Genomic DNA, 53,129 nt, shown 5'->3' on the forward strand with positions numbered 1-53,129 from the left:
AAACATCATCGCCCACCCGCAAGGATTAACACGGACCCATGCCGAAAGCAAAGAACCACGCCGACGAACCTAAAATAAACGCGACTGTAGTACTAGCCGAACTGCTCGCTGCACTGAGCTGGTTCGACGGTGCAATGGCTGCAACTCCCAAAAGCCCGGTCACCGGGGCGATGACCTTCTTCCCCGGGTCGAGCCTCACCTACAGCCCATCCGCCAGCGGCTTTAGCCTCTCGATCAACTTCGGCTGGGTTTGCCTGGCCGTCGGACTCATCGCCTTCGTACTTGCCGCACGGCCATGGCGGCTTTTTGCCCACCGCGCTGTGTCGCTCTCGCAGTAGCCAACCGCCATCGGGACGGTCTGGGTCTGATTCTTTAGAGCGATGCGTGCCAGGTTTGTCGAGTGGCGAGCCGGGCGGTCAGGAAGAGCGCAATGCCAATGACTCCGAGGATCGCGGCGAACGTGATTCCCCAGTCCCACACGCTCGACTGGGTGTGCACCAGGAGGAGTTCGTGGTCGCTCGTGAAATAGGAGCATCGGACTCCAACGGGAAAGAACGAAAATGCCCCGTCCGCGGTCCATCCTGCTGAGGGCAGAGCCAGATTGCCTAGCTCGGGATTCTGATAGCAGGATTCACCGATATGCGCATGTGAGATGAACGCGAACTGCAGCCCAGCCAAGGCCATGAGGGCCATCGACGAAATGCCGAGGATCCAAGACCGCGCAGTCACGGAGAGGAGCACGGGAAAAGCCGGTCTTTGCAGTTGCATTTCGTGTACCCCCTCCTGAATAAACTACGTGCTGCCGGACACCGAGTAAGCGCTTTAAAACTGAAAGGAAGGAAGTCGCCGGCCTACAGAGTCAAGGCCCGTAGCCGAACGGTTAGTGCGGCAGCTCACTTGAAGGAACTCGCGTTTTCGAGTGCAGGCCCACTTATCTATTTGCTGGCCTCGGGAGCTTCAGCGAATGGGCCGCCTTGTTCCGGGGCCTGGCACGACGCCGGTCCTGAGCTGGGATCGGCCGCGTCAGGGTGGAGATAACGTGCCAAAAAGGCCGCGCTGCGGCGGATGATGTCATCGGCTTGCTCGAAGCTCCATGAGCTGTGCGGGTAGCCGTCGAAGACGTCGATCTGATCGGTGGGCTGGCAGGCGTTGATCAGGGCTTCTCGGTTCTCGACGGAGACGTACTTATCGCTAGTGCCGAAAACCAAATAGCACGGCGCAGTGACCTCCTTCAACTTGCCGACTATGTCGGCACGGTGAGCCTCGGTCCAAAACGCATTGTCGACACGCTGACCACCCTCCTCCACGAAACCTCGCGGATCGGGTGCGAACTGGTCCGTGCTTGCATCAGGCACCCACGACACTACGGCGCTCACATCCAGCCCAGCGGCAGCGCAGATCACGGCAGAACCACCCATGCTCTGCCCGAAAAGGGCGACCCGCTTGCCCTCGCCAAGGTACTTGCGTGTCAGGGTACGAATGACGCTAACCCAATCGTCGAAACGCGAGTCGATGAAGTCGCCTTCCGAGTCACCCGACCCGTACTGATCAAAACGGAGCGACGAGATTCCGTGGGAGGCCAATGCGCGAGCGAGGGTAACGAAGGTTCGATTCGGTCCCGACTTCTCCCCCCGGAATCCGTGACAGAACAACACGACGTCGTCACTGCGCGCATGGTGGGTCACGGACGCCAGCTGGTGGCCACCAACCGAGATCCCCGAAAACACTTCGCTGTCCGTTGACACAGTCCCGATCTTCCCATCCTCGCTGCCTGAACGCCGCGGCACACACTGAAGCGCTTCGAAAGAGGACGTCCTGCGCGACGAATTGACTGCTTCGCCGCGCGTTTGCCATGCGTGCCGATGCTGTGTCAGATGGGAACCGTTGGCGGGCTTTCGCTGTTCGCGCAGGCGCAGGCGCAGACAAAGTAGGCAGCCTCGAGTGGGGAGGATGACTCGGGCCTCCCGACTGAATTACAAACTGCGCTACGAGCGCGGCGGTTCAACGCGTCGAGGGCCGTGCGAGCCAGCGCGGCGTTGCCCGCTTCATTGGGATGCACCTGGTCTGGTTGGGTGTGCAGCAGCTTGTTCCAGTACCCCGGCTGGTTCGGGTCGGCGACGATGACGTTCGGAAATTCGATCGCCAGGTCGTCGATCAGCGCGTTGAACGCGTCCAGGGCCTCGTCCGAACCGTGCGGAAACATGGCCGACGCGGCGTAGTCCGGCAAGTAGGGCTCCTTCATCATCAGCACGGTTGACGGAGCGAAAAGCTGCGGGACGAGCGCGCCAACGGCGAGCGGCCCAGTGCCGGTTGCGTGCGTGAAGCGAAGTCGGTGTCCGCGTGCAGTGAGTGGGGCGCGATAGGCGCAAGGCGTCCAGGCTGTGGACGAGACGCAGTGGTCGCCCAGGGGAAACGCATCAATGGCCGCGCCGGCGCTGCTCAGGTCGGTGACGGCAACCCTTGATGTGCTCGTGTTGTTCGTGCCAGCGAAGACAAGGTAGGCGTCCCCGGGTGGGAACGTCACGTCGACGCAATCTCCAGAACGGAATGTCTGCCGCCAGACGCCGGCGTTCTTCGCTGGTGCGGCTTCAGTCGCCAGCCAGGAGCCGGTGAAGGTGAACGTCTCCGTTTCATTCACTTCTCTCCGAGACGCCGAGTTGACGACGGCCATCAGCGTGCGGAGTGAAGTCCGAGCCGTGGCCAGGTCCGCAGGGGACGCGCCGTTCAACCGGGCGCTGTTGATCAACCCTTGAATGATGACCAGCGCGGCACCGCCGGGATGAGGCAGCATGGCGCTTCCGAGTGCGCGGACGGCAGTGTCACGAATGAGCGATCCGCCGACCGCGCGCTTCAGGTCGTCGGCGCGGCCCGCACTCGAGGTCGGGTAGGTCAGGCCGAGGGACGCGGCGACCAGTCGCGCGTAGTACGTTGATCGGTCGGGCAGCCCCTGTTCGGCCAGGAACGAGTGGCCGTACGTGATCAGTTCGCGGGTGCCGCCGGGCTGTGGGCTCGGGTGATCGCTACGGACAGGCTCACTCGTAGACCTTGATCGCACTCACCATCGTGGTGGGGCTTCCGTTGGTGCGCGTGGCCACCACGCGGATACCCGTGGTGCTCACGGAATCGAAGGTGTGAATGCGGTGCCGGTGGTGGTTGGCCGTGACGACGGCGACGGGGTGCCAGCTGCGGGCATCCTTCGGCCCAGAGGCGACCTCGACCCGGTAGTCGGCCACGAGCTCGGGAACAGTCTCGAACTCGGTGCGGTGGTGGTGCAGGTTGATGAGGTCCTCGTCGACGTCGTCGTTGAACACGATGCGCACCGAGCTCACGGTGACGGGCGTCGTCCAGTCGAGTTGCAGGTGCTCGGCGGGGGCTGCGGCCGGGGCGGTGCCGGGAGTCGGGCGCGACGGCGACGATGACCACATCCGGGGCCCGGCATGGGGGCGCTGGTAGCCGTCGGTCACGTGGGCCGGAGCGTAGGCGTCGGTGTCGGGGCTTGCGGAGAAGACGAAGCCTTGACGCCGGAGGGGCGCGGCATTCCACTCGACGATCGGTTGGTTGTCCTGGTCGGGGATGTGGTCGTCGAACTCGGCGTCGCCCGATTTCTTCGCGACGAGCGCGAGCACACCGTAGGGGCGCTCGTCGGCGAGAAGCAGCGAGACGAGCGGGTTCGCGCGCACGATGACGACGGCGTTCTGCGCGCTGTCGGGGGCCCAGTCCAAGGCCGCGCGCACTACGACGCCATCGCCCGCGGTAACCGCAACGTGGGTCGTGCTGAGGCGGTGGATGGGCACGTAGTTCTGCGGCTTGCCGGTGTCCCAGAGTTCGATCTGCAGTTCGGTGGCGGCGTCGGAATCCACGGTGAAGTTGATAAAATCGAGCCGGGGCTCCACCGGGAGGACGATGGCCGCATCCCGGTCGAGCAGGAACGTTCCTGTCGCCGCACCGACCGGGATATCCAGGCGGCGACGGGTGCTCGACGCCGTCACCGTGGCCGACGCGGCCAGATCGAGGGGGTCTGTCACTTGTGCACCGACCACGGATGCGTCGGTGCGCGCGAGCGCCGCGCGCAACTCCTCGAGGTGCACGGTTCCGACCTCCCGGGGGGTGATGCCGAGGGATGCGGCCAGCGCCGCGCCGGTTCCCGCGGCCTCGCCCAGGGTGGAACAGGTGGCCATGACGCGCGTCGACCCGAACGCGACGTGCGAGGCGGAAATGTTGCGGCCCGCGAAGAGCAGGTTGTCGATGTTGCGCGAGTAGAGACAGCGGAAGGGGATGTCGTAGACGCCGTTGGAGTAGCGCTGCAGGGCTCCGACCGTCTCGGCGTACACGCCCTCGACCGGGTGCAGGTCGATCGACCAGCCGCCGAAGGCGACGGCGTCGTCGAAGCTGGTCTGGTCGAGGATGTCGTTCTGGGTGAGGGTGTAGTCGCCGACGAAACGGCGGTACTCGCGCTTGCCGGGGATGGACCCGACCCACTCCAGGGTGAGGTTGTCGGCGTCGAACTTTCCGGAATTCTTGATGTAGTCCCAGATGCCGTAGGCGAGTCCCCACAGCTCGTCGCGGATCTGTTCGTTGTCGCCGACTGTGTCGAGTTCGCCGCCCCACTCGATCCACCAATAGTCACAGCCGTTGTCTCCGGTGCGGATGATCCGGTTGGCCAGGATCGGCGTCTGGGAGATGTCCTTGGCGATGGAGGGCGGCACGAATTTCTCGGGTCGTCCGGCATCCTTCGTGTAAAAGAACAGGCTGCTGCCCAGCAGTTCGTCGTCGGCCCGCTCGGGCGCCCACTCCTCGTTGTAGGTGTACCGCGACTCGCGGCCGACCCGGAATTCCGCGCCCGCGAGAGCGCCGACCAGCCCGTCGCCCGTGCAATCGATGAAGATCGGTGCGTCGAATCGTGTCAGGATCTCGGAGCCCATCGTCCAGCCGGTCACGGCTTCGATGCGGGACCGGTCGGTTGCTGACAGTTCCACGTCTCTGACGTCGGTGTTCAGGTGCAGCGTGAGGTTCGGTTCCGCCCTGACGAGGTCGAGCACGGTCTGATCCCAGTAGTAGGGGTTTCCTTCCGGATTGCGAAACTGATTCTCGAGGAACAGCTCGCCCATAATCCCGGTCTCGCGGGCGAAGCGCTGCCGGCCGTGGGCGGTGGCGCCGACGACCCAGACCCGGATTTCGCTGGAGGAGTTGCCGCCGAGCACGGGGCGATTGCTGATGAGTGATACCCGTGACCCCAGCCGGGCTGCGGCCACAGCCGCTGAGACTCCGGCCAGGCCGCCCCCGATAACAACGACGTCACTGGATTCACTTCTCGTGTGCATGAACTCTCCTGTATCGCGGGATGCAGTATCCCGCTCGACTCATCTCTGAGGAATGACTCCAATTTACCATGGAACGGGAGGGACTTGCCGCTGTGCAGTGAACATGTGTCATTCAGTGGTACTTTTGAATCGCCAACGCGGCGCCCATGACAAAGATGCGTGAGGACACGACAATTGAATGATCCATCCACCACCACCACAGATCCGGCAGCAATGAGCAGCACACTCGAGACGGCTCCCGTTACCGGCGAGGAACGCAAGCGTCAACTCCGCAAGGCGATCGGAGCCGCCGGCATCGGCCACTTCGTCGAGTGGTTCGACTTCGGGCTCTACGGCACGCTCGCGACCGTGATTAGTCTCAACTTCTTCCAGCAGGTCAATGCCCAGGCGGCGCTGATCGCCGCTTTCGCCGTTTTCGGTGCCGGATTCGTGATGCGCCCCCTCGGCGGGCTGTTCTTCGGCTCGCTGGGCGACCGGATCGGACGCAAAACGATCCTCGCCGCCGTGATCCTGGTCACATCCGGGGCGACCTTCGTGATGGGGCTCCTGCCCACCTTCGGTGTGATCGGCCTGTGGGCGCCGATCTTGCTCGTGCTCGTGCGACTCGTCCAGGGCTTCGCGGCCGGCGGCGAAAGTTCGGGAGCGACCACTCTCCTCATCGAGTACGCGCCAGCGAATCGGCGTGGCTTCGTGACGAGCTTCATTGACGTGTTCGGCTTCTCGGCCTTCGTTGCCGGCGGTGGTCTCGTGCTCTTCTTGACTTCAGTGATGTCAGCGGATGATCTCAACAACTGGGGCTGGCGGCTCCCGTTCCTGCTCGCCGCACCACTCGGCCTCGTTGGTCTCTACATGCGGAGCCACCTGGAAGACACCCCGGAATTCCTGGCGATCAAGGCCAAGGGCGCCCTCCAGAAGTCTCCCCTCCTCGCATCCCTCAGGACATCGTGGCGCGCGCTCCTGTTCTGCGTCGGCTTCGTCGTGCTGAAGGCGGTCGGGCACTGGATCCTGCAGACCTTCATGCCGTCCTACCTGCAGACCAATCTCGGCTACAACCGGCCGGTCAGCTACGCGGTCACCGTGATCGGCCTCGCCGTGATCGTGGTTCTCGTGCCGTTCATGGGCCTGCTCTCCGACAAGATCGGCCGCAAGCCCGTGATGATCGCCGGCTGCGTGGGCTTCATCGTCTTCACATACCCCACGCTCATGCTGATGAGCGCCGGCAACTTCGTCGCCGCTACGTGCGCGATGGTCATCCTCGGCATCTTCATGGCCGCGTTCGACGGAGCATCAAGCGCCGCTATGGCAGAATTGTTTCCAACGAGCATCCGCTATGGAAGCATTTCTATCGCCTATAACCTTGCCGTGGCGTTCTTCGGCGGGATCACCCCGCTGTTCGCGGCATTTCTCATCACCAGCACCGGAAACACGTTCGCCCCCGCGTTCTACGTGATGGGCGCGGCTCTCATTACCCTCCTGGTCGTGGTCCGCGCTCGCGAAACAGCGCACAGCCCACTACCTTCATAGACGGAGACACACGTGCCAGCCGAGATCAACCAGAGCATCGGGCGGGCGGCTGCAGTCTTGACCGCACTCGGCGAGTCGAAGGCGGGGGCGATGCGGGCATCCGACATCGCCCGCGCCATCGGACTGGGCGCGTCGACGACCTCGCGACTGCTCGGCACGCTCGAGGAGCTCGGCTATGTGCGCAAGGAAGCGGATGGACAGAACTACCAGATCGGCATGGGGATTGTCGCGTTGGCGAGCCTCGGCCTCAACCAGAACCCGGTGCACCGGGAATCGCGGGTGGCCGCCCAGGAACTCGCCCAGCGCACCGGCCTCAGCGTCAACGTAGCGGTTCGCGACGGCGCCGGCCTCGTCTACCTCTGCCATTTCGAGGGTAACCTGGCGCCCAAAGCGCACACCATGATCGGCATGGGGCAGCCGATGCACGGGTCGGCGCTCGGCAAATGCCTCCTGCTCGATCTGACGGAGAGCGAACGGACTGAGCTGCTCGGGGATCCGCTGCCGCGGTACACCGCGAACACAATCACCTCGCAGCACCAGCTGACCATTGAGCTCCAGCAGGCGGCGAAGCTCGGACGGTGCATGGAGATCGAGGAACTGGCCCTCGGCCGGTTGTGCGTGGCCGCCCCCATCCGCGAAGCCACCGGCGAGATCGTGGCGGCCATCTCGGTGTCCGGCCGTCTGACGGTCATGCGCAGCCATGACGTGGATGCGATCGCTGAGGAAGTCATCGAGGTCGCCGACCGCATCAGCATTGGGCTCGGGCTGATTACGGCGGTTCCCGCCGCGCAGCACTGAAAGCGTGGGTACCGCCGAAGTAACAGGGGCCTGCGAACAGGAGGGCGATCTCTGTCTGACAAGGTGCGCCATCGACCGAGCGCGATCCCGGAGGCTTCCTTGAGCTCGCACTTGTCCTCAGGGGCCGCGATGTGTTCGGAATCAGCGCCCTCGGATTACCGGTGAGGACTGCTTCCTCATGAAGATCCACGCCCGCGCAATTCACGACATCGAACGAATTCTCATTCAGGTTGCCCAATTCGGTCACACAGTTACCTCTATGGTCCGAGCAAGCCCTGTGCCGTCGCGCACATAACCGATCCTCGATGGCAACGCTCGAACATAAGGAAGTCCCGAAGAGAAGGTGCGCAATAGCGCCGAACCCATTCGTCACTTCGGCAAGCGGGACGTCCACCGGAACACCCAAGCGCACATAGAACGCCGAAGACAATCCGCATAGTTCCGCGGGCGCCTGATTCCCGTATGCCCCGCCCGAGAAAATGCCCGGTCAAGGGGGGCTAACCGGTACATTCAACACCATGACCGGACTCCTCATCGGATACGCCCGCGTATCTGCCAACGACCAAGACCTCACCGCCCAGAAAAACGCCCTGATCGCTCTTGGTGTGACGCCGGAGAAGACATTCACCGACCAAGGCCTGACGGGGCCAACCGGGCGCGACCCGGACTCAGGGAAGCACCGGCCGCCTGCCGGGACGGGGACACCCTGGTCGTGACCAAACTCGACCGACTGGCTCGATCCCTGCGCGATGCCAAGGACATTGTCGACGAACTCACCCGTCGCGAAGTCAAGCTCAGCATCGGAGGCTCCATCCACGACCCCACCGATCCCGTCGGACGGCTCCTCTTCAACGTCCTGGCCATGGTCGCGGAATTCGAAGCCGACCTGATCCGCGCACGAACCCGGGAGGGGATGGCCGTCGCCAAGGCTAAGGGCCGCCTACGAGGGAAACAACCTAAGCTCTCCAAAGCACAGGAGACGCACCTGGTCTCCGTTCATCTGGCGGGGACGCACACGACAGTGGAACTAGCCGAACTGTTCGGGGTAGCCCGCTCAACCATCTACCGTGCCATCAAGCGCCGTCACGCTGGCGACACCACCGTCTAGAACCGGACGATTCCGCCATCCGAGCCCGAATCCGCGCCGGCGCCCCTAAACGTGAATTTCCGTACCGATCCTCCTCGGACCCCTTTCCCCTCTCTGTCAACACTGGGTGAGGCAGAATCGAGCTTCCAGGATGCTCTTCGACGAAACGACATTGTCGGGTCGAACGGGCAGCTGCAAGAGGACGTTCGCTTTGTGGGTGCGGACGGACGGACAATCGACAAAGGGACGGACCTGGCCGCCCACCGGTTCGGGTCCTTCGCGTTCTCCGAGGTTTCGGCGCTGCGCCGCGAGGTGCAGGTGTTCGGCTCGGTGGGCGTGACGCTTGTCACGCTCCATCTTGTCGGCAGCGCGCGCGGCGCACCGCTCGATGCCGTCCTCGCTTACACGCGCACGTGGAGTCGGCAAGGTCGTTCTTGGATCATTGTTGCGGCCCATGGCTCTGCAGCCCCGCGCGGGTGTGGTGTGGAAGCTCACCGACCTCTTTGTCTGGGGTGTTTGTGTCCCGGAGGTTGTCCCGCAACCAGAGCGAGCATGCGGCCGCCGCCATGGGCCGCGCATAGAGGTAGCCTTGCGCCGAGTTCGTGCCGATCCCCTCCAGGAAGTGCTGCTGGTCGACTCCTATGACTCCCTCGGCAACGGTCTGGATGCCGAGCTCGGCGCTCATTCGGACGATTGCGCTGATGACGGTGCGGTCCACCGCGTTCGTGAGCGCGCCCGCGACGAAACTCATGTCCAGCTTGATGATGTCCACTGGCAGAGACCGCAAGGTGGTCAGCGACGAGTATCCCGTTCCGAAGTCGTCGACGGCGATCTTGACGCCGTGCGCAGCGAGCGACCGGAGCCGTTCGATGGCCACCGGGGAATCCAAGATGACGGTTTCGGTTAGTTCGAGGACGAGCCTGGCTGCGGGTAATCCTGTGACGGCGAGACAGTCGAGGACGGTGTCGATGAAGGGGTCGTGGTCGAGCTCCCTGGCGGACACGTTAACGTGTACGTCCAGCGGAATGCCTGGGTGGGCGTCCTGCCAGGCGGCGGCATCCGCGCAGGCATGCCGAAGGACGAAGGCTCCGATGTCGACGATGACACCGGTCCGCTCCGCGATCTCGATGAAGTGCCCCGGCATCAGCAAACCGCGCTCGGGATGCTGCCACCGCACCAGGGCCTCGACGCCGGTGCACTCGGTGCCCGGCAACGACACAATCGGCTGGTAGTGGACGACGAGTTCGCCGGCCGCCGCCGCCGCCGCGAGCTGCCATTCGAACGTGAGGCGGGGCGCATCGATCTGCAGGAGCCCGCGGTGATAGACCTGCACCTGGTCTTTCCCGTTGGCCTTGGCCGCATACATGGCAACATCGGCCTGGTGCACGAGTTCATCGATGTCGATTCCTGGCGTCGCGGTCGCGATACCGACGCTGGCCCCCACCCTGGCGATACGTCCGCCGATGACCATGGGCACCGTCAAGGCGCTGACCATCCGCTGTGCCACGTCCGTCGCGGTCGCGTTGGTCGCGCCATGCAACACGACAGCGAACTCGTCCCCACCCAGACGCGCGCACACATCCGCGGGGCGAGTGCACTCGCGCAGCCGCGCCGCGACCTCGACCAGCACCGCGTCGCCCCCGCGATGGCCCAGGACATCGTTGACGTCCTTGAAGTCGTCCAGGTCCAGGAAGAGGACGTGCAATCCGTCGGAACCTGTGCGCAGGCCGATCCCGGAGGAGAGTTTGGCGGTGAAAGAGGCTCGGTTGTCCAGCCCGGTTAGGGAGTCGAATTGCGCCTGCATCGTGAGCTGTTGATGTACGTCGCTGTTGCGCAGGGCCAGTGCCACCTGGTTGATCAGGTCACGAACGGACAGGAGAGCGTCAGACGGAATCTTTTTGGGCGCACCCACGAGCATCCAGGAGTCTTCACGCATCGCTCGCAAGCTGATACACGTCCAGTTGAGTGTGGCCCCGGCCGCAGCGTCGAGTGGTGCCGGGTCGAGCACCTGGGCCTCGTCCGGATCCGCGGTGGTCGAGATGACCGTTCCCGGAAACATGCCCGGAACAACCAGGAAGCTGCCGGCCGCTCCCTCGACGCGGAGATCCGAGCCATCCCGAATGGCCTTGAGCAGGCGTAATCCGGGCGTCGCCGCGCAAATTTCGGTGCAGGCCTTCCACGCGAGCACCCGGATCGGCACCGAGTCCGTAAGACCCAGCAGCTGTGAACCCGTTGCCGCGAGTGTCGTGTCCCGCCTGGTGCCCTGCTCGCGGGCGAGCAACCCGTTTCCAAGCTGGCGGGCGATGAAGCCGGCGAGGAACAGCACAGGGAAGGATTCGAACAGACCGTCGGTCGATGGAATCGCCGCGTGGGGCGGGACCAACGGCCACAGCGGCACCGTGACGGACAGCGCAGCGGCCATGAGGGCGCAGCGTAGCAGTGAACGCCAGGTTGAGCCGTACAGGGCCCGAAACCACACAGCGGTGAACACGTAGGCGACCACCGACGTCGGCGAAGGACTGGCCAGACCGAAAGCGACGATCACGACAGTGTCCAAAAGATCCAGCCAGAGAGGCACTCGGCGGTTCACGTAGACATGAATGCAGGACCCGACCAGTACCACAGCGCCGGTCAGCAGCACGAGGTCCCGAACCGGGTTCTCCTGGGCCGTCACTAGTGCCGCCGGCACGGACAGCAGCAGAGAAACCACCGCCAGAGCCGCGAACGACCACCTCGTGCTCTCGGTAATGCCGCCCGGTCGCCGTCGCAGTCCTCGCAGGCCCGCCCGATACGCTGATCTGCCAGCTGAAGCCCTCATCTGAGGCCGATCCTGTCTATTCGGTGGGCCGGCGGACCCGAGGGTTCCCTGTCTTTGCGACCCCGGCTCACGTCGGGTGTGCCAGGTGCGAAGGACGCAACAAAGCGTCCCTCAGCCGTTCTGTTGATCAAGTGATCTCCTGACCGTAGCAGTCCGGAGTTTGCATTGGATTCCCTCGCCGCACATCACAATTTCCGTGCCTCCGCGCGCGTTGATGGTCTTGACCCCGAATGGTGGACACCGCACAAGAGAGAATGCGGAGGGCCTCTGGGAGTCGGAGGCAGTCAACAGTCGCCATTCCTCACTTCCTGGTCCAATTGAAGCATGACGACGATGTTCTGCACGGTGGGAACATCCGGATTGTAGCCCACGGGCCTGTAGCAACTCACGAGCACCAGAGGGTTAGGGATGGCGTTAGTGACTTCGTCGTTGATCTTGTATTCCGCCTTGTTCAACTTGAGGCTTTTCTGCGCGATGTAGCTGAGCGTGCCATTTGCAGTGCCGATGCTCGCGACGGCTCCGGGCTGCAGGTCTTTGAGGACATTGAACACGGCCGCGTCGACCCGGGAATGCCCATAGAGATAATCCGTGTTGGCCGTGGCCGTCCCGGCCAGCCCATCCGGGATGGTCGTGTCTCAGGAAATCGTGGAGAGTTCGGGAGATCGAATCCGCCGTAGCCGTTGATCAAATCCTGGGCGTATTCGGGAACGGCTCCGTCGAGCCCGATCGATGGGGCTCCGAGGGGAACTGGTGCGGATGCCCAGACCACGGCGTCAGTGCCGGGCGAGGTGAGAACAATCCATCCGAGCGACAGTACGCAGAGGAGTGCCCCAACCCCGCCGAGCAGCGCCTTCCTAGCGACGGGTGCCCATCCAGCGCGCGGTGAACGCCACCGTCAACAACCCGGCTGGCAGAAGCACGCCGACCCCGAGGAAGACGGGAAAACCGGCGTCCCTGGCGGCGTGAGTGAAGCCGCCGGTCTTGGAGTCGTGCAGTGTGCTCTTCGCGAGCGGCAACGGCGTCGTCGCCGAGGCAAGCGCTACGTTCGTCAGTGACGCGGTGCGGATCACGACGGATCCGCCGCCGTTGGTGGATCCGTTGCACTGGGTGATCGTGGCGCCCGACGTGCTGGCGGGGAACGGGGCACAGTTGAGTGTGGGCGCGGTGCCTTCCGCTCCGGATCCGTTGCACTGGTCAACCGTTGCGCCGGTGACACCCGTTGCGCCGGTGACACCCGTTGTTTTAGATTCGGTGATGTTGTTGGTGATGTACACGTTGCCGATCGCGCTGCCGCCGCCGCCGCCGCCGTTTGCCGCATAGTTGCGCTGGTTTACGGATGTTGTGAGCGCGTCGTACGATGTCGTCGAGGTCGTGCAGGTTGGTTCCGTGTTGGCTGCGTCGTGACATTCCGTGATGATGACCGTGGAACTCGCCACTCCGGTGGTGACGTTGAGATTGTTGGTGACGGTCATGTCACAGCTGAGTCCTAAACCGCCGATGTTGTCGACGTTGTTATAGTGGGCGATCGTTTGGGCGGCCAAGGCTGAGCCGCCCGAGGGGGCGAAGGCCAGACACAGTACCGCGATCAGCAGCGCCGCGGGCAGGACTGAAGCTCTCTTCAGTGAAGTACCGAAACGAGTGGCGCCGGTGGCGCAGGGTTAGACGCAACGTGGCTCACGGCACTCCTCAAAGAGGGTTTGAGGCCACCACGGTGCTCGGGCCCAGGCCGGGCGGGGCGCGGGTGCTCGGGGATCCGCCGCGAGTCTTGAGGTCAGCTCGATTTGTAGGCCGCTTTGGCTGGTCCTTCTTGTCGGCTAGCGAACCACTCATCCAGCTGGGCTGCGGGGACTGGTCGGGACATGAAGAATCCCTGTGCGGCGTCGCAGCCGAAGACGGCCAGATCCGAGTAGGTAGCACTGTTTTCGACGCCTTCAGCGACCATGCGCAGGCCGAGGCTATGGGCAAGGTCAATGGTTGAGACGACCAGTGCTGTCGCCCGGGGGTCGCCGGCCATGGGCATGACAAATGATTTGTCGAGTTTGAGTTCGTCGATGGGGAGGTCACGCAGGTACGCCAAAGAGCTATAACCGGTGCCGAAATCATCAACAGCGATCCGCACACCCGTGGCCCGTAACCGTGTCAGGATTGCGCGGGCTCGGTCCCGGTCGGTCATCAAGAAATCTTCGGTGATCTCCAATACGAGGACGGACGGTGATAGGCCCCGGGCGGCGACCATGGAGCTGATGCGTTCGGGCAGGGCCGTATCGATCAGTGAGCTGGCCGAGATGTTTACCGCCATTGTCACGAGTTGGCCCTGCGCGTGCCAGATTGCGGTCTGGTCTAATGCTTTCTCAAGAACGATTTGGGTCATGGCGTGCATGAGCCCGCCTTCCTCGACCAGGTGGAGGAAGGCGTCGGGTTGCAACTGTCCTCTCGTGGGGTGGTTCCAGCGGACGAGTGCCTCCACTCCGCAAACGTCACCGGTGTGGAGGTCGATTTTAGGTTGATAGTGGAGGATCAATTGGTCCTCGTGCAGCGCCAGACGCAATTCCTCCAGTGTGCGGAGTCGGGTTTCACCGTGGCTGTCGTCGTCGTTTCGGTAGATGTGGTGCCCGCTGCGGGTTGTTTTCGCCTTGTACATCGCCATGTCTGCCTTGCGCATGAGCACGGTGAGTTCCTCGCCCTGCTCGGGGTAGATTGCGATTCCGATACTGGCGCTTGCCTGAACTGTGATCCCCTCCAGGGTGAATGGCTGCGCCAGCGCCGCACGCAGCTTCAGGGCTACAGCCTCCGCTTGGTCAGGGCCTGAGCTGTCGAGGTGGATCACGAACTCGTCCCCGCCGACGCGCGCGAGTAGATCTGTCGGGCGGAGTTGTCCTGATAGTCGCGCGGCGACTTGGATCAGGAGGCGGTCACCGACGTCGTGGCCGAGGCTATCGTTGACCTCTTTGAACTTGTCGAGATCGAGCAGCAGCAGCGCGCTCTTTCGGCGCAGATCGGCCGAGAGACGTACGGGGACGTCAGCGGAGATGGCACGCCGGTTTGGCAGCCCAGTGAGATCATCGGTCCGTGCTTGGCGATGGGCATCAGCGATCCGGATCCGCTGACGGAATACCAAGGGCAATGCTGCCAGAGTCAGTGTCAGTGCGGCCGGGACCACCGCGAGTGGCGAGATCCGCAGCTGGGTGGTACCCAGAATCAGAACGCCTAGGCTGGCGGCGGTCGCGATCGTTGGCACCGTCTGGACGGGAATTGACCACGTTGCGGGGTTCTTCTTCTCGTCGGAGCGGGCCTCCCCATTGACCCATGATGCGATCAGGGCGAGACCGAGGGCCCAGCCCGCGTCCAAAGGTGTCCCTACCACGTAGAGACCGTTCAACTCCAGTGACGCGTAAATGACATCGGCAGCAGCGAAGGCCACCAGTCCGAGCACGAGAAAGGTCCAGCCCTGACCAATGCTCTTGCCTTGAGACGCTCCGATGCCTACGAAGATGGACACCAGCAACAGGTCGAAAAGGGGGTAGGCGACAGCCAGCGATGTGGCCAGGGAGGCCGGGGCGTCAAGGGCGGATTCTATGATCGGGTCGAGCAACACCGCCAACACGGCGGCCGCGCCCAGGGATCCCACAGCACCATCCAAAATCACCGGCCAGCCCAACCCCCGGATCTGACGCCTCGCCAGCACGGCCAACGCCCCCAACATCAGCGGGTAGAAGCCCAGGAACCCGATGTCGGCCAGCGACGGATACGGCATCGTCCCTCCCCCGGCCGTCGCGAGAACGTAGTACGTGTCTCCGACAGCGAATGAAGTCACGGCGGCCGAGGCCAGTAGCACGTCAAAGCGTCGAAATTCGGTTCTCCGCACTGCTAGCCAGCACACTGCAACGGGAACCCATACGGTCAGAATCCCAAGCCAACCATCCACGAGCGGGCTGAAATCCACTCCGTTTCTGATCATCAAGCCGACCACGTAGCTCACCAGGGTCACCCCCAGCACCCAAATGGGCCACCCACCTGATCGACCGATCACGCCGGGCAAAACGTCGGTATTCTCCGTGCGTGTGTTCGCCAGCATCGGTTCCCATCTCTTTGGACCAACCTAGTGCCATCGATCGCCCACAGACGGACCCGAATCGGCAGCCCCTACGTGTCAGGGTGAGTTGAGGCCAGTAGCTCAGAGCAAGTCCGCCGTTTGACGTAGGGCGAGAATCAGGAAGTCCCACCATGTCCAGCCCATCGTTGATCGCCGTGCGCGACGATAGTCCCATGACGAACAGCAGTCCCGGCCCTCGCGCGGGCGGCCCCACGCCGCGGCGGTCGTTCACTCCGAAGCAGAAACTCGACCATCTCGCCGCAGATGAGGACGCGATATCCCGGAACGGGGGCGGCGCGTATTTGCGGGAGCAGGGCATCTATTCCTCGCAGATCACGGAGAGGCGAAAGCTGCGTGATGCGGGCGTGCTGCAGGGCAAGAGACCCGGGGAGAGGATCGGCCGACTCACGCCCGAGCAGGCGGAGATCGCCCGGCTCCGCCGCCAGCTGGATCTGACCGAGCGGCGTTTGGAAACGACGGGGGTGGCGTTGGAGATCATGTCAAAAATGCACGAGCTACTCGAAAGTCTTTCGAAGAGCTCGCGGGACGAAACACCGCAGACGAAACCGTGATGACCACCTACCTCGACCTGACCGGCCGCGGCATTCCGACCCGGGCGGCCGCCGTGCTGGTCGGGTTGCCGCGGGCGACCGCGACCCGGACGCCCCGCACCCGGGCCGCCCAGCCGGTGGTGGTGCCAGCGAACCGGCTCGACGACCTGGAGCGGGCCCGGATCCTGGTGGTGGTGAACTCGGCCCGGTTCGTGGACTTGCCGTCGATCCAGATCCACGCACAACTGCTGGATGAAGGCGTGTATTTGGCGTCGATCTCAACGATCTACCGGGTGTTGGCCGAGAACAAGCAGGTCAAGGAACGCCGACGCCTGGCCCGCCACCCGGCCCGGGCGATCCCGGAACTGGCCCATTGCCTCATGTCAATACCTCCGCGGAGATTGATTCATTGCCTCACATGAGAACCTCCGCCGAGGTCAAGCGTTCCAGGCTCGGTTGACTGCAGGTTTGACCGTTGAGGTCTTCTTCGTCAGGGCGAGGGTTTCGAGCTGACCGGTGAGCGTGAGGATCTGCCTCGATAGGGCCGCGGGTTTGATGCGTTTGAACTCCGCGTTCATCTGGATGATCGGCCGTTTCCGCATGTCCTCACGGGCGATGGCGCGCTGGTGTGGGGTGGTCGCGGTGTCGTATCGCTTGGTCACTTTCGCGCCGTTGCGCTGCTGGAAAACAAGTTTCTGCTGCGGCAGGAGGTAGTTCGTGAACACCCGGTCGAGTTCCCAGATCTCGTTCAGCAGAGCGAGCTCTGCCGGGGTGTCGTAGCGGTGGTAGCCGACGAGTTCGCGCACGTGGGTCCAGTTCTTTTGCTCGACGTGGGCGCCGTCGTTGCTGTGACTCGCGCGGGATCTCGTGAAGGTGATCTTGTTCGCCGTGCAGTAGTCGAACAGGTGGTGGTTGATGAACTCGGACCCGTTATCGGAATCGATGCCGATGATCGGGAACGGAAACACCCGGGAGATATACATCAGCGCTTCGAACACCCATTTCTCGGCCTTGTTCTGCACCGACGTTCTGCACCGACCGGTTTACTGTCCACCCGGTCGCGATATCAGTGACCGTCAGGGTGAAACAAAACTCGCCCGACGCGTTCCCGCCCTCGTGGCCGACCAAATCGATCTCTACGAACCCGGGGACCGCGTCATCCCAGTCAGCCCAGGTGCGGATCGGGATCTGCGACTTCAGCAGCGTCCCGGGCTTGGTATGCGACCGGCCACGGGAGAGCAGCTTCGCCCGCTCCGGCGCGAGCTGGCGATCGATCGTCGCCGCGCTCATCCGCACCAGCAAGGCCGCCTCGACGTCGGTGAGGTCGAGCTCGTCATCGCGGCGCAGCAACGGCACCAGCACGCCAAGCATCGGCGCGAGACGCTTCCCCTCCGGCGCCCGAAGCACCGCCCAGCACTTCACCAGAGCCCTCGTCACGGCCGGACCGTAGGTCGGCGCCCGCCCTGCCCTGGGCTTCACCACCTTGAGCGTCAACGCGGCCCGCAACGCCGCCCGCGCGTAGTCGCGATGCCACCCGGTCAGCTCCACCAACTCGGTCAGTATCCGGCCCTTACCGGCCCGGTCCGCGCTCCGATACGCGAGCGCCTTCTTCATCGTCACAGCCTGCCGCTGCGTCATCGTCAGCTCCATAGAAACGGGGGTAACCCACATCCGCCGCCGAATCGCGACCCACGCCGTTACGCGGAGGTTTTTCAATGAGGCAACGAATGGTGCTACGCGGAGGTTTCCTCTGAGTCAACGCGCCCTCTTGACAAAACTGCCTACATATCAGTGGTACTTGTCATCGCCTCCGTCGTGCGCGTGCCGATGATGCGCCAAAGGCTGAACCCGAATTCTGAGGTTTCTGAGGGACGCCTCGTAGCCGGACTGGGCAGGACTCGGAATGCCCGTCTGAAACGCCAAAGATCCGACCCCCAACAATCGCTAGATCATCAGGTGGCGTCACGTAGCTGGTACGCCGAGAAACCTCATTGAGGCTTCGTAGTCGGTTCTATCGAACGTCGCCGACCGGCCCCTCGGCCCCATCGGAATATCGTGGACGACTTCTGGTGCGACGGGTGGGGATTGGCGTCCTGCGCTCGTGCGGAGTTGTTCGCCGAGTAGATCATTGGTGGGCGCGGCATGCGGACCAAAGGCCATCGCGATGCTGCGATGCCTCGATTGGGACCAATCACACCCGAAGACCAACAACTGACCCGGGGTCAGGCCTTCTGGAAAGCCCGCTGATCTTTCGGGCTGGCCCCGTGCTTCATTGGGAGCTCGTCCGATGCGGCGGCGACGGTCGTGCCGCCGACCTCATCTCACTCCAACCTCTAGGCCGGGCCCGCGCCGGAATGTCCCAGTTTCTTGGAAATCTCAGCGGCCGCCTGTTTCATCACGGGCTGGAGCGCGCTCATGCGCTCCATGGGCATGTACGGGGTTATGGCTGAAATGCTAATCGCCGCGACGACGGCTCCGCTGCCGTTGCGCACGGGTGCGGCGACACAGCGGATTCCGGGTTCGTTCTCCTCGAGGTCCAAGGTGGTTCCGGCCGCAGCATAGCCCGCCATCCGTTGGAGGAAAAGTGCTTTGAGCTCGGGCAGGGTGTCAAGGGCGTGATGTTCTGTGTCGAAGACGCTGCTCCATCGGCCGGGTTCGTCGAGGAGGAGTGCTTTTCCGATCCCGGTCTGGCTTAGCGGCATTCGATACCCGATCCGTGAACGCATTTCAGCGCCGCGGGAGCCCGATATTTTGTCGACGTAGAGCACCTGCCCCTCTTCCTCGACGGCGAGGTGAACGGTGTCGAGGTATTTTCGGGATAACAGCTCCAGGTACGGTCGCGCGACAGTCGACGCCGGGCTTTGATACAGGGCCTGGAAACCGAGTTCTATCAACGTGGGCCCGAGGCAGTAGTCAGCGCCGAGGGAGCTGCGGACGTACCCGAACTGCTGCAGCAGCTGAACGAGCCGGTGCGCGGTGCTGCGACCCAGCCCGGTGGCTTCGCAGACTGACTTGAGATCCGTCGCGCCGTTGCTGATGGCGCGAATGACCTCCAGCCCTCGAGCGAGCGTCTGTGTTCCGGGTGGTGGGGTCGGCAGACCAGGACGATCCGTTGCTTCCAGTTTGCTCATGCGCACTCCTCGACTCAGTGAACACTCACTCTATCCCGATATATGGAACATTATATAAGATATCGGGATGGTTCAGTCAGTCTGATGTGCGAGAGCGGAAGCGCAATCGCCGCGAACCGAACCTGAGGGAACACGAATCAATGACGAGTCAAAGCCGCGCACGAATGATTGCGCTGGACTGGGGTACGACCTCGTGCCGGGCGTTCCTGCTGGGTGACGACGGCGGAGTACTGGCGGAACGTCGCCAACAGTCTGGCGTGAAGGCGCTCACCGCCTCCGCCGCATCCGCAGGGACGCCGCGAACCCAGGCTTTTGAGGGAGCTTTTGAGCAGCTCTGCGGGGACTGGCTCGAGACCTCGCCGAAGCTCCCGGTCATTGCCTGCGGAATGGTTGGCAGTAACCGCGGTTGGGTTGAAACGCCTTACCGTTCGCTACCGGTTGATCTCATCGACAACGGCTTTGTGATGACGACGTTTGCGGCGCGGGATGGATCAGTGGTTCACATCATCCCTGGCCTGATCGCTGACCAGAATGTGCCTGACGTGATCCGCGGCGAGGAGACCCAAGTACTAGGTGCGCTGGGTGAGAGCCCGTGGGCCGGGTCTGGAAACTCTGGCATGGATCGGATTGTGCTTCTGCCGGGAACGCATTCGAAATGGGTGCGCGTTGTTGGCACTACGGTTACAGCGTTCAAGACCTTTATGACGGGTGAGTTTTTCGCCCTGCTTACGACTGAAAGCACCCTGTCCCAACTTGCCACGCCCTCCGGGCAGACCGACTGGGAAGCGTTTGACAAGGGCCTGGATGTTGCCGCTTCGGCGGCAGGTGGCGGGGGGATTCTGTCCACGGCGTTTTCCGCCCGTACCTTCGCCATGACCGGCGGGCTCGCCGCCGACCAAGTTGAGGATTACCTCTCCGGTCTGTTGATCGGCGACGAGGTGGCCGCGGCCGCGTCGTTATGGCAGGGAGTCGACGTCGACGAGGTTCTCATCTGCGGTGAGGCGGATCTCAGCGAACGCTATCGGCGTGCGCTGGTCAAGTTTGCTCTGCCCACGCCGCGTGAGATTAGCGATTCGGCCGCCACCGGAATGTGGCGGATCGCGGTCGCGGCGGGGTTGGTCGCGCATCGCGAACAGTCACATCACACTCCACCGGCTTCCCCGGCCACGGCCACTGCACCGCTCCGCAGCACCCACCTACCGAGAGCTAGGAAATTGACAGAATCATCCAGCACGATGTCCCGCACCTACATTGGTCTGATCGCCATCCTCCGCGGGCTTACCGTCTCAGACGCCGTCTCCGTCGGCGAATGCCTTTACGAGGCCGGCTTCCGAACGCTGGAAGTTCCGCTCAACTCCCCTGACCCGCTCCCGACCATCAGCGCGCTGGAGAAGGTGCTGCCCGCGAACTGCATGGTCGGGGCCGGCACGGTCGTCACTGTCGAGCAGGTGCGGCAGTGTCATGAGGCCGGAGCTCAGATCATCGTGTCTCCCAACACCGATGTCGCTGTCATCGCCGAAACGATCCGCTTGGGAATGCTGAGTTTCCCGGGCACCGCCACACCGAGCGACGCGTTCGCTGCGATCGGTGCCGGCGCGACAAGCGTCAAAATCTTCCCCGCGAACCAAGTGGGGATCAACGGGCTCAAAGCCTGGACTGCAGTCGTACCCAAGGAAATCGGTCTCATCCCTGTAGGTGGCGTCGACGCCGCCAACATCGGGGAATGGATGGCCGCCGGAGCAACCGGCTTTGGGATCGGCTCGTCACTGTACAAACCAGGCATCGCTGTCGAGGACCTTCGCCAGCGAGCTGTCGCCATGATTGCAGCCTGGGATTCGGCGCTCGACTCGACAAGGAAGTCAGAATGAAGATCACCAAACTCACCACCTACTCGGTTCCGCCGCGGTGGCTCTTTCTAAAAATTGAGACAGACGAAGGAATCGTCGGGTGGGGCGAACCAGTCCTGGAGGGTCGAGCGGCCACCGTCGCAGCTGCCGTGGAAGAGCTCTCCGACTATGTCATTGGCAAGGATCCGCGCAACATCGAGGACATCTGGACAGTGTTGTATCGCGCCGGGTTCTATCGCGGTGGTGGCATCCACATGAGCGCCCTCGCCGGCATTGATCAAGCCCTGTGGGACATCAAGGGCAAGGCACTTGGTGTGCCCGTACACGAGCTTCTCGGCGGCAAGGTACGCGACAAGATCCGTGTGTACTCCTGGATCGGCGGCGACCGACCTTCAGACACTGCCGCGGCTGCCCGGGATGCGGTCGACCGCGGCTTCACCGCGGTGAAGATGAACGGCACGGAGGAATTGCAGTTCATCGATACCTGGGACAAGGTCGAGAAATGCATCGCCAACGTGACAGCGGTTCGGGAGGCCGTGGGAACCAACGTCGGCATCGGCGTGGACTTTCACGGTCGAGTCCACAAGCCCATGGCGAAGGTGCTCATCAAGGAGCTCGAGCCGTTCAAGCTGATGTTCATTGAGGAGCCGGTGTTGAGCGAGAACGTGAGCAGCCTTCTCGACGTCATGCGGAACACCCCCACGCCCATTGCCCTCGGCGAACGCTTGTTCTCTCGCTGGGACTTCAAGGACATCATTTCCAGCGGCGCGGTGGACATCATCCAGCCCGATCCGTCCCACTGTGGCGGCATCACGGAAACCCGCAAGGTTGCCGCCATGGCCGAGGCCTACGACGTCGCCGTTGCGTTGCATTGTCCGCTCGGCCCGATCGCCCTCGCCGCCTGCCTGCAGTTGGATGCGAACCTCTATAACGCCTTCATCCAGGAGCAGAGCCTGGGCATCCACTACAACAAGTCCAACGACCTTCTCGACTATGTCGTAGACCCCTCCGTGTTCGCCTACAACGACGGCATGGTCTCCATTCCCGACGGGCCTGGCCTCGGAATCGAAGTGAATGAGGAATACGTGATCGAACGCGCCAAGGAGGGTGCTCGCTGGCGCAACCCGGTGTGGCGTCACGCCGACGGCTCCTTCGCGGAGTGGTAGGCCGATGACAAACTCGGTGAAAACCCGTCCTGATAAGACGCCGGCCGTAGCAGGCTCGACGAAGGCCCGCTACGCAATCGCGCTGATGCTTTTCGTCACCGTGGTGATCAACTACATGGACCGGGCAAACCTCTCCGTTGCAGCACCGCTGATATCCGAACAGTTCGGTCTTGACACCGCCCAGCAGGGCCTCCTACTTTCCGCCTTCGGCTGGACGTATGCCGCGCTTCAGCTGCCAGGCGGATGGCTCGTGGACCGCGTGCACCCACGCCTGCTGTACCCGGCGTGCCTCGTGTTGTGGTCACTTGCAACGATTTTTATGGGAATCGTCGGGAGCTTCGCAGCGCTCATCGTTCTGCGGATGGCCGTCGGAGTTTTCGAGGCTCCGGCCTACCCGATCAACAACAAGGTAGCGACGCGCTGGTTCCCTGAGAAGGAACGCGCGACGGCGATCGGGTTCTACACCTCCGGCCAGTTCATCGGCCTGGCGCTGCTAACCCCTGTGCTTACCTGGCTGCAGTACGTGCTCAGTTGGCACTGGGTCTTCGTGCTCACAGGAGCGGTCGGTCTGGTGTGGGGTCTCGTCTGGTACGTCCTGTACCGCGACCCGAAGGAATCCAAGCGGGCAAACGCTGCCGAGGTCGACTACATCCGCGAGGGTGGTGGGCTAGTTGACATCGCACCAGCATCCAAGACGGGCCGGAAGAAGATCTCCTGGACCGACATGCTCATCGTGCTGCGCCGACGCAAGCTCTGGGGTATCTACCTCGGCCAGTTCTGCCTGACCTCCACGCTGTGGTTCTTCCTGACCTGGTTCCCGAGTTACCTGGTGAACTATCGCCAGATGGACTACATCAAGAGCGGATTTCTCGTCTCGCTTCCGTTCCTTGCCGCACTAGTCGGTGTCCTCATCGGCGGGGTGCTGTCGGATAATCTCGTCAAGCGCGGATTCAGTCTCGGGGCGGCCCGGAAGCTTCCAATCATCACCGGACTACTCCTCTCGATGACCATGATCGGGGCCAACTTCACGAACGACACCACACTGGTTGTCGCGTTCATGTGTGTCGCGTTCTTCGGGAACGGGCTCGCGTCGATCACGTGGTCGCTAGTCTCTGCAATGGCTCCTGCCCGACTGATGGGCCTGACCGGTGGCATGTTCAACTTCATCGGCAACCTCTCGTCAATCGCGACGCCGATCGTGATCGGGCTGCTGGTGTCGAAAACAGACTTTGCTCCTGCCTTTGTCTACATGACCGTCATCACTGCCATCGGCATCTGCTCCTACGTGTTCCTGGTGGGACGGGTGGAGCGCATCACCGAATAGGCAATTGGTAGGCGGCGGAGGCTGCCCCCGGTGGGATGACACCGCGGGTAGCCTCTCCTCATCTAGTTGATCCTGACGAGATGACGGTGCCCGCTGCCCCCACTCGAGGCCGCAGAAATGCCGTGCAGGGTCCGGGACTACTCATATGACTATCGTCGCGCACGGCGATCAAAGACGGGCTGGACATGATGGTAGATTCCTAGTTCTCGCCCTACGTCAAACGGCGGACTCGCTCTGAGCTACTGGCCTCAACTCACCCTGACACGTAGGGCCTCGCGGTCACTTTGTTGGTGGACGTCTGATTCATGCCGTCCGTTATCTGTCCGGCTCACATCGGGTAGCGCAATTTCGCCGGAGAAAAGCAGGGTGGGGATAGACGCCCCGTTCTGGGGCTCCCCACGCACAGTACCGTGCTGTTAGGTTCAGTTCAGGCGATCATATGGTCGCTGGCATGGCGGTTCTCAACGTCAGTCGAAAAAGGCACACTCGTCGTAAGGCGGGGTCGCAAAGGCACGGGACCTTCGGGGTTAGCCGGTCTACCGAAATGGATAGGACTCTGCCAGATGACTTTTCCCTCTATGGGCTCGGGTGTTCGATGTTGCCCGCGGTACCACCGCGGCGACCGGATGGACATGCCGAGCACCCGCATCGGATGGCTGCGCTAAGACCAAGGTTCCCTGGTTCGGTCCCATACCTGCGATAAGCGCAGTGATCGTCAATCCGGTTTACTCCACCAATTCCTCGCCGTTTCGTTGACGAGGGAATTGGGAGCGAGTCAGGGCGGCATTCGGGTTGTCGCCCTGACTCGAAATACCATCGAGGCCGTTTACCGTCCAAACTCTTCCGTTCTCTGGACAAACGCCGCGTTTACGCATCACCTTCGTCTCCCGAATTCGGCGATTCGATCTGCGACCGGTGTCTGTCGCCTCATCCTCATAAGTCACAAACAATCAATTCGAACAAACACAGAAGGAGCATTACCGTGCGTAAAATTTCCAAGGTTGCGGGCGTTGTCGCTGCCGCCGCCCTCCTACTCACAGTCGGACTCTCGCCAGCAATGGCAGACGTGGTCAATTCCACCATTTCCGGTGGCGCCCTGACTTCCACCACGGCCGGTGCCACGCTAAGCGGCGTGACACTTGACGGAACCAACACCCAGGCGGCGACGGGTTCCTCCACGCAGTGGAGCATCAAAGACGCCCGCGGCACCGGCGCGGCTTGGACCCTTTCCGTCAGTGCCACCGTCCCCACGAGCGCGGCGGGAACCACGGAATTGGTCGCCCGCACCCTTCCGGGCGGGAATCTGACCATCACCCCGGGAACGATCACCGCTGGCGCTGGCGCTGACGCCGCTACGGGCATTACCGCACCTGCCCTGACGATACTCGAGACGTCCCAGGCCTTGGTGGCGGCAACGGCAACGCACAAGGGGACCTACACGCTGACCCCCTCGTTCAGCCTGGCCATTCCCGCCAACACCTTTCGGTCCAACTATGCCGTTGGGTCCAGCGGCGCCCTGAACCCGTACACGACCACCCTCACGTACACCATCGCCTAAGAGCGAGCATGTTGAGCAGCTCGCTGGCCGTGCCCACCAGAGGCGCTGACCGGCGGGCTGCGCCTCCATCGTTGTTGGAAGCCCGGACGGCACCCGGGTTGCTGCCAAGACGACGCGGCACTCTCAGCTTGACACCTCGACCCATCCGGGACCATCCGGCGGACTTCCCAAGGACTTCTCTGTGACCATTCCTCGCGCCCGGCCGCACCGATCTCTCCGCATCGCCGTGACGGTGGGCGCGTTGGCCGTGGCTCTGCTGGCCACCGCCGGGCCCGCGGCGGCGATCGATAACGGGACGCTGGGAATCCGGCCGTCGAACGAATCAGACTTCTTCCACCTCTCGCTCTACCCGGGCGCAGCCACCGATGCCACCGCGATCGTTAGCAACCACACCGATACCCCGGTGACCCTGCTCACCTATCCGGTAGACGGGCAAAGCAGCCCTCAGGGAACTTTCGCCCTCGCCTCCCAAACAGATCCCCGAACCGGCGTTGGGGCCTGGGTGCGACTGGATGCCGCTCAGATCACGGTGCCAGCGAACTCGGACCTGAAGGTTCCCTTCCGGCTCAGTGTGCCCGCCAATACCCCCCCCGGCGACTACGCCGGGGGCCTGATCATCCAAAGCCCTCCGGTGGAGGGCGAAACCTCCATCGTCGGCGGTGACACCGCCGTGCGCCTGGACGTCGTCCAGCGCCAGGGGGTACGCATCTACCTCAACGTCGCAGGGACAGCGCGCAAGTCATTGGATCTGGGAGACCTGAGTTGGAAGCAGGCAGGGGACATCGTTACGTTCACCCTGCCGGTGCGTAATACCGGGAACACCATCCTGCATCCGACTGCCACCCTTGATCTCAGCGGCTGGGCAGGAGCGAACACTGAACTGAACTTTGACACACCCGAGAGCATCCTCCCCGGAGAAAGCGTCGATATGCAAGCCCGCCTGGCCCAGGCACCCCCCATCCAGGCCGGCGCCGCGGATGCGACGATCACCTCCGAGGCAGGCACCGACCACGTGCAGGTCAGCGTTATCTATGCCCCCTGGCTGTTCCTCGGGATCGGTCTACTCCTGCTCGTGATTTTCGTCTACGGAGCCTGGCGTGCCGCCCGCTTTGTTCGCCGCGCCCGACGCGCGATCGCTCAAGTTGCCCGCGCTGGACCGGACGGCCAAGCGCCCACGAACGCTATATTACCCAGCGACCGTGCACGACACCGCGACGCATAGCGAGAAGGGGCCGCTTCGCGGTCCTCTAGGCCGTTCTGCCGGGGGCGTCCATCGGGGCCCACTGCGGACCAATCAACTGACGTGAGGATGTCGAATGTCGAACAATGATCGGGCTATCGCCAAGAGCGGATTCCTTGCGCCTTCCAGGTCAGGCGATACCACGGCTGCTGGACTCACCCAGCCGATACGCAGGGTAGATCGACGTAGGATTCTCCACACCTTCCTGATCGAAACTCTCGGCTACACCTACGACGACGCGCTCGATGAGGCGAAGAATCTGGATCGAAGCGTCTCTGACGCGATGGTGGAGCGCTTCGACAACCATCCCCGCGAACCCACGCGGCACAGTGACCCCGTTCCCTCAGCTCTCGGTCGGCCGGTTGGTCGCGTTGTTACGCAACTCACCGATGCCGAATCCGGTCGGGAGTGGGCTGTCATCCGCGTTTCAGGGGACGAGCCTGCCGTGCTCGCATACCTGGCAGGGATAGGCCTGACCGCTGAAGCGAGGCTGACCGTACGGAAAAAACGCTCATATTCCGACGTCACAACGATCCAAATCCTCGGTCACGCCCAAGAGATCCATCTTGGCACTGTTGCCTCTGATGCTGTCTGGGTCTCGAGCGCCACGAGATGAGTAATCACTTCGGACTGGCTCTCCGAGCGACGGTTCGCGCCAGCGCCGTGTCTCCCTCCGGCTGGGTGCCACCCACTGTTCACACTGAGGTCCCGCCGGAGTTCTCGGACAGTAGGCCCTCTCAAAATCAAACCGGGCCTAAGTATTTTCGAGGAGACGGGGCTCCCTAGGGAGTATCGGGCACGGTGCCGCCGCACATGACGCCGCACCGTTCCAATCGTTTGTTAGAGCAATAGTTATGGGATTGTTGGTAGCGAAAATGGACGCATTACTCGAAGGAACCCAATGAACCCAATGTTGAATGCAACGGGGATCGCTGTTTCCCTCCAGCGGGCGGATGGCGCCGAGGTCAACACGGTGGTACTTCAGCCTAACCAGATCGGGCAGCTATCCGTGCTGTTGGTTGACCCAGTTGATGGTGTGGGCTTGGTGGTTCCGGGTATGTGGCTTGGTGATGGTCTGGGGGGAACCAATTATAGATGGGTGGAACCAGTCGGGGCCCGCGGCACCAGAAGGCGCAGCGAGACCGACGATGACGACGTGTTGAGTGGGGGGAGTACGTTGACTGACCAGGCGTCTCTGCATGCTCTGCTTCGCCACACCCAGTCCGAACTTGCCCATTTGGGTCTTCATGATGCGTTGACGGGATTGTCGAACCGGCGCTTATTGATGGTTCGTGTTCAACGGGCACTGGCCAAGCGCACCCGCGGGGTGCCCGTTACCCTGCTAGCCATTGATCTTGATCATTTCAACGTCGTCAATGATTCCTTGGGGCATGACGTTGGTGACGCATGGCTTTTGCATGCCGCGAAACGGATAGTGGCGGCGACACGGGCACAGGATACCGTCGCCAGGCTTGGCGGTGATGAATTCTTCGTGTTATGCGAAGAGGCCGACGCTGCCGGCGCCGGCGTGGTCGCGGAACGAATCGTGGATGCTTTTCGGGAATCCGCTGTGGTCGATGGCCACGAGCTGCGAATTACTGCGTCCGTCGGAATCGTTGCCGCCAATAAGAGCCACGGGCCGGGGGACCTTCTGCGAGAAGCTGGGGCTGCAATGCGCCAGGCCAAGGGCCAAGGCGGAAACCAAGTGTCTCAGTTTGAGATCAGTCACAGCCGGAAAGCGTCGCGGTTGCTTGACATGGAGCAGGCGCTTGAGCGGGGCCTCGTCCGGGAGGAGTTCGTGCTGTTCTATCAGCCGATATACAGCATCGCTGACGGGTCTCTACACGGTGTCGAAGCTCTCGTCAGGTGGGAGCGCCCCAATCACGGCCTCGTTCCGCCCGATACATTCATCCCACTTGCGGAAGAAACCGGCTTGATCATTCCCTTGGGGGCGTGGGTCCTCGATGAAGCTCTCCGCCAACTTCGCGTTTGGAAGAGCGCGGGCATTGTCCCAGGCGATTTCAGCGTCTCGGTCAATCTCTCTCCCGTACAGCTGGCAGACCCGGGGCTGGTGGACACGATCAAGCGAATGCTCGTCGCGCATGACCTGGTGCACTCTGACCTGACCCTTGAGATGACTGAGACTGCGCTGATAGCGGACCGGTCGATGATGACGGAAATCGTCACCTCCCTTGCTGAGGCGGGAGCCGCCCTGTCAATTGATGATTTTGGTACCGGCTACTCGTCCCTCTCTTACCTTCGTTATCTTCCTGCCAAACAGCTCAAGGTAGATCGATCCTTCGTGTCTGGTCTCACGACGAACGCCCGCGACGCAGCTCTCGTTGCGGCCGTTGTCGGTCTCGCGCACGAGTTCGGAATGACCTGCGTCGCGGAAGGAGTTGAAACTCTCGAGCAGCTTGATCGTCTTCGTCGCCTCGGCTGCGATTTTGCGCAGGGGTATCTCTTGGGCCGCCCGTCTCCAGCAGCTGATCTGACCCAAGCGTGGCAGGCCGAACACGAGAAGAGGGTGACTTGACGCAGAGGCTGAAGACTGTCTCTCTGAAGCGTCATATTTGGTGTCCTCCGCTCCGCCTGGCCACGGCGACAACATCGCGGCGGAACTCGGGTGGGTAGGGCTTGGGCATGGTGACATCCTTCCAGCGAAGACGAATCTCCACAGGTCAGGAGTCAACTAAACCGGGGCAGTCCCCTTCGCTCGGTGATTCAGTGTGATAGATAAGATTGTGCGCACTGGAGTGCGAGTTTGATGATGGTGGTGTGCTGTGTCGAATCACAGGAAGAGTACCGCGACGACGAGTACGATCGCGCGCGTTAATCAGACGGCGATTCTGGAGGAACTGCGCAATTCGGGTGCTCTCTCCCGGCAACAGCTTGGTGCGCGCACCGGGCTGAGCCCGGCGACGATTAATCGGCTGACGGCGGGGTTGATCGATGAGGGAACGGTCCTTGTATCGGGACATGAGCCCTCGACCGGTGGTCGACCGTCGATCTTGCTGCGCTACGCCGGAGGCTCACGGCTTGTCGCCGCGTTGCAGTTGCATGCGAACCGGGCCTCCGGGATCTTGGTTGACTTTGACGGCAAGATCGTCTTTCGGCGCGAGGTGGACTTTGATCCGCGGCTCGGTGAGCTTGACGAGGTTGACGCCGAGGCACGGGGCCAGGCCCAACAAGCCCGTCTCGATAAGACTATTGAGTTGTTCGATTTCCTCATTGCGACCGCCGCCGAGACGATGGGGGCGCCATGTCTGGCGGTGGGTGTGGCCGTGCCCGGAGTGGTTAGGCAGCCCGAGGGCAGCTTCGCCCGAATGCCTGAACTCGGCTGGACCGAGGTGCCACTGGGCAGCTTGCTTCGTAAGCGCTCGACCTTGCCGATCGTCGTGGAGAACGACGCTAACGCGCTGGCTTACGGTGAACTGCACCGGGGTGCGGGGCGCGGGCTCACGAGCCTCGTCGCCCTATTCCTGGAGAATGGCCTGGGTGCGGGGATTATCACCAACGGGGAGTTGCATCGGGGGGCGCGATTTGAGGCCGGTGAGATTGGGTACCTCCTGGTGGAACGTTCGTCCCTGGCCCGCTCATATTCGGCTTACGGGGACCTCGAGGACCGAATAGGGTCGGTCGCGTTGACGAGGAGTGCGCGTGAGCGGGGGATTCCTGTGCCGGACACGGGTGCACTGACTGCCGAGGACATCTTCGAGCTTGCCGGGCAGGGTCATCAGGCGGCAAGTGAGATCGCGGAGGAAATCTTGGACATGGTTGCCATCGCGATCGCCGCCTTGGTAATCATCCTCGACCCCGACCTTGTCGTGATCGGCAATAGTTTCGCGGGGAACTCGAACACGGTCATTCCGGCACTTGAGGAGCGACTGGCGGGTCGCATTATTCGCGTTCCTAGGGTTGAAGCGGCGACGCACCGGGAGGATGCCGTGCTCTTGGGGGCTGCTGAATTGGCTGCAGCAGAAGTGAACGGCTTCGCGTACTTCGCCGATTGATCTTGCAGGGCCGCTAGATGATCTCGATTTGAGAGAGAAATCCCTCTGCGCTTGACACCTCGATCTCCAGCCAATAGGTTTGCAACAACTTCTTATCACTTAGATAAGAAAGAAGTAGCAGGGTTGCTGGTCGGTCCTGAGGTGATGAGGAGCGACGGTGCTTGTTGGAATAGATATCGGTGGCACCAAGACGCACGTGCGAATTGAGGACGCGGGGCGGGTCGTCCTTGACCGGTCGGTGCTGTCGAGCGAGTGGCAGCGGGGCGGATTACTCGATCACGAGGACAACGTCAGTCGTCTGCTCGGGATTTTCGATGAAATCGAGGGTGCCCGGTGCGCCCCTCTCGCAGTTGGTGCACACGGTCTGGACAGCAGCTGGCAGCTTCTGGAGTTTCAAACTCGTCTCGTGGCGGGCCACCGCGGCCTGGTACGGGCTGTCAACGACGTTGAACTCCTCGCACCGGCTGCCGGTTTCGATGAGGCTATTGCCGTCATCGTCGGTACCGGTTCGAAGGTCGTCGCCCACCGCGCCGACGGCGGAACACTCTCGGCCGGTGGTTACGGCTTCCTGCTGAACGATCCCGGCAGTGCGGCCGCACTCGCCCGGGAGGCCGTTCGCGCCGTGCTCCGAGCCCGCGACGAAGGCCAGTCATCCGATGTCCTTGGCCGTGATCTCATGACACATTTTGGTGTCGTTGACGAGGTTGCGCTTTCTTACACATTCACCGCCAACGCCCGTCTTACAACCTGGGGCGGGCTGGCACCACTGATCTTCGCGTCCGCGGATGCGGGAAGCGAGCTTGCGGCAGCTGTCATCGACGACGCGGCGAGACAACTCGCTCGGGACGTGGGCCTCGTTCATGCCCGGGGCGCGCTGGGCTTGGACGTTATTTGCGCCGGCGGAGTGGTCACGAATCAACCACGCTTGTATCGCGCGCTCAGCCAGCACGTCGACGACCTCGACCTGGGCTTGCGGGTGCACTTGCTCTCCGTTGCGCCCGTGGCGGGGGCGCTTGAGCTTGCGAAGAAAATGTACATCCATTCACTAATCACCATGATTCAAGGAGGAACACATGATTGACAGCACGAAGCGGATCCACCGGACTACGGTCGGGTTTGCGCTCCTGGCGTCGGCAGCATTGATGCTGACGGGCTGCAGCGTCACGGGCGCCGGCACGTCGACCAGTAACTATGAGGGTGACGGCACGGGAACCATCAACGCTTTGTTCATGAAGCAGGCCGGTTACTCCGAAAGTGACGTCGCTGCGATGATCAAGGGATTCGAGGCGAAGAACCCGAAGATCACGGTTAAACCGACCTTCGTGGCATATGAGGCCCTGCACGATAAGATCGTTACCTCGGCGCCGGCAGGAACGTACGACGTCGTGCACCTCGACGTGATCTGGCCCGCCGACTTCGCATCGAAGGGTATCATCACGGACGTCACGAAGCGATTCCCCGACAGCTGGAAGACCGATATGCTCGGCGGCGCTCTTACCTCAGCTGAGTACAAGGGCAAGTACTACGGTGTGCCGTGGGGTCCATCGACGAAGCTGTTCTTCTTCAACAAGGACATGGTTGCCGCGGTTGGCGCAAGCCCGAGCGACCTGACCACTTGGAATGGCGTTCTCACCGTGGCCAAGAAGATCAAGGACGCCGGCATTGTGAAGTATCCGCTCGCGTGGAGCTGGTCCCAGTCTGAAGCTCTCGTGTGTGACTACGCCCAGCTTCTTGGCGCATTCGGCGGACAGTTCACAGACGCGAGCGGGAAATTGGTTATCAACAAGGGAGCCGGTGTAGAGGCTCTCGCCTGGATGAAGAAGACCATCGACGACGGGCTGACAGACCCTGCGTCGGTGACGTTCCTTGAGGACGATGCGGACAAGTCGATGGCGGCCGGTAAGACCGCGATGGAACTGAACTGGGAATCGACTTTCCGCGACCAGAACGATCCGTCGATTTCCAAGATCGTCGGCCAGGCCGCTGTCATGCCCACGCCGGCAGGTCCCTCGGGTGACCACCCCGGTGTGAATGGTTCGATGGCGCTGTCCATCGGCGCGAAGTCGACGCACCAGCTGGCGGCCTGGAAATTCATCGAATACATGACGAGCCAGTCGGTTCAGGAAGAGTTCGTGAAGAGTTCCATGACCAACTGGAAGTCGAGCTACACCAAGACTGACGTCACAGTGTCGAACCCGGATGTCTTCAAAGCCGCCGGTGTCGCGTACGACACGATGGTCCTGCGCCCGCAGGTACCGAACTACAACTCCGTATCGCAGACCCTGCAGGTTGAGATTCAGAATGCCTTGCTCGGCAAGAAAACGCCGCAGCAAGCCATGGACGACGCTGTCGCGACAGCCAATGCGAACCTCGGATAAGTGACCATGTCAGTTGCCAGCGTTAAGACGGTTGAAAAGTCTGAGATGCATCCTGCCCAGTCAGGAAAGCCGGCCGGGCCGCGAAAGAGAGAGAAGCAGGGACGCCTGGCCTTCTGGCTACTCCTTCCAGCAGGGCTCGCCGTCTTCGGCGTCATCATCTACCCGATCTTCCGAACCCTGATCATTTCCTTCTTTCAGGTCAACTCGGCGCTGGCAACTGATACCCCGTTCGTGGGCGTTGACAACTACGTGCACGTGCTGGGCAGCGCCTCGTTCTGGGAGTCAATGGGACGCACCCTATACTTCACTCTCCTCTCGACCGCGCTCGAACTTGCGTTCGGCCTCATCGTTGCCGGCCTCCTGAACGCGAAACTGAGGGCCCGCTGGTTGTTCCGAGCCGTCGTCGTTATCCCGTGGGCCATCCCCACGATCGTCAACGCGGCCATGTGGAAGGGGATCTTCAGCGCCCAATACGGAGCACTGAACGCCCTGCTGACTCAACTGGGGATCATCAAGGAATACCAGGCCTGGCTTGGCGATCCGACCACGGCACTGAACATGGTGGTCCTGGCGGATGTATGGAAGACGACTCCGCTCGTCGCATTCTTCCTCCTCGCCGGACTCACCTCCATCCCTGCCGAATTGTACGAGGCTGCCAAGCTCGACCGGGCACGCTGGCCGCGCATTTTCCGTTCGGTCGTCCTGCCCATGCTCGTCCCGTCGATCTCGATCGTGCTCGTACTTCGCACGGTCGAAGCCTTCAAGGTCTTCGACATCATCTACGCCATGACGCGCGGCGGCCCCGTCAACGGAACCCAGACTGTCGCCTACTACGCTTACACCACGGCGTTCTCCGACCAGAATTTCGGCGTCGGTTCCGCCCTCTCCTACATCATCGTCGTCGTCATCCTCGCCCTGAGCGCAATCTATCTCCGACTGCTCCGCAGGTCAGAAATGAGTCTCCTGTGAGGCGATCCACCCGGAACTCCATCCTCGTCCATCTGGCAGCGGGCGTCGTTTCGACCCTGATTCTCGCGCCATTCGCATGGATGCTCATGGCGAGCGTCACCCCGCAGCGAGTCCTGATCACCACGCCGCTGCGCTGGATCCCCGACACATTCGACTTCAGTCGATACGGTCAGATCTTTAACGGTGGCGCGGACAGCGTGGGCGCCACGTTCCGTGCGGCGATGATGAATTCTGCTGTCGTGGCGGTCGGAACGGTCAGCATCTCCATGGTCGTCGGGATCCTGGGCGCGTACGCGTTTGCCCGGCTGCGGTTCCGATTCCGCCGAGCGACACTGATGATCTTCCTGGCGACCTATATGCTCCCGCAGATCGCCCTGCTGATCCCCCTCTACCTAATCCTGAATTCGCTCGGGCTGCTCGATACGACCACCGGGCTCATCCTCGTGGACTGCGCACTCGTCATTCCGTTCGTGCTCTGGATCCTCAGCAACTACTTCATGACCATCCCGGACGAACTCGAAGAGGCCGCACGCATCGACGGGACCACACGGCTGGGCGCTCTCTTCTGGGTCGTGCTCCCGGCGGCCCGGCCGGGGATTTTTGCGGCGATCATGTTCTCTTTCCTGCTGGCGTGGGACGAGTTCATGTATGCGCTCATTTTCACGTCGTCCGATGCCGCCAAGACTCTGCCTGTGGCCATCAGCGAGTTCGCCGGCCGCTACACCACCGACTTCGGACTCGTCGCGGCGGGCGGAATCCTGGCAGCATTACCGCCTCTCATCGTTGCCATCATCTTCCAGCGATATGTCGTCAGCGGCATGGCCGCTGGAGCAGTCAAGGGATAGGAAATCAAATGTCAAACAATGCATGCTTCGTTGACGCAATGCGCGCCCAACCGAAGCACCTCGCGCTCGCACACGCCACAGTCACCAAAGACCTCGACCGGGCAACGCTCCCCATCTGGAGACAGGGCGAGACCGTCGCGGTCGTTGCCATGGGTGCCTCAAGCCACTCGGGAACTGTCCTTGTCGCCGTACTTGCAGCGGCTGGATTCCGGGCGGTCAACCTCACCGCCTCGGATCTCATGCTCGCCGCAGAGGGATTCCAGCCAGCCAACCACTATGTGATTGTCTCCGAATCCGGGCGCAGCCCAGAGACCATCGAGGCCGCACGCAGGTTGACGGTCGGGCGACGAATTGGCATCAGCAACTTCCCGGACGCGCAGATCAGCGAAGTGTTGGACGTGCCTCTCGGCCTTGGCGGTTTCAATGACTCTCCCGTCTATACGAGCGGTTACACGGCCACCCTCCTCGCTTACGCGCTACTTCTGGACCGTGTCGGGATCGTGCCTGCCGGCCCCGAGATTGCACGGATTCCCGCAATCGTGGGGAACGCGCTGAATACATACGATGCGATTGCGTCAACGGTCGGTCGGCTCGTCGCCACGGCTTCGATGGTCGACGTGGTTGGACAGGGAATCTCCTTTGCCTCGGCCGCGCAAACGGCGCTGATGATCCGTGAGGGACTGCGCAGCCCCAGCGCCAGCTACGACACGTTCCAGTACCTGCACGGACCGATGGAATCCGCCTCCGAAGGAACCGTCGTGATCGTCTTTGGCGATGGCCGTGAACTCAGCATCCCCGACTCGATTCTGGACGCGGGAGTGAAGGTCGTCCTCGTAACAACCGCGCCTGACGGTGCCATCCCCTCGGCGCGCCACGCCAATCTGACAGTCGTCCGGCTCGATACCGAAATGCGCGGTTTTGTCCGGCCGATTGTCGAGGCAGTGTTTGCCCAACTCGTTCTCGCTCACGCCATCGAGCACAAACCCTTCCCGATTGAGCAATTCATCTATGAACAGCACGACACCAAGATGCGGGAAACCCAGGTCAACTAGACGAGGCACCTGCCGCGCCACTGCAGCGAATGCGGCGCGTGTTCTCGCCACCACGCCGCATAGGCATAAGAAACGTGATCCCGAGAAGATCTCGGCGACGCCGATGGCGCTGCCCCGATTGGAGTTCCCTGTTGGCTGAAGTAATAATTGTGAAAAATGAATCCGCGGCGGGCGAACTCGTAGCACGGTCAATTCGTGCCTTGATCGTTGGCAAACTTGACGCGGTCCTTGGATTGGCTACCGGTTCAACGCCATCACCCATTTACCGAGCACTCGCTCGGTCTTTTATGGAAAGGCCGATCGACGTGTCACGAGTAAGAGGATTCGCTCTCGACGAGTATGTCGGTATGCCCGCTGAACATCCGCAAAGCTACCGGGCCGTCATCACCCGCGAGGTTGTGGAACCGCTCGGCCTGACCCCGGGGAATATCCACGTGCCAAACGGTGACCTGTCCACCATCCAAACCGCCGGACTCGATTACGAACACGCGATCGTGGAAGCCGGGGGAGTCGACGTCCAGATTCTCGGCATCGGTCGGACAGGGCACCTGGGCTTCAACGAACCAGGCTCCTCCTTCGCCTCCACCACGCGAGTCAAGACGCTGACGGAGGCGACACGAGCCGACAACGCCAGGTTCTTCGACTCGCCGGCTGACGTGCCCGTACAGTGCATCACCCAGGGTCTGGGCACGATATTGCGTGCCCGCCACCTCATCCTCCTGGCCCTCGGACAGACCAAAGCCGACGCAATCGCCGCCGCGGTCGAAGGGCCGATTACGGCCAGCCAACCAGGCTCCGCAATCCAATTCCACGCCCACGTCACCGTAATCGTGGACGAGGCGGCCGCGAGCAAACTCACCAATCTGCATTACTACAAGCATTCTTGGGCAAATAAGCCAGCCTGGCAAGAAATGTAATACTTCGCTCCTTCCGCGAACGTGACCATGTCGAGGACCTGCTGAATTACGGCCCCTGCCCTCGACCATGTCGTCGCTCACAACCGGCGAAAAGAGTTATATGAAAAGGGCTTTCTATTTAGGTACCCTGGTTTTGTGGGAACGTGACGTGGATTAGCGGTTGGCAAGCCTGGCGTTGGTCGGGATTTTCCACGGTCTTATGCCCAGATGCGGGCATGGTTCGATGAGGACTGGAAGTGCCTGGACTACCTCGACTGGCTGCGCTGGCCCGATGGATTCGTGTGTCCACACTGTTCGAGCATGACCGGATGGCGGCTGGCTGACTTTCGGTGGAAGTGCGGTGGCTGTGACCGGAAGGTATCCGTGACGGCGGGCACGATCTTCGACAAGACTCGCACCCGCTGACAGTTTGGTTCGCTGTCGCGTGGAGGAGGATGGTCGGAGACAAGATCGGGGTATCTACCATCCAGGTGCAGTGCAGCGGGAAATGAAGTTGGGCTCGATCCAGACGGCCTGGATGATGCTCCACCGCTACCGCACAGTCATGGTCCGTCCTGGACGCGACCGGCTGCGGGGCGACGTCGAGGTCGACGAGACAATTCTTGGCGGTTTCGAACCGGGAATGCGCGGCCGCGGATCAGCGCGGAAGCTGCTGATTGCCGGTGCCGTGGAGCAAAATCCCGGGCGTTTTGGTCGCGTTCGACTCGGTATCATTCCCAACGCCAGCACCGTCAGCCTCGCCGGTTTCCTGGATGCCAACGTCGAGCCGGGCAGCCACGTGGTCACCGATGGGTGGTCGGCCTACCCAGCCGCCACCCGCGGGCGCTATGAACACACGCCGTTGACCGTGTCAGGCTCCGGCCGGCAGGCTCATGAGGTGCTCCCGGGCGTCCACCGGGTGTTCTCCCTTGTCAAGCGCTGGCCGATGGGTGTGACCCAAGGCTCGGTCACTCCCGAACACATGCAGGCATACCTCGACGAGTGGGTATTCAGATTCAACCGACGGAACGCGAAGAGCCGCGGACTGCTGTTCCACACGCTGTTACAGCAAGCGGTCGAGGGCCAGCCAGTCACCTACCGTTCGATGCGAAAGACGGGGCGGGGGCGCCCGGGGCCCGTGCCCGTCCAAGGCGTGCGTCACAACCCGCCCAGCCTCGATGTCGGACACCCCGACCTCCCCTGGCGGCAGGACAAACCAGCCCAGATCCCCGCAAACCAGGGTACCTAAATAGAAAGACCTTTATATGAAATAGCTGAGTTTCGCTATTCCGGCCGCGCGGCGTTCCAAATATTCGAGAAGGACACATGCGCTATCGCACTCTTGGAAACATTGGAGCCGTCGTTTCGAGGTACGCTCTCGGAACGTTGACCTTCGGCGATGAAGCCGACGAAGCGACATCGCACGCTCTCCTCGATGACTACGTCGCGGCCGGCGGCAATCTTGTCGACACAGCCGACGTGTACAGCAAGGGCGTCTCGGAGGAGATCATTGGGCGATGGCTCGCAGCCCATCCCACGGAAAACGAGCAGGTGGTGATTGCCACGAAGGGGCGCTTCTCGATGGGCGATGGTCCCAACGACCTCGGCACGTCCCGACGCCATCTCGGCCGCGCGCTCGACGCGTCGCTACGGCGGCTGGGCGTGGAGCAGATTGACCTGTATCAGGTGCACGCCTGGGACGCCATAACTCCTCTTGAGAAAACGTTGCGATTCCTCGATGACGCCGTGCGTAGCGGTAAAATCGTCTACTACGGGTTTTAGAACTTTCTTGGTTGGCAGTTGACCAAGGCCGTGCATATTGCATACGCGCATGGTTTCACTGCGCCTGTGACGCTGCAGCCACAGTACAGCCTGCTTGCGCGGGAGATCGAGTTTGAGATTGTGCCGGCCGCGCTGGATGCGAACATCGGTTTGCTGCCATGGTCGCCGCTTGGGGGCGGTTGGCTCAGCGGCAAGTACCGACGCGACACCGGCCCGACGGGTGCCACCCGGTTGGGTGAGAATCCGCAACGCGGGATGGAAGCGTGGACGCCTCACAACCGACAGGAGCGCACCTGGCGGATCCTCGACGCAGTCGGGGAGATTGCGAAGGCCAAGGGAGTCAACCAAGCGCAGGTGTCACTCGCGTGGCTGGAGGCGCAGCCTGCCGCCACTTCGAGGTCGTTCGTAACGTGGATGCCGAGACTTGACGCCGTAGACCAGGCCACCGAAAACAAGTGGATGGGGCAGTCATGATCGAAAACTATGACAACGTCGACGTGTTCGTCGGTGTTGACATCGGCAAAGGCGAACACCATGCGGCCGCCCTCGACCGGGCCGGCAAGGTCCTCTTCGACAAGGCATTACCGAACGACGAAGGCAAGATGCGCACGGTGCTGCAGAACCTGAAACAGTCCGGCACCGTGCTCGTCATCGTCGATCAGTCAGCCACGATCGGCACCCTGCCGATCGCCGTCGCCCAAGCCGAAGGAGTCCTCGTCGGCTACTTGCCAGGCCTGGCGATGCGGCGCATCGCCGACCTCCACGCCGGGGAAGCGAAGACCGACGCCCGCGACGCCGCGATCATCGCCCAAGCCGCCCGGACGCTGCCTCACGCGTTGCGGTCGATCCAGCTGGCCGATGAATCGATCGCAGAGCTGTCGATGCTGTGCGGCTTCGACGATGACATCCTCGGCCAGATGACCGCGACCAGTAATCGGATCCGCGGTCTGCTCACGCAGATCCACCCAGCGTTGGAGCGGGCCTGGGCCTGCATCTGGACCACCCGGCGATGCTGGATCTGCTCCAGCATTACCCTTCACCGGCGGCGATGAAAACAGCGGGAACCACTCGGATGGCCACCCGGCTGCCGAAGCTGGCGCCGCGAATGGGACGCCGTCTGGCGGAGGAAATCACCCAAGCACTGGGCGAACAGACCGTCGTAGTCGTCGGCACCAACGCCGCCGCAACCGTCCTACCGCGCTTGGCCGAACACCTCGCCGCCTACGCCGGCCTCGCACCAGTGACCAGACGGTCCGGATCATCAATCCGCGGCGAACACCCCTCGCGACGGGGAAACAAGACCCTCAAACGCGCCCTGTTCCTCTCCGCCTTCGCGGCCCTGCGAGACCCCGTTTCCAGAACCTACTACGACCGGAAAATCGCCCAAGGGAAACGCCACAATCAAGCCCTCATCGCCTGCGCCCGACGGCGGTGTGATGTTCTATTTGCGATGCTGCGCGACGGCACCCTTTACGAAACCGAACACCAACTCGCCGCTTGACAAAAACATAGGGGCACCCCCTCCCGGCTCATGATCGACTGGGGGCAAGAACCATGCCAGGCCTGACAGACCAACACCCTCACACAATTGCACGATCAAGGGCTATGAAGAAAGTAACGGGGTGTGAGCTGCACGGGCGGCGGACGCGGCAGCATGCTCGATGAGGACCTCGCCGGGGACCTGATGGCCGAACGACGCTGTTGGGCTTCGACATGGCGCGCCGGATCCGTCGTACCTCCTACTGCGCGGCAATAGCGGCACGCCTCGAGGCCGAGCTTGCGGCCACGAACGCCACCGCGGCCGACGAGCACGCTGCCGAGGCGAACCCGGGAGACACTCGTTACGGGTTGAGCGGATGCGTTGCGATGATCAGAATCGCCACCCACTGACAAAGGAACGCGACCACGGTGAGGCTGTGAAAGATCTCGTGGAACCCGAATACCCCGGGCACAGGGTTCGGTTTTTTCAGGCCATAGATGACGGCGCCCACCGAGTAGCAGAGGCCGCCGATCAGGATGAGCGTCATCATCGCGGCGTTTGCCTGGAAGAAGTCGACGATGAACATGAGCGAGCCCCAGCCGAGCGCGAGGTAGAGCGGCACGTACAGCCAGCGTGGGGCGGTGATCCAGAACACCCGGAACGCGATTCCTAGAATCGCGCCGCCCCAGATCAGGGACAGCAGCAGAAGTGATTTGGCCGGGGGCAGGGCCAGCACCGTGATCGGAGTGTATGAGCCCGCGATCAGTAAGAAGATGTTCGCGTGGTCGATGCGCTTGAGGATCAGCCTCGTGCGCGGCTTCCAATCGAAGCGGTGGTACAACGCAGAATTGCCGAACAGGAGCAGTGAGCTGAGCACGAAAACGAAGGAGCTCCACTGAGCCGCGGGGCCGTTGGCGACGGTAAGGAGCACGATGCCCGCCACGATTGTTACCGGAAACATGGCGGCATGAATCCAGCCCCGCCATGTGGGCTTGAGGTCTTCGGGTCGGGGAACCTCGGCTTCAAGCAGCGGAAGGTTTGGGATGTCTCGCCCTGTGGTGTCCTGGCTGGTGGTTTCGTCCTCGATGAAATCGTGCCCAGTGTTCTCTGCGGCCATGCAGCCAGAATACGGCAGGGCACATGCCGGAAGTGGCACGGGTCGCCGGAGTGAATTCGCGGACGTGTGTGCAGAACTGACGATCCGTTGGATGCGCGGCATCCTTTATCGGGTGTACCAGGCTACAGCGCGGCTTGGCGCCCGAAACCCTGCCGACCACGTGGCGATGATCATCGACAGAAACCGTTCCTGAGACAGGCAGCAACTTTGACCGGGATGCCGGGATGCTGGGGGGTCCGCCAACCTTGATCAGGAACTTACCCTGGATGCACCGATCGGGCTGGGGATCTAGCGGCGCGTCAAACCGAGAATGCCTGTCTTGTCAGGTGAAATTGTATTTCCCACAGTGCAAATCATTCCGAGAAGAGAGGCGTCTCGTAGATGCAAGTTTCCCACAGCGTGCGGGCTGTCTCCGCGTCATTTGACGACCCGAATCGCGGGTCTGGTCCCGGTCTTGGAACTCGCCGAGAAAGCGGGTTTGAACCGTTTGGTAGACCGGTGGTTGGGCGGTCCGACGGACAAGGGCACCAATGCCGGGTTAAAGGTCGAGTCTCTCGTGGGCGGTATGGTCGCCGGCGCTGCTTCCATCGATGACATGGCGGTGCTGCGTCATGGCGGCAGGCGGAAGGTCGTCAACTCCTGTTACGCACCCTCCACTCTGGGCTCGTTCCTATGGGTATTATTTCGGCCATGTTCGTCAGCTTGATGCGGTCGTGTCTTGGTTCCTCCAAGGCCTCGCCACGGCGGCTCCGCTACTCGTGAAGGAGAGCGACGCTGCCGGCTACGTATTCCTCGATGTTGATGCCACCATCATCGAAGTCCACGGTCATCAGAAACAAGGCTCTGGCTATGGATACTCCGGGGTTCGGGGAACCAACGCTTTCCTCTCGACGGTGAAGGCGGACGCTTCCGCGCCGATCATCGTCGGGCAGCGTTTACGGCCAGGCGCGTGCGGGTCGCCGCGTGGCGCCACCCGAATGGTGTGACGCCCCCGCGACCATCAAACGCCTCACAGGCATGGCCTCGGCCGCGTCCTGCTCCGCGCCGATTCCGCGTTCTACGGTTACGCCACGATGAGCGCAGCGATCAATTCGGGCGCGGCCGTGTCGGTCACGGCGCGGATGGATCCGGCCGTGAAACGCGCGATCGCGGCCATTCCCGATAACGCTTGGGAGGCTATCGAATACACCGACGCCATCTACGACGAGGTCACGAAAACCTGGATTAGCACGGCCGAAATCGCTGAGATACCGTTCACCGCGTTCACGTCCTGGAAGCAAAGCGAGCGCATCACTGGCCGTCTCGTGGTGCGCCGTATCCCGGAGCTAAATAAGAAAGACCTCGAGGACCCCACCCTCTACGACTTTATTCGGGGCGGTCCCGGTGCCTTACACAAGGTTGACAGAGAGGGGATTTGCTCTGAGCTACTGGCCTCAACTCACCCTGACACGTAGAGCCTGGCTATGACGAGCGTGACGGCTCGATTCCTGCCTGTCTTGAGAATCTTTAGATTTTCAAGACACATTGATGTGGCGCTACCGGACGACAGATGTCGAACCGGGCAGCCCCACTGTTCCGCTCGCACGTGTCTGTCCGGTCGGGCGGCGGTGTGGTGGCGCACCCTGGGTGGCGGGCCGGTGGCGGTGCGTTCCAGTGCCATCGCCGAGGACCTTCGCGGCACAATGCGAGAGATGTGGTTTTGTGAGCGAGGCTCCCAAACTTTCATGCAGTCCCTACGGATTTGATGAGAACTCTCCGCTACAGGGAGCTTCGGGGGTACCGTTACTTTCAACCATGAGAGGTATCGCAACTTGTCGGGCGGGATGTAGATCAGGTCTGGCAAATCGGTCTCGAAAAGGAGATTTTGTGTCAAATCGCACCCCAGAACGCGCAGTTGAAGAACTTGAAGTTCGCGTGATTTCAGACCATGAGTGGCGGGTGGGCGACTTGCAGACCGATGAGCAGTCGCCCGAGAAGGTGCTCGGTTATATCGAGCAACGCGGCGCGGCATTCGAAGTTCTCAATATGGCGGCGCCACATCGTCACTTTATGTTTGACCGTCTGGAATCTGCGATCGCGTCGTTCGCTACGGTCAGGTCTTTCTGAGCAGCGGCGCCTATCCCTACGTGTCAGGGTGACGCCGGACGGGGTTGCGTCCCACGGAGTGGCGAAATCTCCGCAGTTGGGCCGGGTGTTGGGGGAGTGAAGCAAAACGCCTTTCGGGCTTCCCGCCGACCCGAGTGGGGGCCGTCGGGAGGTTTCACTAGTAGTACTTGGTGCCCAGGCGATTGAGGGCGATATCAGTTCTCCCGCATATCGGGGAAGAGTCCTTCCGGTGGGGCCGTGTATGGCAGTGGCTCGCCCGCTTTGTTCGAGTCCTCCGACTTCGCGAATGGGCCTTCGGTACTCATCAGGATCGGCATATGGTGATCGGCGTGCTCGATCCACCAGACACTGGAGCCGGTTGCGGCGTCGAGCCTTAGATGCTCCCACGCGCGCCAGAGCGCGTCGATACGGGCCAGTGCTTCCGGATAATTCCACCAGTCGGCCGCCCACCGGAAACTTGCGTTACCGGGCCCGACGCGACGGGCATACATGTGGATGAGGCGTTCACGCACGAACTCGTCGGACGAGCCGTAGAACAACTGATTGTTCAAAGGAAGAAAAGTACGATTTCTCGGTGAGTTGACCCAGGTTGGTCACCTCGAAACAGTCGGCGACTTGCCGAATGAAACCGAGGAATAGCCGCAGGATCCCCCTCCTTGAGCAGGCGATTGCACACCCGCCACTCGGTGGCGGACAGCTCGGTTGCTCCCACGTCGTAACACGTCGTTTCATCGTTACCAACGTCGTTCATGGCACCCCCGGCCGCACAATGAAAGTGGCACTGAAATCCAGCACACATCAGCGGGGAGAGGCTGTCAACGGGCGAGCCGTGACCTGCGTCACGTGAATACCGTGGGTCGCGTCCCGCGGAGTGGATGCTCCCATAATAGCGAGCGATTTTTTTGTGTCGGATTGGGTTGTGGGGTTAGGCCGATGAACTTCCGCTGGTAGGGCAGATTGGGACCAGCGCGTTGTCCTATCTCGAGTCGGCGTAGGCGCTGGTAGGGGACGTCGAGCTGTTTAGCCGCCTCGGTGAGGACGACGCCAACGGTGTGGCGGTGTTGCCGGAGCCGGGGTCCACTGGGCAGCGCGGTCGCGGGGTGGGCGAGTAACACGAACATTTCGTTGGCGACGTGGCGTTTGAGCCAGCGGACGATGTCGCGGTCGAAGAGGCCTTCGGCGGTGCGCCGGTCGATGTAGGCCATGGTTCGGGGATCCATGTGTCGTTTGCGTAGCAGCACGATGCGGTGCAAGGAGGCGTTGGCTTGCCGGTCACCACCGCGCGAGAGGCGAAAGCGCTGCCGTGTTCTGGAGGATACCGGTATGGGTGCGACACCGCAGAGGGCCGCGAACGGAGCCGTGGTGGTGCTGCGATCTGGATTATCGCCGGCAGTGGCGAGCAGGTTCGCGGCAACAAACGGATGCCGCCGCCCGCGTGGGCGACCGGCGGCATCCGTCGGGGGTGGCCTGGCCTAGATCGCGGCGGGTGTTGCCGTCTTGGCGCCGACCTGCACGGTCAGCGCCTTGAGCACGTCCGCCGGGGTCGCGGCCGACTGGAGGGCGGTCCGGAATGCGGGCTTCATCAGGGCGCGGGACAGTTGGGCGAGCACCGTGAGGTGCTCGGTTCCGGCCGCCGCCTCCGGAACGGCGATCATGAAGATCAGCGTGGCCGTGGAGCCGTCGACCGAGTTCCAGTCGATGCCTTGCGTGCTGCGGGCGAAGGCGAGGACCGGGGCGGTCACTCCGTCCGACTTGGCGTGGGGGATTGCGATGCCGTCGCCGATGCCCGTTGAGCCGTGCTCCTCGCGGGCGAGGGCGGCCTGGGTCACCAGGGTCTCGTCGGTGACGCGGCCGGTCGCGCTCATCAGGCCGGCGAGAGTGCGGATCATCGCGTCCCGATCGGTCTCGTCAACGTCGAGCACGATCGTGCGTTCGTCGATGTAGTCGAGCACTGTCTTCTTCGCCGGGGGCACGAGCGTCGAAGCGGACTCGACTCCTGCCGGGCCGGCAGCGCTGCCCGGGCCGGAACCACCGGCATCCGCGGCCGCCGGGCCGGTGGGAGCGGAGACGGGACCGGACGCATCCGCGTCCGACGCCGCAGCCCGGTGGGCCGACGTGCGCGCGGAAATGCCGAGCAGCAACACCGACACGAGGGCGGTGACTACGGCGCCGGTGAGCATGGCCGCGAAGTACATCGGCACCCCGGAGACCGCGCCGAAGACGGCGACGATCGGGCCGCCGTGCGGCACGGAGTCGGTGACCCCGAACAGGGCGGCGATGCCGCCGGCCACGGCACCACCGATCATGTTCGCTGGGATGACCTGCAACGGCTTGGCCGCGGCGAGCGGGATGGCACCCTCGGTGATGCCGAAGAACCCCATGAACAGGGCGGCGATGCCGGCCTCACGCTCGGGCTTGGAGAAGTAGCGGCCGCGGATCAGCGTGGCTAGGCCCATCCCGAGCGGGGGGACGGCGATCGCGGCGGCGACCATGCCCATCGGGGCCGGGTTCCCGGCGGCGATGAGGGCTCCACCGAAGAGGAACGCCGTCTTATTGATCGGACCGCCCATGTCGAAGGCGACCATGGCGCCGAGGATCAGTCCGAGCACGACCACACTGCCGCCCTGCAGGCCGGTGAGGAACGTGGTCATGGTGGAGAAGACCCAGCTGATCGGCTGGCCGAGGGCGAGCACGAAGGCGCCGCCTACGATCACCGTGGTGAGCACGGGGATCACGAGGATCGGCATGATCGGCTTGATGAAGCGGTGCACGGGGATCTTCTTGATGCCGAGGGCGACGAAGCCGACCAGGAAACCGGTGATGATGCCGCCGATGAAACCGGCGCCGGATTCGGAGTTGTAGAAGGCCCCGGTCGTGGCGATCCAGCCACAGATCATGCCCGGTGCGAGCCCGGGCCGGTCGGCGATCGCGTAGGCGATGAACCCGGACAGGATCGGCACCATCAGGGTGAAGCCCAGCACGCCGATCTGGTTGATCGTCAGCCAGAAGCTGCCCTCCGGGATGACGAGCCCCTTCGGGGTGGCCTCGCCGCCGAGGGAGAGCGAGATCGCGATCAGCAGCCCGCCGACCACCACGAACGGGATCATGTACGACACGCCGTTCATCAGGGCGCGGTACAGGTTGCCCCCGAAGTCGGCCTTGCCGGCGCTCGGGGCTGCGGCGCCCCGGCCGTTGTCGTCGCCGGCGGTGTCGGCGGTGGAGGGCTCGGCGGCGAGGGCGTCACGGATCAGTGCGGCGGGGTGGTGGATGCCGTCGGCAACCTTGGCCGAGACGATCCGCTTGCCCGCGAAGCGCGAACGGTCGATCTTGGTGTCGGCCGCGATCACGATGGCGTCCGCACGATCGATGTCATCCTGGCTGAAGGTGCCTTCCACGCCGACCGAGCCGTGCGTCTCGACCTTCATCTCGTAGCCGAGCTCCGCTGCCGCGCTCTCGAGCTTCTCGGCCGCCATGTAGGTGTGCGCGATACCGGTGGGGCAGGCCGTGATCCCCAGGATCAACAGTCTCGGTGGGGCCGACTTCGCATCGGCGAAAAGTTCGGGCATGAGTGTGAAGTCCTTCCGGGGCGAGGCCGACCGGAATCTCCGCGAACACCACAGCCCAATTTCATAAGCTTAGCTAAGCTTATCATCTCCCCCGAAAGAGGGAACGTGCCTCAGCCTAAGTCTCAATACCGTTTAGTTAAAAGTTTGAGTGGTGATTTCTGGCTCGTGGAGGGGTTGTGGCCAGTGCGCGTGGTGGAAGCGTTTGGCGGGCCATTTTGAGATCTTGCGTTTGATGACGCGAGGGTTTGATCGCCGTCGTCGTGCCGGGTTTAGTCGTCGGATCAGGGCGAGGATGGCGTGGCGCCAGACCGCTTTGGCGTGGTCAGGGTGTGGAGGGGGAAAAAGCGCCCTGAGCAAACAGAGCGGCGGGCGATGCGGAGTGCGGCAACGAAAGCGACCCGGTCAGGGTCGCCGCGAGCGTGTTGGGCGGCCTCAACCATGAGCGTGCGGATCGCGTAGTGGCAGCACAGGTGGCCCCAGATTTCCTGCTTGACCAAGTCGGGAGATTTAGACCGCATCACCATGCGCTGGCCGCGTTGGTGAGTTTTCAACTCGTCAAACACGGACTCAATCTCCCACCGTTCGGAGTACACGGTCGCGAGTTCTTCCGCGGAGGCCTCGGCCGGATCAAGGATCGTGGTCAGCAGCCGGTAGGCGTCAGGGTTGTCACGTCCGTCCTCGATCGTGTAGTCCACGACCCGCACGGTCAACGGTGGTGTCGATTGCCGCCCAGGACCCGAGGTCGGGATGATCGTCGCCAACCAGGACCCGTCAGCGAGAGTCTCCTGATACCGGGGGCGGAGGTTCGTCTTGACCCGCCAAAGCAGGTCAGCGCCCGTCGCTGCCGCCTGAGCCCACAACCGGAAGCCGTAGAAGCCGCGGTCGGCGAGGACCAACATGCCCGGTTCGAAGCGCCCCGCGAGCTCACGGGAGAGTTCAATTTCCGACGTCGTGCACGGGCCCATCACCGCGTCCAGAACGGCATGCGTTCCGCACTCCGCCAACGCCACCAGGCGTGCCTGCGGGAAAGCTGATTGCTCCCCACGACTCACAGGCGGGCGGCCAAAGAACTCCGCATTCACCACGCTGTCCGCCAGATCCAAGATTGTTCCGTCAATGGACATCAAACGCCGCCCCGCCAACCAGGAACCCGGCGTGTCAGGCCCTGCCAACGGCCGCGCGACGCGGGCAAACAGGTCCCGCACCGGCTCAAACCCCAGCCGCCGACGCGCCTGAAAAATGGCCGACTTCGACGGCGGCACGTACGCCTCGGACCAGCCCGAGGACCAGGACAAACCATCCGTCAGCTGAGCAAACACATCCTCGTACGACGCTTCGGCATACAAACCCATCCCGATCGAGAAATACGCCATCACCCGCGCCGGCAACGCCCGGTTCCGCCGCTCCGTCCGACCCGCCGCCTGTACCACCTCGTCGATGACATCCGCAGGAAACACCCGGGTCAACAAACCCACCGACACCAAATCCGACAACCGACGGTCAGAGACCGGTTTCACCCACCCTGTACGCGCCATAACCACAACGTAACACGAGAGTGCTTAACTGAACGGTATTGACGCTAAGCTCAATACCGTTCAGTTCGAGTGAACCTCGATCTTCGCGCATCCGCCATTGCCTCGAATTTCCAGACGATGAGTTGCGGCAATATGGCTTAACTGAACGGCATTGGGTCTAATGCGCACAGGTATGACACCTGGTAGGTATCGACCTCCCCCGGAGGGCGCCATTGGCGAGAGCACTGGAAATGTAGCGAAGTGGACGAACGACATGTTCATTGTTCCCTCCTGCTGGTCGAAAATCCACGTCGCGGTCCAGGCCGCTAAAACCGCTGGCAAGACCGCGTTGCCAGGCCGGCGGTTGACGGCCTACCGGTGCCCGGTCGTCCCTGGCCGTACGCTCTTACCTGTCAACCGCACGCACACACAACCGCGCCGGGCTCGACGTGCTCCGCGACTTCTACGCGTAGCTGGGAGTGTCATGAAGGCGGGGGTGGGAGTCTCAGGACACGCCGTTAGGATGGAACTGCACCGCACACGGACCTTTAGGGGCTGCTGAATCACCCTGCCTATGCACAAGGAGACGCTGTCATGGAATGGCTCATCCCGATCCTCATCGTTGTTGTACTCGTCACCATCGTGGGGATTTACCTGTGGGCGACCTACAACTCCCTTGTGACCCTCAATCTTCACTGTGACGAGGCATGGAGCGACATCACGGTGCAGCTGAAGCGGCGAGCGGATCTCATCCCCAACCTGATCGAGGCGGTCAAGGGCTACGCGGCACACGAGAAGAGTGTCTTCGAGAACGTCACGAAGGCGCGCGCCGAGACTCTGAGCGCACAGGGACCGACCGACGCATCCGTTGCGGAGAACCAGATGCAGACCGCGCTGAAGAGCATCTTCGCCGTCGCCGAGGCCTACCCCCAGTTGCAGGCCAGCCAGAATTACCAGCAGCTGCAGGTCGAGCTCGTCAACACCGAGGACAAGATCCAGGCTTCGCGTCGCTTCTACAACGGTGGTGTTCGCGAGATGATCAGCAAGATCAAGGTGTTCCCGAACAACATCTTTGCCCGCAATCTCGGTTTCACCGAACGTGACTTCTTCGAGGTCTCCGACTCCGCAGCCATTGCGGAGCCGCCGCGCGTGCAGTTCTAGTACTTTGTGGTCAGCAGCGCTGGGCCGCTAACAAAGTACTACTTGGTGACGGTGAGTTGGGTATACATTCCGGCGGCGTAGTGGCCGGAGAGGTTGCAGACCAGTTCATATCGTCCGGGCGCCAAGGTGATGGTCACCCAGCTTGAGGCACCGGGCACGACTCCCTGGCCCTCGCCTTCACCACAGCTGGTGGCTGCGTGACCGAGGCTACCTGCCTCATCGATCTTGGCGTCGCCACCGATCGGGCGACTACCGACAGTTTGAGAGTCCGAAAGCGGGAGGATAGTCATTTCATGATCTATACTGCCGCGGTTAGTCACAAGAAATGACACAGTCCCCTGCGGCACTGTGGCGCGGTCCGCGCTCAAACGCATAGTCCCGCCGTACATCATGCCATTACCCTGGCCCATCATCGGTCCACCCATATTCGTCAGGGCAACGTTGACGAGCGTCCCCGAAAGGGTCGGCGCCGTACACGAGGAGCCGGCTGGGAATCCGTAGCCGCCGGGATTCACCCCACCCCTCAGGGTACCGACCACCAGGACGGACACGCCGGTCAGGATGAGGGCAGCAACGATCCCGAGCACAACCTGCACACGGTGGGAGCCGCCTTGCCCCGGTTTCATTCCGGACGTCTGAGTGCTGCGCGGCGAGTGCTGTATTCCTCTTCGTCGATCTCACCGCGGGCGAAGCGTTCGTTCAGAATGCGCTCGGCGTCGTGGTGTGACGGGCGAAGCAGGTTACTTCCTTCGCTGGTATGTGTGCGCCGGAGCAGGAGCACGACTACCGTGACCACGCCTCCCCAGAACACCAGCATCATCAGTGCCATAGCGATCCAGGCACCGATACCCCAGTCGCCCCCGTACCATCCGTACATCATGACCTCCATCTATAACACTACTGCTGACCCTTGCTTCAGGAAAGAGCCCTGAGAAACCGGATGGACGGCCCTGTTCACCGCCGGCAACATACCACCGGGGCTTGCCACTACCAAATCGCTACTAAGAATTTGCCGAGATGTGCCGACAGCCTTCTTGATATTATCAGCAAGCAAATGATGCCCTTGACGTGCTTCACGCGCGGCGATCTGGAGCGCCACAGAGTAAAACACCGAGTCATCGCCAGACGCGTGACGACTGCGAACAATGGCAGTGATGTGTTCCCCTAAGTCCAATACCGTTCAGTTAGAGTGAACTTCGATCTTCGCGCATCCGCCATTGCCTCGAATTTCCAGACGATGAGTTGCGGCAATATGGCTTAACTGAACGGCATTGCGGCTAGACCGGCTGATCTGCGGCGCTGGCGATCGCGCCTATTCACTCCAAATAGAGTAAATACCGTTTCGGTTCCGTTCTGTGTGCTACGGTTCGTATCAGTGGTCTAACAAGGCTGCGAATCGGTCGTCGAGAAGACGACCGCACACCGTTTCGCTAACGATTAAGGAGCACCATCATGTTCAGAACCACCCCGGGGACACCCGCCCCTCACCTGCCCATCAAGACCGCAGCTCGCTACCTCGGGGTGTCCGCCACCCCGATCCGGAAGGGTCTCGCCTCCGGCGTGATCCCCAACCTGTCGTTGGCCACCGTGGAGACGCTCAGCCGCCGCGACGTCCTCCACGAAGTTGATTCAGTCACTGGCGCACCGGTACCGGTGCTGCGCCTGACGCCCTGGCAGTCGGAAACCCAGGATGACGCCGGCGCCCCGCCGCGGATGGGTATCGGCTACCAGCACTGCATGCTCGACGTCGACTTCCTCTCCTCGTGCGACCGCTGGTGGCCGACGTCGGGACGCGACCAGGTCCTGGCCGCGCAGGCCGTGCTCGTTGCAATCGGCAGCATCATCGTGGGCTGGATCGACATCGACATCAACAAGAAGATCGGCGTCGACTCCAGCGGCCGGCTGCACTACCCCGGCCACATCGTCGCTCGGCTGGATGACGTTCTGGGCCGCTCTGTGCGGTCTGTGAACACTTCCTCGCCAAACGCCGCAATCGCGCAGACGGTGATGGGCTTGCGGGTCCTCGGCGGCGGCGGCGGAAGCATCACCCGGCTGGACCCGTCTGCGGGCCTGAGCGCTGACGCTGATACTGAAGAGGGTGACGAGTAGCCCACCTCGAGCACATCTTGCCGCCTTCGGCGCAGCAGCAGCAGCTGCGTCGGGGGCGGCTTCTTTTTACTCGACCGGCCCGGCGGCGCTGAGCGCCGCGATTTCTGCTCGCACCTTGTCGATGTTCTTCTGGAACGAGGGCATCCAGCGTGTGAGCGCTGGCAAGTCGTCCGATTATACGACCAGCGTGAAGCCAGCCTTCTTCTTGTTCTTTCCGACGTTCAGCAACTCGGGTCGGACGACGAACGGAATCTCCAACGTTTCGAAATGCGCGCTGAGCTCCGGGACGCCCGCACCCCACTCCGTCGAGGCGCGCTGATCGCGCCAGATGCAGAAATCGCCGGTGGGATCGAACCACTTTCGCGAAGGTAGTCGTGCCGGTGAGCTGGACCAGATGCTGATCGTCACCGGTCGATATGGACACAGAGGCGTGAATCGGCACTTGTCGATTCTCGGCAAAGCGGCCACCGCTTGGCTGCCTGCTTGCTGTCGCAGCAGTGTCATTCTGGCTTCTGAAGAGCCGTTTTAGGAAACCCATGGCATGGTCCTCGCTGGCCTGCCACTACCGAGAGGGCCTCGGCCTTAGAAGGCTAGAGAACACGAAAAGCGCCCACTCGGGGCGCCCTTCGCTCTCGTTCGCTCAAGGTAGCCAGCGAGGTCACCACGACCCCAGCACCCGCCGTCCAGATTGTCTCGAGCATACACTGCAGGTACGTTCTGTGCGATGAGCTATTAATTTGAGTTGCCTTGTGCCGACCATTCATTCTGGTCTCCTTCCGAAGAGCCCTACCGGGCCGTTCTTTGAGAAGACGAACGAATGCCAACGTCATGACGAACGCCAAGCCACCTGTTACGGTCCAAAAATCGAATCTGGACTCGCTGACACCTTCAACGAACGAGGTCTTCAGTGTGCAGCCGCATCGATTGCGAGCACAAGTCCCCGAAAGAGGGCACAGGACGGTGGCACGAATCACGACCCAAACGGCACACCTTTGCAGGACCGCGCGGCCAGTTGCACGGACTCATAGGGTTGCAGCATGACGGTCTCAGCGTTCCAGTAGATCCCCGAACGCCACCTCGGAGTGGCAGCGACGCTCGCTCATGACGACGAGCTGATCGAGCAGGTGGGCGAGCTGCTCCTCGGGTACCTCGCGCAGGAGGGCGGCGGCGTCAGCATCAAGGAGATCCCAAAGGGTCCGGTCAGTCAGGCCGTGATTGAGAGCGTCGCCCCGATTCCTCGCAAGGTCGCGCTGCTCGTGGCCGACGCGCTCGTCGTGCTGCGCGCGGCCCTGGAGCACACGCTGTTTGCCGAGGCCGAGTTCCTGAACGGCGGGCCGCTGGACGAGAAGCCTGCCAAGACGATCGAGATGCCCGCGCGGCTCACGCACGAGGAGTTCGCTGACTGGGTGGCGAAGCGGCCCCGCCTCGCTCCGGAGTCAATGAAGTCGGGCAGCGAGCTCCTGCGCCGAGTTGGCGGGTTGCAGCCCTTCCATCGCAACGTCAGGCCCGAACCTGCACCCATTGGCGCGGCTGACGTCCCAGACGAACCACGCGAAGCACCGGACGCCCGCGATCACGGTGGTGCGGCTAGTACTACAGTCGCGTTTATTTTAGGTTCGTCGGCGTGGTTCTTTGCTTTCGGCATGGGTCCGTGTTAATCCTTGCGGGTGGGCGATGATGTTT

The 53,129-nt window shown here is 62.4% G+C and carries 42 protein-coding genes, 7 pseudogenes and 1 riboswitch; of the genes and pseudogenes, 29 read left to right on the forward strand and 20 right to left on the reverse strand.

All coding sequences use genetic code 11. From position 1 onward, the window contains the following. The first annotated feature begins 38 nt into the window (after window positions 1–38). The gene (locus tag E3T48_RS02105; RefSeq protein WP_134522230.1) at window positions 39–338 is read left to right on the forward strand and encodes a hypothetical protein; all 300 of its coding nucleotides are present in this window, start codon (window positions 39–41) and stop codon (window positions 336–338) included. Window positions 339–372: 34 nt separating this feature from the next. Here the strand turns inward: E3T48_RS02105 and E3T48_RS02110 are convergent, their stop codons facing one another. The 4 genes from E3T48_RS02110 to E3T48_RS02125 form a co-directional block, all read right to left on the reverse strand. Next, window positions 373–741: a hypothetical protein gene (locus E3T48_RS02110; protein WP_134522231.1), complete on the reverse strand. Its 369-nt coding sequence runs from the start codon at window positions 739–741 to the stop codon at window positions 373–375. Between the two features lie 194 nt (window positions 742–935). Beyond that, window positions 936–1,745: an alpha/beta hydrolase family protein gene (locus E3T48_RS02115; RefSeq protein ID WP_166789599.1), complete on the reverse strand. Its 810-nt coding sequence runs from the start codon at window positions 1,743–1,745 to the stop codon at window positions 936–938. A gap of 125 nt (window positions 1,746–1,870) precedes the next feature. Continuing rightward, the gene (locus E3T48_RS02120; protein ID WP_134522233.1) at window positions 1,871–2,791 is read right to left on the reverse strand and encodes an SGNH/GDSL hydrolase family protein; all 921 of its coding nucleotides are present in this window, start codon (window positions 2,789–2,791) and stop codon (window positions 1,871–1,873) included. A gap of 241 nt (window positions 2,792–3,032) precedes the next feature. Next, the gene (locus E3T48_RS02125; RefSeq protein ID WP_134522234.1) at window positions 3,033–5,321 is read right to left on the reverse strand and encodes an FAD-dependent oxidoreductase; all 2,289 of its coding nucleotides are present in this window, start codon (window positions 5,319–5,321) and stop codon (window positions 3,033–3,035) included. A 213-nt stretch (window positions 5,322–5,534) separates the two neighbouring features. On the opposite strand from E3T48_RS02125, the gene E3T48_RS02130 reads away from it, so the two are divergent. From E3T48_RS02130 to E3T48_RS17560, 4 genes and pseudogenes are all read left to right on the forward strand, one after another. After that, window positions 5,535–6,845 (forward strand): MFS transporter, encoded by a 1,311-nt coding sequence (locus E3T48_RS02130; RefSeq protein ID WP_134522235.1) that lies wholly within the window; start codon window positions 5,535–5,537, stop codon window positions 6,843–6,845. Between the two features lie 12 nt (window positions 6,846–6,857). Then, complete coding sequence (locus E3T48_RS02135; protein WP_198417603.1) at window positions 6,858–7,643, forward strand: IclR family transcriptional regulator; 786 nt, start codon at window positions 6,858–6,860, stop codon at window positions 7,641–7,643. A gap of 518 nt (window positions 7,644–8,161) precedes the next feature. Further along, window positions 8,162–8,751, forward strand: a pseudogene (locus tag E3T48_RS02140) (recombinase family protein). A 51-nt stretch (window positions 8,752–8,802) separates the two neighbouring features. Next, window positions 8,803–9,114, forward strand: a pseudogene (locus E3T48_RS17560) (nuclear transport factor 2 family protein); the annotation flags it as partial. 55 nt (window positions 9,115–9,169) lie between these two features. Here the strand turns inward: E3T48_RS17560 and E3T48_RS02150 are convergent. From E3T48_RS02150 to E3T48_RS02165, 4 genes are all read right to left on the reverse strand, one after another. Beyond that, the gene (locus tag E3T48_RS02150) at window positions 9,170–11,404 is read right to left on the reverse strand and encodes a putative bifunctional diguanylate cyclase/phosphodiesterase (RefSeq protein WP_166789600.1); all 2,235 of its coding nucleotides are present in this window, start codon (window positions 11,402–11,404) and stop codon (window positions 9,170–9,172) included. 428 nt (window positions 11,405–11,832) lie between these two features. Further along, window positions 11,833–12,099 carry a sortase family protein gene (locus tag E3T48_RS02155; protein ID WP_166789601.1) on the reverse strand — a complete coding sequence of 89 codons (267 nt, stop codon included), beginning with the start codon at window positions 12,097–12,099 and terminating at the stop codon, window positions 11,833–11,835. A gap of 303 nt (window positions 12,100–12,402) precedes the next feature. After that, a complete protein-coding gene (locus E3T48_RS02160; protein ID WP_134522238.1) occupies window positions 12,403–13,020 on the reverse strand; it encodes a hypothetical protein in 618 nt (205 codons plus the stop codon). Window positions 13,021–13,319: 299 nt separating this feature from the next. After that, on the reverse strand, window positions 13,320–15,623 hold the full coding sequence (locus tag E3T48_RS02165; RefSeq protein ID WP_134522239.1) for a putative bifunctional diguanylate cyclase/phosphodiesterase: 2,304 nt from the start codon (window positions 15,621–15,623) through the stop codon (window positions 13,320–13,322). 149 nt (window positions 15,624–15,772) lie between these two features. Here E3T48_RS02165 and E3T48_RS02170 point away from each other — a divergent pair, with 149 nt between their 5' ends. Both E3T48_RS02170 and E3T48_RS02175 read left to right on the forward strand, forming a co-directional pair. After that, the gene (locus tag E3T48_RS02170; protein WP_134522240.1) at window positions 15,773–16,213 is read left to right on the forward strand and encodes a hypothetical protein; all 441 of its coding nucleotides are present in this window, start codon (window positions 15,773–15,775) and stop codon (window positions 16,211–16,213) included. Then, window positions 16,213–16,614 carry a hypothetical protein gene (locus E3T48_RS02175; RefSeq protein WP_134522241.1) on the forward strand — a complete coding sequence of 134 codons (402 nt, stop codon included), beginning with the start codon at window positions 16,213–16,215 and terminating at the stop codon, window positions 16,612–16,614. The genes E3T48_RS02170 and E3T48_RS02175 overlap by 1 nt, the downstream gene beginning before the upstream one ends. Window positions 16,615–16,629: 15 nt before the next feature. Here the strand turns inward: E3T48_RS02175 and E3T48_RS17090 are convergent, their stop codons facing one another. The 3 genes from E3T48_RS17090 to E3T48_RS02185 all read right to left on the reverse strand — a co-directional run bounded on the left by E3T48_RS17090 (window position 16,630) and on the right by E3T48_RS02185 (window position 19,323). After that, on the reverse strand, window positions 16,630–17,160 hold the full coding sequence (locus E3T48_RS17090) for a hypothetical protein (RefSeq protein WP_241986548.1): 531 nt from the start codon (window positions 17,158–17,160) through the stop codon (window positions 16,630–16,632). Further along, window positions 17,123–17,830 (reverse strand): hypothetical protein, encoded by a 708-nt coding sequence (locus tag E3T48_RS17095; protein WP_241986550.1) that lies wholly within the window; start codon window positions 17,828–17,830, stop codon window positions 17,123–17,125. Before E3T48_RS17095 ends, E3T48_RS17090 begins: the two co-directional genes overlap by 38 nt. A gap of 695 nt (window positions 17,831–18,525) precedes the next feature. Further along, complete coding sequence (locus E3T48_RS02185) at window positions 18,526–19,323, reverse strand: IclR family transcriptional regulator (protein ID WP_134522242.1); 798 nt, start codon at window positions 19,321–19,323, stop codon at window positions 18,526–18,528. A 164-nt stretch (window positions 19,324–19,487) separates the two neighbouring features. Here E3T48_RS02185 and E3T48_RS02190 point away from each other — a divergent pair, with 164 nt between their 5' ends. The 17 genes and pseudogenes from E3T48_RS02190 to E3T48_RS02270 all read left to right on the forward strand — a co-directional run bounded on the left by E3T48_RS02190 (window position 19,488) and on the right by E3T48_RS02270 (window position 39,894). Further along, a complete protein-coding gene (locus E3T48_RS02190; protein ID WP_166789602.1) occupies window positions 19,488–21,191 on the forward strand; it encodes a 2-dehydro-3-deoxy-6-phosphogalactonate aldolase in 1,704 nt (567 codons plus the stop codon). Then, window positions 21,188–22,336: a galactonate dehydratase gene (gene dgoD, locus E3T48_RS02195; RefSeq protein ID WP_134522244.1), complete on the forward strand. Its 1,149-nt coding sequence runs from the start codon at window positions 21,188–21,190 to the stop codon at window positions 22,334–22,336. Before E3T48_RS02190 ends, dgoD begins: the two co-directional genes overlap by 4 nt. A gap of 4 nt (window positions 22,337–22,340) precedes the next feature. Continuing rightward, a complete protein-coding gene (locus E3T48_RS02200; protein WP_134522245.1) occupies window positions 22,341–23,660 on the forward strand; it encodes an MFS transporter in 1,320 nt (439 codons plus the stop codon). 469 nt (window positions 23,661–24,129) lie between these two features. After that, a riboswitch (cyclic di-GMP riboswitch) is annotated at window positions 24,130–24,204 on the forward strand. Between the two features lie 588 nt (window positions 24,205–24,792). Then, window positions 24,793–25,218, forward strand: a complete 426-nt coding sequence (locus E3T48_RS02205) for a WxL domain-containing protein (protein WP_241986552.1) — start codon at window positions 24,793–24,795, stop codon at window positions 25,216–25,218. 181 nt (window positions 25,219–25,399) lie between these two features. Beyond that, window positions 25,400–26,440 carry a WxL protein peptidoglycan domain-containing protein gene (locus tag E3T48_RS02210; protein WP_241986562.1) on the forward strand — a complete coding sequence of 347 codons (1,041 nt, stop codon included), beginning with the start codon at window positions 25,400–25,402 and terminating at the stop codon, window positions 26,438–26,440. A gap of 94 nt (window positions 26,441–26,534) precedes the next feature. Beyond that, the gene (locus tag E3T48_RS02215) at window positions 26,535–27,074 is read left to right on the forward strand and encodes a metal-dependent transcriptional regulator (protein ID WP_134522247.1); all 540 of its coding nucleotides are present in this window, start codon (window positions 26,535–26,537) and stop codon (window positions 27,072–27,074) included. Window positions 27,075–27,359: 285 nt separating this feature from the next. Further along, window positions 27,360–28,994 carry a putative bifunctional diguanylate cyclase/phosphodiesterase gene (locus E3T48_RS02220; RefSeq protein WP_134522248.1) on the forward strand — a complete coding sequence of 545 codons (1,635 nt, stop codon included), beginning with the start codon at window positions 27,360–27,362 and terminating at the stop codon, window positions 28,992–28,994. Window positions 28,995–29,241: 247 nt separating this feature from the next. Continuing rightward, on the forward strand, window positions 29,242–30,471 hold the full coding sequence (locus E3T48_RS02225; protein ID WP_134522249.1) for an ROK family transcriptional regulator: 1,230 nt from the start codon (window positions 29,242–29,244) through the stop codon (window positions 30,469–30,471). A gap of 157 nt (window positions 30,472–30,628) precedes the next feature. Then, window positions 30,629–31,552 carry a BadF/BadG/BcrA/BcrD ATPase family protein gene (locus tag E3T48_RS02230; protein ID WP_134522250.1) on the forward strand — a complete coding sequence of 308 codons (924 nt, stop codon included), beginning with the start codon at window positions 30,629–30,631 and terminating at the stop codon, window positions 31,550–31,552. After that, window positions 31,545–32,849, forward strand: coding sequence for an extracellular solute-binding protein (locus E3T48_RS02235; protein ID WP_134522251.1), 1,305 nt, complete (start codon window positions 31,545–31,547; stop codon window positions 32,847–32,849). Before E3T48_RS02230 ends, E3T48_RS02235 begins: the two co-directional genes overlap by 8 nt. Before the next feature lie 6 nt (window positions 32,850–32,855). Then, window positions 32,856–33,818 (forward strand): carbohydrate ABC transporter permease, encoded by a 963-nt coding sequence (locus E3T48_RS02240; RefSeq protein ID WP_241986569.1) that lies wholly within the window; start codon window positions 32,856–32,858, stop codon window positions 33,816–33,818. Further along, on the forward strand, window positions 33,815–34,663 hold the full coding sequence (locus E3T48_RS02245; RefSeq protein WP_134522252.1) for a carbohydrate ABC transporter permease: 849 nt from the start codon (window positions 33,815–33,817) through the stop codon (window positions 34,661–34,663). Before E3T48_RS02240 ends, E3T48_RS02245 begins: the two co-directional genes overlap by 4 nt. An 8-nt stretch (window positions 34,664–34,671) precedes the next feature. Further along, entirely contained in the window at window positions 34,672–35,715 is a 1,044-nt protein-coding gene (locus E3T48_RS02250) for an SIS domain-containing protein (protein WP_134522253.1), read from the forward strand. 131 nt (window positions 35,716–35,846) lie between these two features. After that, on the forward strand, window positions 35,847–36,632 hold the full coding sequence (locus E3T48_RS02255; protein WP_134522254.1) for a glucosamine-6-phosphate deaminase: 786 nt from the start codon (window positions 35,847–35,849) through the stop codon (window positions 36,630–36,632). Between the two features lie 207 nt (window positions 36,633–36,839). Continuing rightward, window positions 36,840–37,860: pseudogene (locus E3T48_RS02260) on the forward strand (IS1595 family transposase). A 77-nt stretch (window positions 37,861–37,937) separates the two neighbouring features. After that, window positions 37,938–38,789: pseudogene (locus tag E3T48_RS02265) on the forward strand (aldo/keto reductase); the annotation flags it as partial. Window positions 38,790–38,863: 74 nt separating this feature from the next. Further along, window positions 38,864–39,894: pseudogene (locus tag E3T48_RS02270) on the forward strand (IS110 family transposase). A 340-nt stretch (window positions 39,895–40,234) separates the two neighbouring features. On the opposite strand, the gene trhA reads toward E3T48_RS02270, so the two are convergent. Further along, window positions 40,235–40,990 carry a PAQR family membrane homeostasis protein TrhA gene (gene trhA, locus E3T48_RS02275; protein ID WP_134522255.1) on the reverse strand — a complete coding sequence of 252 codons (756 nt, stop codon included), beginning with the start codon at window positions 40,988–40,990 and terminating at the stop codon, window positions 40,235–40,237. 381 nt (window positions 40,991–41,371) lie between these two features. Here trhA and E3T48_RS17100 point away from each other — a divergent pair. Together E3T48_RS17100 and E3T48_RS02290 are read left to right on the forward strand one after the other, a co-directional pair. After that, window positions 41,372–42,363, forward strand: a pseudogene (locus E3T48_RS17100) (IS1380 family transposase); the annotation flags it as partial. 493 nt (window positions 42,364–42,856) lie between these two features. After that, on the forward strand, window positions 42,857–43,096 hold the full coding sequence (locus tag E3T48_RS02290; RefSeq protein ID WP_134522258.1) for a hypothetical protein: 240 nt from the start codon (window positions 42,857–42,859) through the stop codon (window positions 43,094–43,096). A gap of 194 nt (window positions 43,097–43,290) precedes the next feature. Here the strand turns inward: E3T48_RS02290 and E3T48_RS02295 are convergent, their stop codons facing one another. From E3T48_RS02295 to E3T48_RS02315, 5 genes and pseudogenes are all read right to left on the reverse strand, one after another. Beyond that, entirely contained in the window at window positions 43,291–43,647 is a 357-nt protein-coding gene (locus E3T48_RS02295) for a DUF4913 domain-containing protein (protein WP_241986564.1), read from the reverse strand. Between the two features lie 288 nt (window positions 43,648–43,935). Next, on the reverse strand, window positions 43,936–44,301 hold the full coding sequence (locus tag E3T48_RS17565; RefSeq protein ID WP_241986565.1) for a hypothetical protein: 366 nt from the start codon (window positions 44,299–44,301) through the stop codon (window positions 43,936–43,938). Between the two features lie 3 nt (window positions 44,302–44,304). Then, a pseudogene (locus tag E3T48_RS17110) lies at window positions 44,305–44,505 on the reverse strand (transposase); the annotation flags it as partial. Between the two features lie 63 nt (window positions 44,506–44,568). Beyond that, on the reverse strand, window positions 44,569–46,662 hold the full coding sequence (locus E3T48_RS02305) for a fructose-specific PTS transporter subunit EIIC (protein WP_134522260.1): 2,094 nt from the start codon (window positions 46,660–46,662) through the stop codon (window positions 44,569–44,571). Between the two features lie 281 nt (window positions 46,663–46,943). Further along, a complete protein-coding gene (locus E3T48_RS02315) occupies window positions 46,944–48,197 on the reverse strand; it encodes an IS4 family transposase (protein ID WP_241986566.1) in 1,254 nt (417 codons plus the stop codon). Window positions 48,198–48,770: 573 nt separating this feature from the next. Between E3T48_RS02315 and E3T48_RS02320 the strand changes: the two genes are divergently transcribed. Next, on the forward strand, window positions 48,771–49,337 hold the full coding sequence (locus E3T48_RS02320; protein ID WP_134522262.1) for a LemA family protein: 567 nt from the start codon (window positions 48,771–48,773) through the stop codon (window positions 49,335–49,337). Window positions 49,338–49,375: 38 nt separating this feature from the next. On the opposite strand, the gene E3T48_RS02325 is transcribed toward E3T48_RS02320, so the two are convergent. Together E3T48_RS02325 and E3T48_RS02330 are read right to left on the reverse strand one after the other, a co-directional pair. Continuing rightward, window positions 49,376–49,933 (reverse strand): sulfocyanin-like copper-binding protein, encoded by a 558-nt coding sequence (locus E3T48_RS02325; protein ID WP_241986567.1) that lies wholly within the window; start codon window positions 49,931–49,933, stop codon window positions 49,376–49,378. A 26-nt stretch (window positions 49,934–49,959) separates the two neighbouring features. Beyond that, window positions 49,960–50,226, reverse strand: coding sequence for an SHOCT domain-containing protein (locus tag E3T48_RS02330; protein WP_241986568.1), 267 nt, complete (start codon window positions 50,224–50,226; stop codon window positions 49,960–49,962). A 563-nt stretch (window positions 50,227–50,789) separates the two neighbouring features. Between E3T48_RS02330 and E3T48_RS02340 the strand changes: the two genes are divergently transcribed. Further along, entirely contained in the window at window positions 50,790–51,446 is a 657-nt protein-coding gene (locus E3T48_RS02340) for a hypothetical protein (RefSeq protein WP_134522264.1), read from the forward strand. A gap of 174 nt (window positions 51,447–51,620) precedes the next feature. Here the strand turns inward: E3T48_RS02340 and E3T48_RS02345 are convergent, their stop codons facing one another. After that, entirely contained in the window at window positions 51,621–51,854 is a 234-nt protein-coding gene (locus E3T48_RS02345; protein WP_134522265.1) for a hypothetical protein, read from the reverse strand. 674 nt (window positions 51,855–52,528) lie between these two features. Between E3T48_RS02345 and E3T48_RS02350 the strand changes: the two genes are divergently transcribed. Next, window positions 52,529–53,104, forward strand: coding sequence for a hypothetical protein (locus E3T48_RS02350; protein WP_134522266.1), 576 nt, complete (start codon window positions 52,529–52,531; stop codon window positions 53,102–53,104). Window positions 53,105–53,129 lie beyond the last annotated feature (25 nt).

Source organism: Cryobacterium fucosi (assembly GCF_004403515.1).
Taxonomy (GTDB): domain Bacteria; phylum Actinomycetota; class Actinomycetes; order Actinomycetales; family Microbacteriaceae; genus Cryobacterium; species Cryobacterium fucosi.

Bases quoted from the DNA above. Each gene is read 5' to 3' on its own strand.
- E3T48_RS02250 (WP_134522253.1), top strand. From the start codon at position 34,672: ATGTCAAACAATGCATGCTTCGTTGACGCAATGCGCGCCCAACCGAAG.
- E3T48_RS02160 (WP_134522238.1), bottom strand. From the start codon at position 13,020: ATGACCGTCACCAACAATCTCAACGTCACCACCGGAGTGGCGAGTTCC.
- E3T48_RS02120 (WP_134522233.1), bottom strand. From the start codon at position 2,791: ATGCTGCCTCATCCCGGCGGTGCCGCGCTGGTCATCATTCAAGGGTTG.
- E3T48_RS02235 (WP_134522251.1), top strand. From the start codon at position 31,545: ATGATTGACAGCACGAAGCGGATCCACCGGACTACGGTCGGGTTTGCG.
- E3T48_RS02330 (WP_241986568.1), bottom strand. From the start codon at position 50,226: ATGGAGGTCATGATGTACGGATGGTACGGGGGCGACTGGGGTATCGGT.
- E3T48_RS02170 (WP_134522240.1), top strand. From the start codon at position 15,773: ATGTCCAGCCCATCGTTGATCGCCGTGCGCGACGATAGTCCCATGACG.
- E3T48_RS02130 (WP_134522235.1), top strand. From the start codon at position 5,535: ATGAGCAGCACACTCGAGACGGCTCCCGTTACCGGCGAGGAACGCAAG.
- E3T48_RS02320 (WP_134522262.1), top strand. From the start codon at position 48,771: ATGGAATGGCTCATCCCGATCCTCATCGTTGTTGTACTCGTCACCATC.
- E3T48_RS02215 (WP_134522247.1), top strand. From the start codon at position 26,535: ATGTCGAACAATGATCGGGCTATCGCCAAGAGCGGATTCCTTGCGCCT.
- E3T48_RS02315 (WP_241986566.1), bottom strand. From the start codon at position 48,197: ATGGCGCGTACAGGGTGGGTGAAACCGGTCTCTGACCGTCGGTTGTCG.
- E3T48_RS02105 (WP_134522230.1), top strand. From the start codon at position 39: ATGCCGAAAGCAAAGAACCACGCCGACGAACCTAAAATAAACGCGACT.
- E3T48_RS02175 (WP_134522241.1), top strand. From the start codon at position 16,213: ATGACCACCTACCTCGACCTGACCGGCCGCGGCATTCCGACCCGGGCG.
- E3T48_RS02200 (WP_134522245.1), top strand. From the start codon at position 22,341: ATGACAAACTCGGTGAAAACCCGTCCTGATAAGACGCCGGCCGTAGCA.
- E3T48_RS02185 (WP_134522242.1), bottom strand. From the start codon at position 19,323: ATGAGCAAACTGGAAGCAACGGATCGTCCTGGTCTGCCGACCCCACCA.
- E3T48_RS02220 (WP_134522248.1), top strand. From the start codon at position 27,360: ATGAACCCAATGTTGAATGCAACGGGGATCGCTGTTTCCCTCCAGCGG.
- E3T48_RS17095 (WP_241986550.1), bottom strand. From the start codon at position 17,830: ATGACGCAGCGGCAGGCTGTGACGATGAAGAAGGCGCTCGCGTATCGG.
- E3T48_RS02165 (WP_134522239.1), bottom strand. From the start codon at position 15,623: ATGCTGGCGAACACACGCACGGAGAATACCGACGTTTTGCCCGGCGTG.
- E3T48_RS02240 (WP_241986569.1), top strand. From the start codon at position 32,856: ATGTCAGTTGCCAGCGTTAAGACGGTTGAAAAGTCTGAGATGCATCCT.
- trhA (WP_134522255.1), bottom strand. From the start codon at position 40,990: ATGGCCGCAGAGAACACTGGGCACGATTTCATCGAGGACGAAACCACC.
- E3T48_RS02125 (WP_134522234.1), bottom strand. From the start codon at position 5,321: ATGCACACGAGAAGTGAATCCAGTGACGTCGTTGTTATCGGGGGCGGC.
- E3T48_RS02340 (WP_134522264.1), top strand. From the start codon at position 50,790: ATGTTCAGAACCACCCCGGGGACACCCGCCCCTCACCTGCCCATCAAG.
- E3T48_RS02190 (WP_166789602.1), top strand. From the start codon at position 19,488: ATGATTGCGCTGGACTGGGGTACGACCTCGTGCCGGGCGTTCCTGCTG.
- E3T48_RS17565 (WP_241986565.1), bottom strand. From the start codon at position 44,301: ATGGCCTACATCGACCGGCGCACCGCCGAAGGCCTCTTCGACCGCGAC.
- dgoD (WP_134522244.1), top strand. From the start codon at position 21,188: ATGAAGATCACCAAACTCACCACCTACTCGGTTCCGCCGCGGTGGCTC.
- E3T48_RS02305 (WP_134522260.1), bottom strand. From the start codon at position 46,662: ATGCCCGAACTTTTCGCCGATGCGAAGTCGGCCCCACCGAGACTGTTG.